Source organism: Legionella pneumophila subsp. pneumophila str. Philadelphia 1 (genome assembly GCF_000008485.1).
Lineage (GTDB): Bacteria > Pseudomonadota > Gammaproteobacteria > Legionellales > Legionellaceae > Legionella > Legionella pneumophila.
Map to the genome: position 1 here is coordinate 3,105,001 of NC_002942.5, position 57,671 is coordinate 3,162,671.

Genomic DNA, 57,671 nt, shown 5'->3' on the forward strand with positions numbered 1-57,671 from the left:
ATTTCAACAGTTGCAACAAGAATTTTCAGCAGAATTGGTCAAAAATTCTATTGTCCTGTTAAAAGATGACTTATAATACTTAAACTAACCATAAATAGACGAGGCTGTAATGGATATTAATCAAAATTTAGGCAATTTAATGAAAGAAGCGCAAAAAATGCAACAACGTATGCAAGAAGCGCAGCAACAATTAAGCCAGTTGGTCGTAAGTGGAGAATCAGGTGGTGGTATGGTTACTATTAAGATGAATGGACGTCATGATGTCACTGAAGTTAAAATCAAACCCACTTTAATGGATGAAGATATTGAAATGCTGGAAGATCTAATTGCTGCTGCAGTCAATGATGCAGTGCGTAAAATTGAAAAAGCATCCAAAGAAAAAATCAGCCAACTGACTGCTGGACTTAATATTCCAACTGATTTAATGGGTGATAAAGAAGGAGAGTAACCCTGACTATGGATGCTCTAAGCCGATTGGTAGAGGCGCTTCGCTGTCTTCCCGGTGTGGGACCAAAATCAGCACAAAGGATGGTGTTCCATTTATTGCAGCACCAAAGGCAGCGAGGTTTACACCTTGCCTCCTGTTTAGAACAGGCAATGAAGCACATTAGTCATTGTCAGCAGTGTAATAATTACACCGAACAAACACTGTGTGCTCTTTGTCAAAATCCTAATCGAGATTCGACATTGCTTTGTGTGGTAGAGAGTCCAGCAGATGTTTCTGCCATAGAACAAAGCAATTCCTTTCAAGGTAAGTATTTTGTCCTTATGGGAAAAATTTCTCCTCTTGATGGCTTGGGACCTGATGACATAGGTCTACCGAAACTTAAGGAGTTAATTACTAGGGAAAAAATTCAGGAAGTTATTCTTGCATTAAGCCCCAGTGTTGAAAGCCAGACCACAATTCATTTTATTCATCAGTTGCTAAAGGATGAAACCGTCAATATCAGTCAGTTAGCACATGGAATACCATCAGGTGGTGAATTAGAATTTTTAGATGGGAATACTATAAGCAGTGCCCTTAAGAACAGAGCTGTGATTAATGTCTAAATCCATATTTATTTTATGCAGAAAAAAAATACTGGTCTTACTCCTGTTATCCTTATGTTTCATAACAAGTACAGCTTCTGCTTCCTTCTACAGAAGTTTATGGCCCAAATGGTTGGTCAATACCCCTCTTTCCAAACAATCAATTTCTCATCAGGCATGGCAACATTTTCTTGATCATCATGTAATAACTAATGAAGAAGACATCAATCTGGTAGACTATACCAATATCAATGAGAAAGAGTTGGCTTCACTAAAAGAATATATAAAAAATTTATCGCAAATCGATATTGATAATTATAACCGTCAAGAACAATTGGCTTATTGGATCAATTTGTATAATGCCCTTACAGTATTAACAGTAGCCAACTATTACCCCATTGCAAACATTCAGGAAATTAACATTTCTCCCGGATTATTTAGCGTTGGACCTTGGGGAGCTAATATTATCACAATCAAAAATACTAACTTATCCCTGGATGATATCAATAATAGAATTATTCGCCCAATTTGGAATGACCCAAGAACTCATTATGCTTTAAATAATGCCACCATAGGAGCTCCTAATCTGAGCAAACAAGCATACCAAGGGCCATTGCTGGAGCAACAACTTAACGACGCGGCATTCAAATACATTAACTCTCTCAGGGGAGTTCATGTAATTGAAGGTAAATTAATTGTTTCTAAATTATATGACTGGTATGAAGAAGATTTTGGTGGTACCAAAAAATATGTCATCAAACATTTGCTACAATTCGCGAAAGAACCTCTGCGTAACCAATTAAAGCATATTAATACTATTGATAGTTATATTTATAACTGGCATATTAATTGTCCCGCAGATAATCAATCATGAAAAAAAAGCATTTGATTTTTGCATATTTTAGCCAATTCCTTTTATTTAATCTTTGCTTTTTTGGCTTGCAATTGCTTCTACTCTATTCGCATGCTGAGAGCCTAATCAGTTCGATTAAGCTTCCTTTGCCAATCTATTTTGAAATTATCGGCACTCTCGTAATTCAATTCAGCCTGTATATCATCATTTCCATGATTCAAGCTCTGTTGCTTATAGGCATTTTAAATCGATCTTGGCATTATTTTTCTACTGAGCAATGGCAAATCATTATTTGGTCTTTATTTGCGTGCGCTATATTAAGTGCTAATGCCTATTATTTCCCTCTGAGTGTTTTTAGCAAACTATTTTCACCACCAATTCCTGAGTTTATTTTTTTAATATTACTTTATTTTTCTTTGGCTTGCCTGGGGTTACTCTTATTAAATTGCTTGTTTTATCGCACGACTGCTCGCCTATTATCAATAGCGCTACCCATTGGCATTTGTATTTTCCTATTAAATAATTATTGGAAATCTTCCTTAAATCCTAATGTTGATTCCGAACCCAACGTCATTATTCTGGGCATAGACAGCTTAAGTCCAGAAAGTGTCACATCTAGAAACATGCCTTTTCTTCATCAAGTGCTACTGGACAGTTTTCAATTTACAAACACGATTAGTCCTTTAGCCAGAACCTATCCCGCTTGGAGCTCCATTTTAACTGGGTTATACCCTAAACATCATCTTGCCGAAGAAAATTTAGTTGAGCGAAGCCGGGTTAAAAGTCAACTCAGCATTGTGTGGGATTTGAATAAATTGGGGTATAACACAATCTATGCGACTGATGATAGACGATTTAATAGCATAGATGAGAATTTTGGATTTAAAAAAATCATCGGCCCAAAAACAGGTGTCAATGATGTCATGTTAGGCTCTTATAATGATTTTCCTCTTGGGAATTTACTGGTTAATTTTCGCATTAGTTCCTGGTTATTCCCCTATAACTTTAGTAATAGAGCCAGCTTCATATCCTACTATCCGGAAACCTTTACAAATGAATTAAAAAGAGAACTGTCTTTACAACAAAATTCCCCTGTTTTCCTTGCGGTGCATTTCGCTCTTCCACATTGGCCTTATGCCTGGGCAGCATCATTGCCTGATCAAGTGGAGAATGAATTCAGCCTCAGCAAGCGTGATGCGCTTTACCTAAGAGCACTAAAAGCAGTAGACAATCAATTTAAAGTCATTTTCTGCTATTTAAAAAAACATGGCTATTTTAAAAACAGCCTGGTCATTATACTAAGCGATCATGGTGAAGTACTTTATTATCCCAACTCACGATTGACAAGTTACCAAAAATACCAAAGCTCACTAACTAGCAAACTCGCAGAGTATTTTAAAGCCAAAACTGCAACCGAACTGGATAAAAGTGCTGGCCATGGTTCTGATATATTAAGCCCTATGCAATATCATAGCCTTCTGGCATTTAATGTTTATAAAGATGGAAAGCTACTTACAAAAACAAACAAAATCAAAACAAGAGTCGCATTATTTGATTTGGCCCCAACCATTTTGGACTTCCTGAATATTACAAAAAAACAGAAAATGGATGGCATTTCATTACTACCTACTGTATTAAACCCAGATACTCCACTACCACACCGCACATTCTTTATTGAAAGTGGAATGTATCCAAATCAAGATTTTACTAAAGAAAAAGCCATTGAATTAGGAAAAAAAATCTATAAGGTTAATCCGGATACTGGGCAACTTGAGTTGAAGCCTGATGAATTAATCCAGGTGAATAATCAAAAGCTATACGGAGTCATTAGTGGAAACTGGATTTTAGCCCTATATCCAGATGACAACACCTACATCCCCGTTATTCTCAATCTTTCAACTGGAGAATGGATTGATAACCTGCAGAGTGATTTTGCCAAATCTAGTCCGGCAGAAAAACTAAAGAGACAACTTCAAGAGTTCTATGGTAAAAAACTGGCTTATCCTATTCAATAAAAGCGCTTTATAAAGCTCACTGCAAAGCCCCCATACAAAACAGCAGACCTCTTTTATTTTGCTTCAGAGCAAGGCAGAAGCAAAGTTTATATGCAGTAAATGAGCGCCGCAGAAACGTTTGCAATGCAGCAGTAAAATGAAAGAAGCAAGTTATAAAAGAGGTTGGGTATATCCCAAAAAACGAATTACTCTTAGTCAATTGGCACCTGAAAAATTCATATTTACCACTCAAATTGCTAATTTGGTTCTTCAATGAGATTAAACAATCTTTCTAATGAGTCACTCATCACTATTCTTTCACAACCATAAATTGCAATGATTCTAAATACAGCCTCTCGATTACGTCTTCCTGTATGAATTTCCTTTTTCCCCAAATCATATAGATAAGGTTCGGTTGTGATAAATCTGTTTTTTAATTCGACTCTTAGCGCCTCCATAACGCACTTCAACGCTTGATACACTCTGGCTATAGCATTTCTTTCAGATGAATTTAATGATGGCAACCAATCTAAAGAGTAACCATTGTTTATTGAATATAAAGTATAAAGTAAATATCGACTGTCATTGTTGGCAAAATAACCATATAAATCCAGACATTCTGTTGTGGTGAGCTGACGATATAGAACTAGCATTTCTTGATGAAATTTTTCTAAATCCTCCTCTTGAGATATACTTTCCTTTACCAGACGTTGCTGCAGAACCATCACAGCGTCAATTAGCCTATTAGGATTAAACCAAAATTTGTATGCCCTTCCCAAATCATGCAAACGTTCCAGGGTAACTTTCTCATTATTTTCAGGTGTAAATTGCACTCTAAGGTTTTTAACAGCTAATTGGATTATATCTCTATAAACCTCATTCACTTCGATCATAATGCCTTGGGGTAGTTCTTCACCATGAAATAGGAAATCAATACCTGGATTTAGCCCATATTGAAGTGCATTGCTATGTAATTGTTTTTGTAGAAGTTCTATAAATTCATGCAAAAAACCAAGGCGCATACGTACTGAAACCAATTTTTCAGGATGAATTAATTCATTAAATAACTTATCAGGATACAATTTATAAAAAAATATAGCATTTACTAAATTAACAACTTCAGATTCAGAAAAAAAACATAAGGCTATCGTTTGTTCTTCAAGATCCCAATTGCGAAATAACTTGGCTGGCTCCCTTAATAAAGTAGAATTGTGATTCCAAAGATCAACCAGAGTTGATAACCATAATTCAAGATTCTCTTTCTTAAATAACTGCTTTAGTTTATCAAATTGATTCAGGATTAAATGATTGCTTACGTCTGAAACCTCATTTGGCTCAATTGCTTTAGCAAGACATTGATACAATGATGATATCTCAATGATAATTTTAGCTTCCTCGAGCAAATTCACTGCTGCAGACCTTTTCTGTTTCAGATGCATAATCCGATTGCAAGCTTCCGGATAACTAATATCCTTAGGTATCTCCACCCCCACGAATTGTTTAAATTTAGAATCAATATCTATTAACTTCAAATACTCCGAATATTTATCCGCCAAAGCCATGTAAAGTGAGTGCTTGTTCTTTGAAAAGGCAGTATCATCCGGCTGCTTAACGCATTTGCCAAGCTGAGTCTCCAGCTGTTTCAACTCATATTTGATTCGCGCCTTGGCTCTGTCATTATCCGTAACGAACCCATTTGGTAAAGTAAGTGTCTTTTGAGTCATCCCTTTCTCCTCAAGCATTATCCTGACACTTGAACTTTAACAATAGCATTGAAAAGAAATATTTTCCTAATTTTTATAACGAACAAAATGCAAATTTTGCAATAAACCAGGTTTTGCGCTCTAAAAAGCTCTGGCAAGCATAAATATTTAAAAATAATTGCAAGCAACTGATAAACTTGCCAAAATTAAAGCAATATATTTTTTGACCTTTGAGGCAAATTGATGTCACAACGCCACTATTTGCTATTTATTGATAATGAGCCTGTCAGTGAAGAACTGAAAGATTACTTTGAAAAGTTTAATCTTGATATTATTCAACAAAAGAAATTGTTTCCTATTCATGTTGAAAAAGGATTACCTACAGCCATTTTAATTAATTGGTCAATTTTAAGAGCTGAACCAGAAGTAATTGAACAATTTTATAATATGTATCCAGTGCCATTAATTGTTATTAATAATAAACCTGATGAAGAATCAAGCGTTGCCATGCTTGAAGCCGGTGCTGATGATTTTATGACCAAACCCATTTATCCCCGTGAGCTGCATGCGCGAATTGGTGCTATTTCTCGTCGAGTAATGAGAGCGCAACAAAAACTAGACCATGGTAAAGAAGTATTAATGTTTGCTAACTGGCGACTTTATCCAGCCTCCCGACAAGTGTTCGGGGAGAATAATGAAGAATTGCAATTAAGCGCCGGTGAGTATGATTTGCTTCTTACTTTTGTCCAACAACCGCAACGAGTCCTGGATAGAGAATTTTTATTACAAATTACCAAAAATACAGACCTGGTTCCTTTTGACCGAAGGATTGATGTCCAAATTAGTCGTTTGCGTCAAAAAATCGAAATAGACAAAAAAAAGCCAGCTTTAATCAAAACCATTCGCAATGGCGGCTACATGTTCACAGCTCGGGTTGTAACCCTTAAAGAAAGTGACGCCACATTATAATTGATTATTATCTGGCTGATTTAAGCAAATTCGTCTTACTTATTGAGCACTTTTTAAAAACCATTAACTGATATTTGCTTTATTGGCACAATGCCCGCCCTATCCTTTACTAGCTAGCATTGCACCCTATCATGTCTAGCTTTTGGGTATCCCGGATTTATCAAGTATCGTTTGCTACTTCTCAAAAAAGCGCTCAAAACGAAAACAGGATAAAGCACCAGTTTATTTAAGTTTGTTATTAGAAGGCACTATATCCTTTGTTTCATTTTTTAATATCGCAACTGAGTTTTTCAATGCAACAGGCGTATTAATACCTTGTTTTTCCATATCTTTCTGCAAAGAAGATAAGGGCATTTGCGATTGTTGTTTGACAGCTGCAGGCCGCTCTTGAGTATTTGTTTTAACTTTTATTGGACTGCTGATTTTCGGTTTCGCTTTGCTTGTTTTTGCTTTTGACTGTACTGCAGCAGGCTTTGTTTTACCTTTTGCTGTAACGGCTTTTTTACTGGCTGATGATTTTGGAGTACTGGTATCTACTTTGCGATTTGCCTTGTCTATTGCTGGATTAGCCTTCTTTTCATTTGGGTTTTCGGCCATCTGATCATAGATATTAATCCAATGATGTTCCATTATTTGAAATACGTTCAACATGTAACTCATTGCTTTTTGACTATTTTGAATGAATACATTCATATTTTTTTCCAGGACTTCTTCTGGTTTTAAAACATTGAATAATTCAATAGGAGTAACATAAGACACAGTTTTTAATGTTTTAAAATTGAGTTCTAACAAATCCTGAATTGGTTTTTCAACAGATCGAAGCAAAGTATTTAAATCTTTTGTCTGAAAAAATTGCTCTTTCATTACACTCTCCATATGTTGCAATGCACAAAAACAAGATTAGCTTAAAAAAATAATTTGTCAAATATTAAATGCCATTTTCTTGTAACTCCATAAACCAGTCCCATCGCTAACTGGCCTCCTTTTAAATCATTTTTAGCCTCTTATTATAACTCTTGGCTACGACATAATCATATCAAAATACTTACTCTTATTCTGAGTTCAATGGTTATCGCACTTCACAGAATGTCTTTTGGTATAACGAATTGTCGCAAACTATAATGTATCAAAGGTAAAAACTTTAATTACCCTTTCTCAACAAAGAGTTCTCTTCACCATCCTGGCTCTTTTTGCCTAATCGTTTGGATAAAAGCACTGAAGCTCTATTTTCTTTCACTTTCGCAAAAAAAGAATCTTCCTTCTTGGCTAATAACTCTTTATAAGTCTTACTTTGAAATGCTTTTTTAACAAAAGCTCTATGAGGTTGCTCTTCATCAAAAAAATTCAGAACAAATATTCTTTTAGCTACCAAATGCACAGGTATTTTAACATGGTTTGCAAAACTCCATTGCTTCCCATATTCGTCAACAATAGAAACTGACCCACTGTAGTGATAAATGGGCTTTTCTGGTCTTAACAATGAATGCCCTAATAATTCAGCCATCATCTGATTTTTATTATTGGTTCCGCAGCAATAAAGATGAATCGTTGATATCCAGTACGATATAGGTAAAATATCTCTTTCAAAGCGTTCTGCCACTTCTTTTATATCGAGGCTTTCTGCAACTAATGGATTGGAATGATTAAATAGTTTTGTTACATTGTCATCATCTGAACCATGAGCACAAATATATATCTCAATTTTTTCATCCAATTGATCGTAATTAATGTCATCATTGAAATAAATTATTTCAATGCGATCAGGAGAAAATTGCTCATCGTTTTTTTTCCAAAGTTCAACCATTGATTTCAAATCACCAGCCTGATGCCTTGAGAAAGGTACATATAAAATCTTCATCTGTTCTATTTCATATTATAAAGGCATTATTTTAACATAAATGAATCAAAAATATATATATTGTTATTTTTTTACCTTTATTATTGCCTCACCCCTCAAAATGAGATCTTAATATCTGCATTGAAGAAATATATTGCGATAAAATGAATAAATTATATCGCTTTATCAATGCATAAATATTTAAGTAAGCTAAAATAGGGACAAGCTGGAAGCAAATTGATAGTCAGAGTCTATAAGAACTATTTTCTTTTTTTATTAGTCTTAATCATCTTTACACCTCTTATCATATTATCGCTGACCCTTAATATTTCAATATGATAATGATCAATAACCAGGCAAGAGTCAGGGGGTGGAATATACCCTAAATGCTCGATAATCAGGCCACTTAGGGTTCTTGGACCGATTAAAGGCAGGCTCCAGCCCATCATGCGATTTAAATGGCGAATAGTTATGCTGGCATCAACTATGACCGACCCATCTTGCTGAGGAGTTATATCACGGCTTAAAGCAGCGATATCTGTTGTGAATTCACCTACTATTTCTTCAAGAATATCTTCCATAGTCACAAGCCCAAGAATATCGCCATATTCATCCACAACAAAGCAACTTCTTCTTTTCATTTTCCTGAAATTAAGGATTTGTATATTTAATGGGGTAGCTTCTGGAATAAAGTAGGGGACTTCTGCACTATTTAACAAATTCTCCATATCCAACTTATTTTCTAATGCTAAATTTAAAATATTTCTTACGTGGATCATCCCTGCCAAATGATCAATAGAACCATGATAAATTGGTAATCTTGTGTGTTGTGCTGTTTCCAGTTGCTCTAAAAGTTCTATCCAGGGTAAATCCAAATCAATCCCAACAATATCGGCTTTGGGAACCATGATGTCTTCAACAGTTGCTTGTTCCAGATCCAATAAACTAATCAACATACTTTTATGCTCTACAGGCATTAATCCTCCCGCTTCATGCACCACTGATCGCAACTCTTCACCAGTTAGCGTCTCCTTTTGCATGCGTTTTACCGATATGTTAAATAATCTTAGGATACCATTGGTAATCAAACTGATTAAGTGGACCAAAGGAGAAAAAATCCATTGTAAAATGCTCAACGGCAATGAGGATGCAAAAGCTACTTGCTGAGGGTAAATAGCAGCCAGAGTTTTCGGAGTCATTTCTGCAAAAACCAGGATCAGTATAGTCAACAAAGCAGTTGCTATAGCCACCCCTGCATCCCCATAAAACCGCTGCCCGATTAAAGTGGCGAGAGTTGATGCCACTATATTTGCCAAAGTATTCCCAATTAAAACCACACTTAGTAGTTTATCAGGCCGAGCCAGCATGGAATTAACCCGCATGGCTTGCTTATCATTGCTTTTTACCAGGTGTCGTAATTTATATCTATTGATAGACATCATGCCAATTTCGGAACCTGAAAAAAAAGCAGACAGGCAAATTAGGAAAAACAATAAAACCAATAAAGTGGAAAGAGGAAGTTGCACTGAATATCCTTATACTTTTAAGAATGACAAATTATACAATAGAACTTGGTGTTTTGTAGTAGGGGCTGAAATGATGCCGCTATTATAGCTAAAGATATAAGGTTGGTGCTGAGCAATGCCCAACACCTGGCACAGTTTAAGCTACCGTTTTACTTTTTTGTGTGATTATAACGGTTAATACTGGATGTTATTTCCTCACGAGCTGCATCTGGGCCTACCCAGCCCTCAACCTTAACCCATTTACCTTCTTCCAGGTCTTTATAGTGCTTAAAAAAATGTTCGATAGACAACAATAAATGCTGAGGAATATCTTGATAAGTTTGCATGGATTGATACATTTTACTTAGTTTGGTTGTTGGAACAGCCAAAATCTTTGCATCAACTCCGGATTCATCTGTCATCTTTAACATGCCAACAGCTCGACATGAAATAACAGCCCCACTGATCAAAGGGACAGGAGTTATTACCAACACATCCACAGGATCCCCATCTTCTGAAAGAGTATTCGGGATATAACCGTAATTCGTTGGATAAAACATTGCTGTCGTCATAAAACGATCTACAAATAAAGCACCAGTTTTTTTATCAACTTCATATTTTACAGGTTCTCCGTGCATAGGGATTTCTATGATCACATTCACTTCATTTGGAACATCACGACCGCTCTGAATTTCCATTAAACTCATTTACGCACCCTTAATAATAAATAAAAGTAATATTATGCGAAAAATCGCATCAAAAGGCAAAGACAAGCGTTCGCAATATAATAAATGAAATGTATAATAGCATTTTGAATCTAAAACATCGGATGACCTATGAATTGTTTGTTTTGCAAAATTGCACAGGGTGAAATTCCTGCAACAGTAGTTTTTGAAGACAAAAATATTTTGGCATTTCGCGATATTAGACCTCAAGCACCAACACATTTATTGATTATACCCAAAAAGCATATTGCAACTATCAATGATGTGAACGATGATGATAGCGAACTTCTTGCTAATATTCTAATAAGAGCAAAAAAATTAGCACAGGCCGAAGGACTAAGTGAAATGGGTTATCGATTGGTTTTTAATGTTAATTCTGGTGGCGGGCAGGAAGTTTACCACATTCATTTACATTTACTTGGCGGGCGTCAAATGACTTGGCCGCCAGGTTAGGAATTCTTGCTATGGAAAAATTATACTCAAATTTGCTTAAAGAATTAGGCGAAGATATAAATCGGGAAGGATTAAAGGATACTCCTGGACGAGCAGCTAATGCCTTACGTTATTTAACTAAAGGTTACAATGAGAACCTTGATGAAATCATTAACGGTGCTCTGTTTGATTCAGACATGAGTGAAATGGTTATCGTCAAGGACATAGAACTGTACTCATTATGCGAACATCACTTATTGCCTTTTTTGGGTAAATGCCATGTTGGATATCTACCTGATGGTAAAGTAATAGGCTTATCTAAAATTGCTCGTATTGTTGATTTTTATGCGAGGAGACTACAAATTCAAGAACGGCTGACGGGCGAAATTGCTCACTGTATTGAATCCACTACCGGAGCTCGCGGTGTCGCCGTAGTGATTGAAGCAAAACATCTTTGCATGATGATGCGTGGAGTTGAAAAACAAAATTCTGTCATGACAACTTCAGTTATGCTCGGTGAAATGCGTAACAATTCGAGCTGCCGTTTGGAATTCTTAAATTTAATTCGTTAATACTGATAAGAAATAGGTAGGGGCTTTATCCCCGCCTATAATAAAATAACTGCTCCATTTACTGCTGATAGCTAACCCGATATATTACATTAGCATAATCGTCAGAGATTAATAGTGACCCATCTGGCATAACGAGCGTATCAACAGGTCTTCCCCATGCTTTTTCCCCCTGTAACCACCCGCTGATAAATGGCTTAACCTCAGTTACGTGATTATTCTTAATTTTTACTGTAGTAACTTGATACCCGATCTTATGACTACGATTCCAGGAACCGTGCTCACTAATAAAAATTTGTCCCCAATAATTGGAAGGGAACAATTTGCCTGTATAAAATGACATACCAAGTGGAGCAACATGCGCTGGGAATTCAAAAACAGCAGGAGTAAACTCGGAACAAGAATGTATTTTGCCATAAACAGGATCTACTGTGCTTTTACCATAGCAATAAGGAAAACCAAAATCCATGCCCTTTCTCGGAGCTACATTGAGCTCATCTGGGGGTAAGTTATCACCTAGCCAGTCACGCCCATTGTCTGTAAACCAAAGATTATGATGAAGGGGATCCCAATCAAACCCCACTGTATTACGTATTCCTCTAGCATAGATCTCGAGATCTTGCCCATAGGTATTCATTCTCATAATAGTAGCATAACGCGGATCTTCCATTAAACAAACATTGCAAGGGGCGCCAATTCCTATATAAAGCTTATCATCTGGTCCAAAACTAATAAAACGCCAGCCATGAGCTTTTTCTTTCGGTAATTTTGTAGTAACCACAACTGGTTCAGGAGGATTATTCAGATTTGATTCAATATTATCAAAGCGTAAAATCCGCCCAATCTCGGCGACATAAAGTGCGCCTTTATGAAAGGCAACACCATTTGGCATATTCAATCCAGAAGCTATGGTTAAAACTCGAGTACCATGAGAGTTTTTTTTATCTGGAATAACAGCATACACTTTCCCGGCACTTCTTGAGCCTACAAAAACTATATCTTTACTGCCCAGTGCCATTTCTCGCGCATCAGAAACGGGAGCTGCATAAATATTTATCGAAAATTTGGACGGATACTTTAGGAGATGTAATGGTAAACTCTGGCCTAAGCTAGCAGAACTTATCAATACAAGAAAAAAAGAGAATAGCTTCATGCTTAAACTCTACTTTAGTAGCTTATAATTTATGCGGTCATATATACCAATTGCAAGCACTCAGTTAAAACTCGCGAAAAGCTCATGCCTTCCACGAGTTTATAATAAATAGAACTTGAAATGCTACTATCTTATTATTCCTCTTCTTCAGAGATTTTGTTGCCTGAATTAATTTCTTCAGATTGCTCTTCCATTGTAAGAAACGTAGCAGATACCGGGGCGTCTTCGACCTCTTTGGCTTCAGCTTGCGGCTTATCCTTCCACTCCAGTTTGACTCGCCCTTGCTTATCTATCCCAGCAACAAAGACCTCAATTTCCTGACCTTCCTGCAATACCTCTTCTACCTTTTGTGTTCTGTCGGCACATATTTGTGAAATATGCAGTAAGCCATCTTTACCAGGCAGTAAATTGATAAAAGCTCCAAAGTCAACTATCTTGCTTACTTTCCCTTGATAAGTCTGACCCACTTCAATTTCAGCAATTAAAGCTTTAATTTGTTTTTGCGCCTCTTCCAAAGCCATCTTATCCGGAGAAAATAATTGGACAACCCCTGAGTCATCAATATCTATAGATACGCCGGTACTTTCAATAAGCCCTTTAATCGTTGCCCCACCTTTGCCAATAATTGTGCGGATTTTATCTTCAGCGACTTTCATGGTTGTGATTCTTGGAGCGTGCTGAGATAACTCGGTTCTATGCTCGGCAAGAGCATTATTCATGACACCAAGAATATGGGTACGACCTTCCAATGCTTGCTCCAAAGCCTGTTCCATAATTTCATTGGTAATCCCGGAAATTTTGATATCCATCTGCAAAGCAGTAATCCCTTTTTCCGTACCGGCCACTTTAAAGTCCATATCACCTAAATGATCCTCATCACCCAATATGTCTGTTAATACAGCATAACGATCACCTTCCTTGATTAAGCCCATGGCCACACCAGCGACTGGTGCTTTTAAAGGTACCCCGGCATCCATCAATGCCAGACTTGTTCCACAAACAGTAGCCATAGAACTGGAGCCATTGGATTCCGTAATCTCAGATACAATACGTAGCACATAAGGAAACTCATTAGCATCAGGCAGTACAGCCATTAAAGCACGCTTGGCTAAACGGCCATGCCCAATTTCACGCCGTTTAGGACTGCCCACTTGCCCTGTTTCGCCGACAGAATAAGGAGGGAAATTATAATGAAGCATAAATCGATCTCTGCTTTCGCCACTAATTCCGTCTAATATCTGTGCATCACGTTCATTACCCAAAGTGGCAACAACAATAGCTTGAGTTTCTCCTCTGGTAAACAAACAGGAACCATGAGTTCTTTCCAAGAATTTGGTACGAATAGAAATAGGCCTAACTGTTCTGTGATCACGACCATCGATGCGAGGCTCGCCGTCAAGAATACGATTACGTACTATAGAACGTTCTAGCTCACCAAACATATTGGCAATAACATCTGCATTTAACTCATCATTTTCAGCCAGTAAAGCAGAAATAGTTTGCTCTCTTAACTCGTCTAATCGCTGATACCGTTGTTGCTTGTCCTTAATAAGATAAGCGGCTTCAACTTCATTCCTAGCTACGTCATTGATTCTAGCTTTTAGTACTGTATCAATTTCTGGTGCTTTCCACTCAGGTTTACTCTTACCCACGTCTCTAGCAAGTTCTTCTATTGATTTTATGACATTTTTCATCATTTCATGGCCATATAACATAGCACCACGCATGATGTCTTCACTTAATTCCTGCGCTTCTGATTCCACCATCAAAATGGCATCTTTTGTTCCCGCAATAACCAAATCAAGCTTAGACTCTTCTTGTTCTTTTCTACTTGGATTGAGCAGATAAACGCCATCTTTATAGCCTACTCGAGCGGCACCTATAGGGCCATTAAATGGCACGCCAGAAATTGAAAGCGCTGCGGAGGCTCCAATCATAGCGATAATATCAGGAGATACCTCGGGATTTAAGGACAGTACAGTAGCAATTATCTGTACTTCGTTAAAAAAATTATCCGGGAATAATGGCCGGATCGGTCTATCTATTAACCGAGAAATTAATGTTTCATTATCAGATGGCCGTCCTTCACGTTTGTTAAAGCCACCAGGGATTTTACCTATGGCATAGAACTTTTCTTGATAATTCACTGTTAATGGGAAAAAATCATTACTTTCACCACCATCCTTTTTCCAAACTACAGTCACTAGCACTTGTGTACCATTCATACTTGCCATTACGGCACCATCAGCCTGTCGTGCTACTTCACCTGTTTCCAAGATTAATTTATGGTTACCGAATACTATTTCTTTTGTAATTTTTGCCACGTAATGTTCCCCATTAAGTAAATATAAGAAAAAAAAGGCGCAGAACGCTGCGCCTTTTATTCTAAAACTGATTTATTATTTGATGCGTCCCCATAGAGACAATAATCCTATCAATCAATAGGAATCTCTCAATCCCAGATTTTGGATTAATGTTTGATAGCGATCTTGATCGTTACGCTTCAAATATTTTAGTAACTTGCGGCGCTTGTTAACCAACTCTTGCAAGCCACGTCTCGAATGGAAATCTTTTTTATTTTCTTTAAAATGATCAGTTAAATATTTAATACGACTGGTAATTAAAGAAACTTGCACTTCAGGTGAACCAGTATCTTTATCACCGCGTTTGTATTCATTAATAATTTCTGCTTTTTCCGCGCTATTTAGCGACATTATTTACTCCTGGAACTCAGCTAAGTATTCTTTTAAAGGCGAACATTCTACCAAGGCATGTCAAATGAAACAAGTAGTGGATATAAATTTGTGTAAAAAATTTCATACTTATTACAAAGTAGGCAGCAATTCTTACAAAAATTGTAATTACAACGCAAAAGAAACTAACCTTTTTGCTTTAATATCACCATGAATTAAAGCTTGGCCAATGCCAATAAATTGGGATTGCTCGCCATAAAGGCGCAAATCTTCTCCTTCAACAGCACCAGTTTTATTTGAAATCACCTTGCCCTGGCGAATTGCTGTTACCTCAGAATCTGAAAGAATTACTGGTGTTAAATGTTGAACGGCCTGATCAATAGGGATTAAGCAAGCAAGTCTTTGTGATAAAGGCATATCCTGTAACTCATCGAGAGTGTACATTCGATTATTTTCAAACCCTGCAGTGTAGAGCCTATGCAATTTTGTCATATGAGCTCCTGCCTTCAACGTATCACCAATATCTTCCACTAAATTACGTATATAGGTTCCTTTGCTGCATGATACCGTTAATGTAAAACATTCACCATCAAATTGTTCCAAATTCAATTGGCTGATTACTATATCCCTGGCCTTACGTTCTATCTCTATACCTTCTCTGGCAAGTCGATACAAAGGGGTCCCCTTGTGCTTTAAAGCAGAAAACATGGATGGAATTTGCTTGATTTTACCCTTATATTTTTCTAGGGTTGCAATCATTTCCTCATGGCTAACAGTATAATTTTCAATGCAAAATATCACTTCGCCAGTACAATCAGCAGTATTTGTCTTAATGCCTAGCCTCCCAATTGTTTCATAGCTTTTATCCGCATTAAGGAGATACTGGCATATTTTAGTCGCTTCTCCGAAGCATAGAGGTAGCATGCCGGTTGCTAAAGGATCCAAGCTGCCTGTGTGACCAGCTTTTTTAGCACCAAACAAATGTTTGGTTTTCTGAAGAGCAGCGTTAGAGGTCATTCCTTGTGGTTTATTTAATAGCAGGATTCCATCTATGGAACACTGAGATTCAATTGTTGTCATCACTACTTGAATCAGGGGGATTTACTTCATCAATTAATCGGCTTAATCGCTGTCCATACTCAATCGATTCATCATAAATAAAATGAAGTTGCGGCACAGTGCGTAGAGTAATACTTCTTGCCAGAGCGCTCCTTAAATAACTGGCTGCACCATTTAATATATTGGTCACCACCGATTTATCTTCATTAAGAACAGTAAAATAAATTTTGGCGTGACCTAAATCCGCAGCCACTTTAACTGCAGAAATGGTAACAAAACCCTTCAAGCGAGGATCTTTTATTTCCTGGGGAATGATCAAAGCTAATTTGCGCTGAATCATCTCAGCAATTCTGTCAGTTCGCTTAAAATTATTACTCATTTTCTATAAGTCACGCTTAATTTCGACTGTCTCAAAAACCTCGATTAAATCCCCAGGCTTCACATCGTTGTAGTTTTTTACGCCGATACCGCATTCAAAGCCTTGTCTTACTTCTAATACGTCATCTTTAAATCGCCTTAATGACTCTAAAGTACCTTCATAAATCACTACATTTGAACGCAATACACGTATTGGATTATTACGTTTGACAACGCCTTCAATGACCATGCATCCAGCAATAGCACCAATTTTCGGCGACTTGAATACGTCTCGAACTTCAGCAATACCAACAATTTCTTCTTTAAATTGTGGCGCAAGCATGCCTGTCAAAGCACCCTTGATCTGGTCGACTATATCATAAATAACACTATAGTAATGAATCGATACAGATTCTTGTTCAGCAAGACGCTTTGCTGTGCCATCCGCTCTTACATTAAATCCGATTAAAATGGCATTGGAAGCGATAGCCAAATGGACATCAGACTCTGTTATTCCACCTACACCACTAGATATCACATCAACCTTGACTTCATCTGTTGATAATTTTGTCAATGCATCAGAAATTGCTTCCAGTGATCCTTGAACGTCCGCTTTCAAGACAATGTTCAAGACTTTGGATTCGGTAGCCGTCATATTTTCCATAATACCTTCTATTGTGGTTTTTTGACGTCTGGCCAATTTCACATCACGGAATCTACCCTGCCTAAACAAAGCAACTTCTCTGGCCTTTTTCTCATCGGGGACAACGACCGCTTCATCTCCTGCATGAGGAATAGCCGATAACCCAAGTACTTCGACTGGAATGGATGGGCCAGCGCTATCAACCAAATCTCCATTATCGCTAACCAAAGCACGCACACGCCCATACTGAAAGCCAGCAAGTAAAATATCGCCTTTATGCAAGGTTCCGCTTTGAACTAAAACCGTTGCAACGGGACCTCGCCCTTTATCCAGACGTGATTCAATGACAACTCCTTTTGCAGCGCCATCAGTCACTGCTTTTAACTCTAATACTTCTGATTGCAATAAAATTGCATCCAGCAAATCATCTATACCCATACCCGATTTGGCCGAAATATTAACAAACATGGTATCTCCACCCCATGCCTCAGGAATAACTTCCTGAACGGATAGTTCATTCATAACTCGCTCAGGATCAGCGTCCGGTTTATCCATTTTATTAATTGCAACAATAATTGGTACCTTAGCGGCCTTGGCATGCTGTATCGCTTCAATTGTCTGGGGCTTAACTCCATCATCAGCTGCCACGATCAGAATGACTATATCAGTTGCTTGGGCACCACGAGCTCTCATCGCGGTAAATGCGGCATGTCCAGGCGTATCTAAAAAAGTAATGTTACCTTTTGGCGTACTGACATGGTAAGCACCTATGTGTTGCGTAATGCCTCCTGCTTCACCTGCTGCAACCTTGGTTCGACGAATGTAATCCAGTAAGGAGGTTTTACCATGGTCAACATGTCCCATAATCGTAACAACCGGGGCTCTTCCTTCTGTTTTTGTGCCTTTGGAAATTGCTTCGCCTAAACCGGTTTCAACAGCATCCTCTTTGATAATTATCGGTTTATGTCCCATTTCCTCTACAACGATTACAGACGTTTCTTGATCAATGACCTGATTAATTGTTGCCATCGCTCCTAAAGACATCATAACTTTAATCACTTCAGCGGCTTTTACTGACATCCGTTTTGCCAGTTCGGCAACTGTAATTGTCTCTGGTATCAATACTTCTCTGACTATTGGAGCAGTAGGTAACGCAAAACCATGCGTTAATGTTTCTTCAGCTTCTCTGTATTTATCCGATTTTTCAGTTCCTTTTTTCTTTTTAAATTTACTTCGACCACCACGACGATGAAGTTCTTGTTCCTCTTCATCATGTTCAAAAGTATGATATTTAGGCTTTTTCTTACCCTTTTTAAATTCAGAAATATCAGAATCAGTTTGCTCCAGATGTTTCTTTTTACTTACTTTCTCTGGTTTAACTTCTTCCTTCTTGGAAACAGGGATGGTCTCCTCGACAACATCCACAAGATTCTCTATTACATCAGTGTTTGCATGGGTTAACTCATCCTGACTCTCTGCTGTGTTTTCCTCTGAATTGATTTTTTCTTCTTCTTTTACTGTTTCATCGAGCTCTGCTACAGGTTCAATAACCGGATGCTCCTCGGTCTCTTTCAATTCGGGAGTTTCTGCAGACACTTCACTAACCACAGTGATTTCTTCATGGACGGGTTCTTCAACAACAGGCGGAACTACGGGCTCTTCTACCTCTGCTTGTTCGGGAATTGCACTTCTCTTGATGAAAGTTTTTTTCTTTCTAACCTCAATATTAACTGTTTTGCCACTATGCATATCATGCCCAACAGTGACTTGAGACATGCTTTTACGTCTTAAAGTTATTCTTTCAGGCGCAGCACTAATATCACGATTAGAGCTACCTTTTAAATGATTAAGCAAGATCCTCTTTTGTTCTTCATTCACAGTCTGTTGATCATCAGTAAAAGATAACCCTGCTTCCTGTAACTGGTTCAATAAGCGCTCAACCGGGATACCAACGACTTGAGCTAATTGTTTAACCGTCACATCCGCCATATTTAATCCCCTCTCAGCAACTTTTTATAAAGCTGAATATATTTAAAATGCATCTAGCATCGTATTGTTCAATTTCGATAACCATAGTTTATTGAAACCATGGTTCTCTTGCTTTCATAATTAAAGCACCTGCTTTTTCTTCACTAATGCCTTCTATTTCCATTAATTCATCTACAGATTGCTCTGCAAGATCTTCCATTGTTGTAATTCCTTTACTTGCTAATTTATTTGCCAAATCCTCTGTCATGCCTTCCATATTGATAAGGGAATCATCTGGAGTACCAGATAATCCTTTGCCTGATGACAGTGCCATCTCCAATAACTTGTCATTTGCTCTGTTTCTTAATTCTTCAACTATCTCTTCATCAAATTCTTCAATAGCCAGCAGCTCCTCCTTCGGAACATAAGCCACTTCTTCGAGAGAAGAAAACCCATGAGCTACCAATAATGTCGCTATTTCCTCATCGATTTCTAGCGCGCTGGTAAACAGATTAACTATTTTACTTGATTCCTCTTGATTCTTGCTTTCAAACTCTTCTGTTGTCATGACATTCAATGTCCAACCAGTTAATTGGCTAGCCAAACGAACATTTTGTCCGTTTCGACCAATTGCCTGCGATAATTGTTCTTTCGCAACAGCTAAATCCATAGTATGGGTATCTTCATCTACAACGATAGATGTAATATCAGCTGGAGCCATCGCATTTATGACTAATTGGGCAGGGTTATCATCCCATAGAATGATATCAACTCGCTCACCGCCTAATTCGCTGGAAACCGCTTGTACCCTTGCTCCACGCATACCAACGCAAGCGCCGATGGGGTCAATACGCCCATCATTGGTTTTAACAGCAATTTTGGCTCTATTTCCCGGATCGCGCGCTGCAGCTTTGATATCTATTATATTTTCACCAATTTCCGGAACTTCAATACGGAATAATTCAATGAGCATTTCATTTCGAGTTCTGCTTACGAACAATTGTGGTCCTCTCGCCTGCGGCGTGATTTCGTACAGATATGCTCGAACTCTGTCATTGGGACGAAACATTTCATGAGGCAACATTTCAGAGCGTGGCAAGAAAGCCTCTGCTTTACCACCTAAATCAATAATTATATTGTCACGAGTTACTTTTTTAACAGTTCCATAGATTAGCTGTCCAAGTTTGCTACGGAATTGGTCTATGATCAATTCGCGTTCCGCTTCCCTGACTTTTTGCATAATAACTTGTCGCGCTGTTTGCGCTTCAATTCTTCCAAATTCTATGGAAGGAATAATTTCTTCAATTCGGTCACCAACAGCAGCCGAGGGCTTTCGCTCCTTTGCTTGTTCCAAGGACAGTTGGCGGTCCGGAAACTCTAATTCTTCTTCATTCACTACATCCCAGTATCTAAAGGTTTCATAGTCACCGGTTTTAGAATCTATTTTGATACGTACACCTATATCTAAACCAAGAATCTTTCGAGTTGCAGATTCCAGTGCAGCCTGAATGGCAAGTATAATGACGTCTTTACTAACGCCTCTTTCGTTTGATAATGCCTCAGCAACTAATAACAATTCTTTGCTCATTGTTCGCCTCTCTAGACTGTCAAATTTGCTTTCACAATATTTGATAAAAGTATTTCTTGATGTTCATTATTAATATCCAATACTATTGTATCTTCTGATGCTGAAACAATAATACCTGATAATTTTCGCTTCCCATTGACTGGCTTAAAAGTTTTTACATGAATTTCATAACCAAGGTAACGCTGATATTGCCAGATACTAAACAAAGGCCGGGGTATCCCAGGAGATGATATTTCCAAACTATAATGCCCTGGAATAGGGTCTTCAACATCAAGCATTGCACTGACTTGCTTACTCACTTCCTGACAGTCATCGATTCCTATTCCATCTGGCTTGTCTATATAAATTCTTAATAACGAGTGTTTCCCTTGGGAAAGATATTCACAGCCCCAAAGTTCATAACCCATATTTTTGATTATAGGCTCTAATAGCACTATCAAGTCATCATTTATCATAGTATGTATAAACAAAAAAAGGGCGCACTCGCCCAAGCCTGGTAACTGACTTAGATTTAGACAGTATCCTAGTCAACATAATAAAAAACCCCAAAAATGGGGTTTTATAAAATTGGTAGCGGGGGCAGGATTTGAACCTACGACCTTCGGGTTATGAGCCCGACGAGCTACCAGGCTGCTCCACCCCGCGTCAACTGAGGGCAAGTATACTGATACTTGGGTCCCTAAGCAAGTACTTTTGTTAAAGTTTATTAATTAATTTGCAAATGCATTAATACAGGCTGCAATTAAAGCGCCTGGGAAAATACCTAAATATAGTAAGGAGAGACAATTAAGTGAATAAACTATGGTATTGCCTGTACCAATTCTTACTATCTCTTCATTTTCAGGTTGATCAAAATACATGATTTTAACAATTCGCAAATAATAATAGGCACCTATAACCGTAAATAGCAAACCTACAACAGCTAACCAAGTCATATGAACATCTACTAATGCCTTCAATACCAATAATTTTGTAAAGAAGCCAACCGTTGGTGGCACGCCAGCCATTGAGAACATGACTAATAGCATCATAAACGCCAGCCACGGGTTTCTTTTATTCAAGCCTTTTAAGTCATCAATACTATCAATTTCCATTCCATGATTTGACATCAATACAATTAAACCAAAAGCAGCCGCTGACATTACAGCATAGACTAAAATATAATACAGTGCTGCGGCATAACCAGCAGAGCTGGCGGCTAAAACTCCAAATAAGGCATATCCTATATGAGAAATTGCAGAATAAGCTAACAAGCGTTTGATTCTGGTTTGAATCACTGCTAACAAATTACCTATGCCGGTAGAAAGGAGAGCCATTACTAAAATAATTTGCTGCCATTGCATGGTGATGTCGACTAAGCCAATAGTTAAAAATCGCAGTGCCATCCCCAGTGCAGCAATCTTGGGTGCTGTACTAATAAAAAGTGTTACAGAGCTTGGTGCCCCTTGATATACGTCTGGAGCCCACATATGGAAAGGGACAGCAGCCAGTTTAAATCCTACACCGGCAAGTATAAATACCATTGCAAACGCAAAAAGAGTATTTTGTTGCTGCCAATTGACTGCCACTGCATTAGCAACATCTAACAAATCAAGTTTTCCTGTTGCACCATACACCAGGGATATTCCATACAACAGCATACCAGAAGCAATAGCACCCATAACAAAATATTTCATTGCCGCTTCGGATGCATCACTATCAGTTCGGCGGATGGCGGTCATTGCATAGAGCGGCAATGACATTAACTCCAAACCTAGATAAAGAGACAACAGCGAGTGTGCTGAAACAAGAATCATCATACCTAGTGTTGAAAACAGCCCCAGAACATAGTAATCACCTGTAGGCATTTGCCGTTCATCCAGATAGTTTTGGGAATAGACAAAACTTAATAAAACCGTGATATCAATAAACAGTTTCATTAAATGACTTATATCATCACTTATAAATAATTTGTTGAATATAAGTAACTTGTAGCTTCCTATAAATACAAAGCTTACTGCTGCAGAAACTATAATTCCTACACAAGATATGTAAAATGCAATTGATTTTAATTTATGACGAAAGAACAAATCAGAAAGCAACGCCAAACACGCGGTTATTAAAATAATCATTTCTGGTATTGCTACATGGATATTTTCTAGTAATGTCATCATATTTAACCTTGCTAAGGAACTTGATTGCAATGTAAGCCTATCGCAGTTCTTTGTTAGAGTTTAGATTTATCAGCCAGTGCCAAAGTATGACTTACAGTTTGATGCACAAACTCTAACATGGGTTTGGGATACACTCCTAGAGCAATGACCATTATTGCAAGCAATACATAAGCACTTAATTCAAAACCTGATATATCTTTTAAGGCAGCAACCTTTTTATTAGCTACAGGACCAAAAATAACTCTTTTGTACATCCATAGCGTATATGCTGCTCCAATAATCAATGTAGTTGCAGCCCAAAATGCAACCCAAAAACCAGCCTTTATACTACCTAATATCACCATAAACTCACCAACAAATCCGGATGTTCCTGGCAAGCCGGCATTCGCCATAGCAAAAAGCATAAAAAAAGAAGCAAATATAGGCATAGTATTTACTATTCCGCCAAAATCCGCGAGCTGCCTTGTATGCATACGATCATATATAAAACCTACACCTGCAAACATTGCACTTGAGACAAAGGCATGCGATATCATAACGACAATTGCGCCCTCAAGGATTAAACCGGCGTTGCTTAGTCCCCCATGACGAGCAATTGCAAATATAGCGAAACAGCCTAGAGTTACAAAACCCATATGTGAAATTGAAGAATATGCAATCAATTTTTTCATATCCTTCTGAATAATTGCAATGAGTCCTATATAAACCACTGCGATCAAAGATAAGGCAACCATCAGAGGAGCATATTTGCTGCAAGCGTCCGGGACTATTGGTAAAGAAAAACGGATAAATCCATAAGCACCCAGTTTTAGCAAAATTGCTGCTAAAACGACAGAACCACCAGCGGGAGCTTCAGTATGCGCATCTGGCAACCAGGTATGGACTGGAAACATCGGTATTTTTATTGCAAAACCTAAGAAAAATGCAATAAAAATCAATGTTTGTGCAGTCATGCCTAATTTGATAGCATAAAAGGTTTCAATCTTAAATGAACCTGCAATGTAGCCCATGTACAGGAAACTGGCCAGCATGAGAACTGACCCTAAAAAAGTATATAGGAAAAATTTTATTGCTGCATAAACTCTGTTATCAGAACCCCAAATACCTATAATCAGATACATTGGAATCAAAGTTGCTTCCCAGAAAATATAAAATACTATGGCATCCATAGCAGAAAATATACCGACCAGAAGGCCTTGCATAATTAAAAAGGCTGATAAATATTGGGAAACTTTTTTACTAATGCTATCCCATGTAGCCAAAATCACTATCAAATTAGTAAAAATGGATAAAACAATTAATAGTAAAGATAACCCATCAATACCAAGAGTATAATTAATACCCAGTGCCGGCATCCAGGGGATTTCCTCTATAAATTGCATGCCAAAAGATTGCAGATCAAATCCTTTAACTAAAGGTATGCAGAGCACTAAACAGAGAAGTATGGTGAATAATGTTAAATAACGCGATACATTTGGATTTTTATCATCCCCAGTCAGCAAAACAAAAACGCCACCCAATATAGGTAACCAAATTAATAAATTGAGCAAATAATGCATACCTTCACCTTATCTTCAGTCCAGGATTAACCAGCATAAAAAGGCCAGCAATCCAAACACCATTACTGTCGCATAATGATAGATGTACCCACTTTGTATCTTTCGCCCTTTCCCAGAGAACCAGCGAACCAGGCGTCCACTACCATTGACAACTGCACCATCAATTAGTTTTTGATCACCAATCTTGTAAAAAGCAATGCCTAATCCTCTAGCTCCTTTCACAAAGAACAACTCGTTAAAGCGATCAAACCCGTATTTATTGAGTAAAATAGAATAGATAATTGAAAAATACCTAGCTAAATAACCAGGAATAGATGGGACAGCGATATAACAAATCCAGGCAATAACTGCTCCGAGTACTGTAATCCAAAATGGCAAAGAATAAATCGCGTGAACAGCACTTGCAAATGGCGAACTTACTTCATGAGCAAGTTCAGCTAAAACATTATGCTCAGGTAAAACAAAAATTGATGAGCCTAAGAGGCTTGGTGTATCAAATAGAATAGGCATGTAAAGCACATAGCCTAAAATTATTGATGGGATAGCGAGCAATACTAATGGTAACCATACTACCCATGGAGATTCATGAAGATGACTTAATGTATGTTCATCCATACGTGGCTTACCATGAAATGTCATGAATAAGGATCTGAAAGTATATAATGCTGTAACCATAGCGCCTGCTGTTACACAAAAATAAGCATAACTGCTGCCGGGTATCTGGGAAAGCTGCGCTGCTTCAATAATGGTATCTTTTGAATAAAAACCAGCAAAAGGAGGAAATGCACACAATGCCAAACTGCCTATGACATAGGTTACATAGGTAATCGGCATTTTATTCCATAACCCACCCATTTTCCGCATATCTTGTTCATGATGCATGCCAATAATGACTGAACCAGCACCAAGGAACAATAGCGCTTTAAAGCAAGCATGCGTCAATAAATGAAACATACCGGCACTATAGGCTGAGGCACCCATTGCCACCATCATATAGCCTAGTTGTGATAAAGTAGAGTATGCTACCACGCGCTTTATATCGTTCATAACCAAAGCCAGTATTCCTGTAAACAATGCTCCTGTAGCACCAATTACTAATACTGTGCTAAGCGCAGCTGTAGACAATTCAATTAAAGGTGAGATGCGAGCAATCATGAAAACACCCGCTGTCACCATTGTCGCCGCATGGATTAGCGCTGAAATAGGGGTTGGACCCTCCATTGACTCAGGTAACCAAACGTGAAGTGGCACCTGTGCTGATTTGCCCATGGCGCCAACAAAAAGCAGCAGGCAAATAACTGTAATCAGGGACCAGGAGTAGCCGCTAAATAACTCTATGTTCTGGCTTGCTAAATAATTTGCGCTGGTAAATACTTTTTCATAATCAAGGCTTCCAGAATAAGCAAAAATTAAACCTATTCCTAATACAAATCCAAAATCTCCTACACGGTTTACAAGAAATGCTTTCAGGCTGCCTTCTATTGCAGATTCCTTTTGATACCAAAATCCGATTAATAAATAAGAAACAAGCCCAACCCCTTCCCAGCCAAAAAATAATTGCAGAAAGTTGTTTGCGCTAACTAACATGAGCATCATGAATGTAAATAAAGAGATATAACTAAAAAATCGCTGATAACCATCATCATCTGCCATGTACCCAATACTGTAGACATGGACTAACAAAGAAACAAAATTAACTATAACCAGCATCACAACGCTTAGAGGGTCTATTAAAAAACCAATATTAAATTCGTAGGGAATTAACGCCCCCCCGCTAGCCCAGTGGTAAACAAGACTATTAGTGTTTGGGATTGAACCAGAAAACAGGCCCCACGCAAGAAAAATTGAACAGGCTAAGGAAATAGCTACGCCTAAAATAGTTACAGTATGAGCTCCGACTCGTCCAATCTGGTTTCTAAAAAATCCTGCTATTGCAGAACCAACAAGGGGAGTCAAAACGATTACTAAGCAGACTTGTTGAATACTCACGATTTTAACCTTTTAAATGATTCATTTTATCAACGTCAATATTGCCTCTATTTCTATAGAGCAACATGACTATGGCCAAACCTATTGCTGCTTCCGCTGCAGCTACAGTTAAAATGAAAAAGACAAATACCTGTCCACCTACTTCATTGTAGTAATGAGAAAATGCAATAAAATTGGTATTCACGGCCAAGAGCATCAACTCAACACAAACAAGTAATAAGATGATATTTTTACGATTGAGCATAATACCAACGAGACTCAAGCCGAACAAAATCACTCCTAATACTAAATAATCATAAACAGGTATCATAAAGAATTCCCCAATAGCTATTTCTCTGACTTCATACTGATCAACTTCACTCGTTCTGCCCTTCGAGTCATAATTTGCTGAGTGATATCTTGTCGTTTTGACCTGATAGCCCCCCTATGCACCAAAGTAATTGCAGACACAATAGCCACTAGTAAAATGACGGCAGCTATTTCAAAGGCAAGAATATAATCTGTATAAAGGACCATTCCTAACTTTTCTGTGTTCGATGTAGCCTTTTCAGGTGTAACCAGCCCATCTTCGGTAGATAAATCCATTAATTGTGAGTTAACACTCAAAGGCTTTTCTTGAGTTTGCACACTGTTCTTAAATAAATCTTTAGGGATAGCTACCATTAATAACCCAGTCAATAAGGCAACTATTATTAATCCAAATGGTAGATATTTAATTAAATGACTTTTCATGCTTTCAATGTCAATGTTTAACATCATGACGACAAACAGAAATAAAGTCATGACAGCGCCAACATATACCAGGATAAGGATTAATGCTAAAAATTCAGCTTCAGCTAAAACCCATAAAACCGCACTGGTAAAAAAAGTGAGCACTAAAAACAAAACACAACGAACTGGATTGTTTTGGCTTATTACCATTACTGCCGACAGTACGGTCAATAATGCAAAGACATAAAAAATTGCTTGGATTACCCATTCATGCATAAATCACCCCATCAACGGTATTTTTCATCAGCAGCTCTGTCTGCTGCGAGTTGTGATTCCATCAAATCGCCTACTGCTAAAAGCTTCTCTTTTGTCATAATATTTTGACCACGTTCGCTGATATGGTAGTGATGAATTGGAGTGACAACGATCGAATCAACAGGGCAAGATTCTTCACATAATCCACAATTAATGCATTTAAACATATCAATATCATACCGAGTAGTACGGCGTGATCCATCGTCTCTTTGCTCTGATTCAATAGTAATAGCTAATGCAGGGCAAACGGCTTCACACAATTTACATGCAATGCAGCGCTCCTCACCATTGGGATAACGACGTAATGCCAAAAGCCCCCTGAATCTTGGAGAAAGTGGCGTTTGTTCTTCAGGAAACTGAACTGTTATTTTTTTCCTGAAAAAATACTTTACTGTTAACCATAAACCGGCTAATAGCTCTAACAGTAAGTAGGTACGAACATAGTGAATTATATAATGATATACTTTTTTCATCGGCTTCTCTTCTAACCGTCAAAACCATGGCTTGACATGAGCAACCACCATAAGGGCGGTTACTATTAACCAAACTATAGTAACAGGGATAAGTACCTTCCAGCCTAAACGCATAAGCTGGTCATAACGATATCGGGGGAAAGTAGCCCTTACCCACAAATACACAAAAAGGAAGAAACTAATTTTCAGAAGCAACCAAACAAATCCGGGTACTATAAAAAAGATTTGATCCAGGAACGTAATGCCTTCAAAAGGTGACAGCCATCCGCCCATGAATAAAATAGCCAAAACTGTTGAAATCAAAATCATACTGGCGTATTCAGAGAGAAAGAATAAAGCGAATCCAATGCCAGAATATTCTACATGGAAGCCAGCAACAATTTCTGATTCACCTTCTGCCAAGTCAAAAGGAGCTCTGTTAGTTTCTGCAATACCGGAGATCCAGAAAACCAAGAATAGGGGGAGCAAGGGAATAAACCACCAATGCAGCATTCCACCTTTTTGAGAATTAACAATATCAGTCAAGTTCATGCTTCCAGCGGCCAAGAGCACACCAACAAGAGCAAATCCCATAGCAATTTCGTAAGAGACTGTTTGGGCAGTACTACGCAGTGCGCCAAACATGGCATATTTGGAATTCGATGCCCATCCTGCAATAAGAACACCATATACGCCCAACGAACTCATGGCAAATAAGTATAAGACCCCTGCGTTAATATTTGCCAGGACAATACCTTCCTGAAAAGGGATTACCGCCCAACCGACTAAGGAGGGGACTAAAGCAAAAAGTGGAGCAATAACAAAAAGGTATTTATTTGATCGAGTGGGAACTATGATTTCTTTAGTTATTAATTTCAATAAATCAGCAAATGGCTGTAGCAAGCCCTTTAAACCAACCCTGTTCGGGCCGATACGCACTTGAATATAGCCAATCACTTTACGCTCCGCATAGGTTAGGTAGGCCACGGAAATCAGTAAAGGGACAACTATCACAAGAATTTTAATAATAATCCAAATTAGTATGCCAATAGTATGAAGCATTTTTATACCTTTCTAGCGCTTTATTGTTATTGCAGCAAACGAGTGACCAAGGTCAACTGTTTCTGGCATTGCATTTGCCACCCACACAACATCAACCGCAATGCGCTCATCACGTTTTAGCGGCAATGTTATCTCAATATCTCCTTGAGATACAGTAGCAATTTCTTCTAATTTCAATCTATCTGCCGTTGATGGATGAATTCTTATACAGGCAGATTCAGATGCGGCACATAATTGTAACTCTTTTGCATTTCTAGTAATAGCATCTATTCGATAAAGAGGCCACTCTCCAACTCTTACCAGTGATTGATTAATGACAGGCAATGATTCAGGATAGTAAGGTTCGTATTCGTGCTCCATTGTCATCGATACTGCTTCTTTGACTTCCTCCAAGATGTCCTCTGTTGAGGTATAATCAAATTTTTTGCAGTGCAATAAATTACCCAAAACACGAAGCACCTTCCAGGCTGGCCGTGATTCGCCAAATGGCAGCATGGCTCCTTTTACTGTTTGCCAGGTATTATCAATGTTTATGTATGTTCCAGATGTTTCAGCATAAGGAGCGATCGGTAGAATAACATCTGCATAATCATGCATGGATTCATGCTCATAGGCTGATAAGAGTACAACAAACTCTGCAGCTAACATTGATTGCCTTGCCCCGGCTGGATTTGCAAAATCATAGCCTGGTTCAACACCCATGAGTAAATAACCTTTTAACTTGGAATTTAACGCTTCTTGTACATTGAAACCTGGCTCTGCAATTGATTTCCCAGCAACTGTTCTATGCGGCAGCATACCTGCAATGCATGCGCCCGCGCTGTTTGCTCCAGTCGTTAATCTGACTAATTTGGCTCCACTAAGTTTTTGAACAATAGCCACCAAAGTACGCAATAAGGAAGCTTCTGGATGATTTTCAACTATTGCTCCGGTTATCAAACAGGCTTTCTCTTCTTTTAATGATTGTGCTATTTGTTTGGTTTGTTTATCTACTTCCAAACCTATTAACAGTTTTTGAACTTCTTCTGGAAGCGATGCCAATTCGGTTGTAAGCGCTAAGGCTAATTTAGCTAATTGCATCGGCATTTCCAAAGGAGAAATAATGACTCGTCCGGATAAATCAAAATGATAATCAAAATCTACTGGATTAAGGGCATAAATTTTTGCGCCATTGCGAAAAGCTTTTCTTACCCTTGTTCCTGCCAACGGCACTTCTCTATGAATATTGCATCCTATTAACAGAATTGAATGCTGATGATCTATCTCTGCGTAAGGCAAAGTGCTTACTGGCGTAGTAGGTAAAAATGCCTGATCTCTAAAATCAATTTGTTGTAACCGGTGATCTAGATTTTGAACACCTAGCTCTCTCATTAATTTTTGCAGTAAATACATTTCTTCCAGGGTAGAAGAACTGGACGCAAAAGCGGCCATTTGCTCTGGGCCATGTTGTTTGATAACTCGGCTTATCCCTTCTGCGGCAAACTTAAGTGCGGTTTCCCAATCAACCGCTTCCCATTGGCCATTTTTTTTGATTTGTGGTTTGCTCGCCCTTGAAACCGCATTTAACCCCAAATAGCTAAATCTGTCTCTGTCTGAAAGCCAGGTTTCGTTGATAGATTCGTTTTCCCTGGGAACTACACGCATTAATTTATTATTTCTTGTATGAATATGAACATTTGACCCCAAGCAATCATGAGGCGCAACACTATCATGCTGAGTCAATTCCCATGCACGGGCTTTAAACCGATAAGGCTTCGAAGTTAAGGCGCCAACAGGGCACAAGTCTATGATATTCCCTGAAACTTCCGATGTCATACTGTGTTCTACATAAGTACCAATCTGCGTCTTTTCGCCACGGCCGGTAGCTCCCAGCTCTCTTACCCCTGCAATTTCCTCGCCGAAGCGCACGCAGCGTGTACAATGGATGCAACGTGTCATTTCAGTAGATATTAGTGTTCCTAAATTCTCATCGTCTACCGCACGCTTGGTTTCTGTGTACTCTGATTTATCAGCGCCAAACCCCATAGAAATATCTTGAAGCTCACACTCTCCACCCTGATCACAGATAGGGCAATCCAAAGGATGATTTATCAAGAGAAATTCCATTACTACCTTTTGGGAGTGTATAGCCTGCTCTGACTTTGTAAATACTTTCATCCCATTAGTTATAGGTGTAGCACAAGCAGGAACCGGTTTCCTCCCATTTTCCACTTCGACCAAACACATGCGACAATTAGCTGCCACAGATAATTTTTTATGATAGCAAAAACGTGGAATATAGATGCCAGCCTCATCAGCAACCTCTATAATCATTTTACCGTTTTCTGCTTCAAATGTTTTACCGTCGATTTCAATAGTAGCCATGGTCTAACCTTCTTAATTATGCTGCGACGATCGAGCGTTTATGCTTTATGAAATATTCAAATTCATCATAGAAATGTTTAACAAAACTCTGTACTGGCCAAGCTGCTGCCTCGCCTAATGCACAAATGGTTCTTCCCTCTATGTTATTCGCCACATTCACTAATTTCTCCACGTCTCCCGGCTCGCCATGACCGTTTATAATTCTGTGTAATAACCTGACTAACCAACCTGTGCCTTCCCGACAAGGTGTGCATTGTCCACAGGATTCATCCATGTAGAACTCAGAAATACGATACAAAGCATCCACCATGCAGGTGGTTTCATCCATGATAATGACTGCGCCTGAACCCAAGCCTGAGCCGGCTTTCTGTATACTGTCATAATCCATATCCAGCCCCAGCATGACGTCGCCTGGGAGCACTGGCATAGAGGAACCACCAGGAATCACGGCTTTGATTTTTCGGCCTTTAATCACGCCGCCAGCCAGATCAAGTAGCGTTTTGAATGGCGTGCCCAAGGGAATTTCATAGTTACCAGGTTTGTTAACATGGCCGCTAACACTAAAGCATTTGGCACCGCCATTGTTCGGTTTACCTAATTTTAAAAACCATTCTCCACCTTTTTCCATAATAACCGGAACAGACGCAAATGTTTCCGTGTTATTTATGGTTGTCGGTTTACCATACAAGCCATAATTTGCCGGGAATGGTGGTTTAAAACGAGGCATTCCCTTTTTTCCTTCAATTGAGTTAAGCAATGCAGTTTCTTCACCGCAAATGTAAGCACCAGCGCCTAAATGATTATATAAATCAAAATCAAAGCCGGAGCCTAATATATTTTTACCTAGCAAGCCAGCATCGTATGCTTCTTTTATTGCAGCCTCAGTACGCTCAAAAGGTAGCCAGAATTCTCCTCTTATGTAGTTGTAACCAACCGTGGCGCCCATAACATACCCAGCTATGGCCATTCCTTCGATTAATTGGTGAGGATTTAAAGTAAGAATCTCTCTGTCCTTACAAGTACCCGGTTCACCTTCATCAGAATTACATACTACGTATTTTTGAACAGGGGAGTTTCTATTCATAAAACTCCATTTTAAACCGGTTGGGAATCCAGCCCCTCCTCGTCCGCGCAAGGCAGAAGTTTTCAACTCTTCAATTATTAATTGAGGTGATGTTTGCTCTTTTAAAATTTTTCGCCATGCGCTATAGCCACCAATACTTTCATAAGTTGATAGCGACCAGGACTCTGGTAAATGAAATGTTCGGTAACAAACTTGATTTAGTTCAACCATGGCAAACACCTTTATTTTCTATTGGTACTGTTCCAATACTTTATCTATAGATTCAGCAGTCAAATTTTCGTGATAATCTTTATCAACTTGCATCATTGGCGCATTCACACAAGCACCCAAGCATTCAACTGATCTTAAAGTAAATCGACCATCTTCTGTTGTTCCACCTAGATTAACACCCAATTTTTTTTCTAAATGTTCAACAACGCCAGCAGAATCCCTCAGCATGCAAGAAATATTGGTACAAACATTAATTAAATGTCGCCCCACTGGCTTGTGTTCATACATTGTATAAAAACTTGCTACTTCATAAACTGCGATGGGCGGCATATCAAGATATTCAGCTACTGCATTCATTAATTCCGTTGTTAAATGACCATGTTCTTCTTGTACTATTCGAAGAGCACTCATGACCGCGGATTGTTTTTGATCTTTGGGATATTTTGATATCCAATGATCAATATCGAGCATACGGTTTGCCGGCATCAATTGACTTAATATTTTTGCTGAATTAGCAGACATTTCGAAACCTTTATATCGTTTATTATCTCTTAATACACTTTAAGCAAGCATGTCGTTAAATTAACGATCAATTTCTCCAAACACTATATCTTGACTTGCCAATATAGCCACTCCATCAGCTAGCATGTGACCTCTAACCATATCATCAAAGCTTGATAAATGAGCAAAGCCTGGAGCTCTTATTTTCAGACGGTAAGGTTTATTAGCTCCATCTGACACCATATAGATCCCAAACTCGCCCTTTGGCGCTTCAACAGATGAATAAACTTCACCTCGCGGTAAACAAAAGCCTTCGGTAAATAATTTAAAGTGATGAATTAATGCTTCCATGTCATGTTTCATTACTACACGGCGTGGAGGCGACACTTTATAATCATCGACTTTTACTGGACCAGGATGCTTGCGCAACCATTCAATACATTGCCTTATAATTCGATTGGATTGTCTCAATTCCTCGACTCTTACCAAATATCGATCATAACAATCCCCTGTCTTGCCAACAGGAATATCAAATTCAACCCTGTCGTAAGCAGCATAGCTTTGTTTCTTGCGTAAATCCCAGGCAATACCGGAGCCTCTTAACATTGGTCCGGTAAACCCCCATTGCAGCGCATTTTCAGGTGAAACGACACCAATATCTACAGTACGTTGCTTCCATATACGATTATCGGTCAACAATGTTTCGTATTCATCCACACAGTGGGGAAATCGTTCAGTAAAGTCCCAAAGAAAATCCAAAAGACTGCCCTGACGATTGTGATTCTTTTTTTCAATCTCTCTTTCGCTATGCCATCTTGACGGTTTGTATTGAGGCATAGTATCTGGCAAGTCTCTTGCTACCCCTCCTGGCCTATAGTAGGTAGCATGCATACGTGCTCCTGAAACTGCCTCGTAGCAATCAAACAAATCTTCTCTCTCTCTGAAACAATAAAGAAACACTGTCATTGCACCAATATCCAATGCAGTAGCTCCTAACCACAAGAGATGGTTCAGAATTCGAGTCACCTCATCAAACATAGTTCGTATATACTTGGCTCGCAAAGGCGGTTCTATACCCAATAATTTCTCAATCGCCATGACATAAGCATGCTCATTGCACATCATTGAGACGTAATCTAATCTGTCCATGTAACCAATGCTTTGAATGTAAGGCTTGGTCTCAGCCAATTTTTCCGTTGCACGATGAAGCAATCCAATATGTGGATCAGCACGAACGATAGTTTCACCCTCTAACTCAAGAACCAATCTTAAAACACCATGTGCAGCAGGATGTTGTGGGCCAAAATTCAAGGTATAATTTTTAAGTTCAATCATTTTTGCTACCTTCATTACCTATGTAGCGGTTATCGTTACGAATAACCTTTGGAACTACAATTCTTGGCACAATGTCTACAGGGGCATATATTACCTTTTGCAGTTTTGCATCATATCTCATTTCTACCTCTCCACTGAGTGGAAAATCCTTGCGGAAAGGGTGGCCTATAAAACCATAATCCGTCAGTAGCCGTCTTAAATCAGGATGGCCATCGAATAAAATTCCATATAAATCATAAGCTTCCCGCTCAAACCAGTTAGCAGACTTCCATAAATGATGTACTGATGGAACAATTAAATGGGATTCTTCTACAAATAATTTGACTCGTAAACGATGATTTTTTTTGGTTGATAATAAATGATAGACTACGGCGAATCGTGGTTTATTTACAGCATAAGCCTTGGCTTCCTGACGCTCGACACCTCGTGAAAATCCATGTTCTGTCGCAGACTCTGTTTCCCAATCATAATCACCATAATGCAAATAATCTACGCCACAGAGATCAATTAACTGATCGAAAGAAAATTCCTCTCTGTCTCTCAACTCAATCATAACAGGCAATAAATTTTGCACCTCACACTCAATAGTTACCTCACCATATGCGGAGGTTAACTCGGTAATATGATTTGCTAAATCAGCTTGTAGCTTTTCAATCAAATACTCATTTTTTGTCATCTAATCTGCACCCTTAATGAGCTTATGCCTCTAAAACAGGTTTTCGCCTGATTTTATTCTGTAGTTGAATAATGCCATATAACAACGCTTCTGCTGTTGGTGGACAGCCAGGAACATAGACATCGACTGGCACAATACGATCGCAGCCACGAACCACTGAATAGGAATAATGATAATATCCCCCACCATTGGCACAAGACCCCATCGAAATAACCCAGCGTGGTTCTGGCATCTGATCATAAACTTTTCTGAGTGCCGGGGCCATTTTGTTACATAAAGTCCCTGCTACAATCATGACATCTGACTGGCGTGGACTGGGGCGGAAAATAATACCAAACCTGTCCAAATCATAGCGTGCTGCTCCCACGTGCATCATTTCCACGGCACAGCAAGCTAAGCCAAATGTCATTGGCCACATGGAGCCACTGCGTGCCCAACCAACCAATTTTTCGACCGTAGTTAACTCAAAACCTTTTTTTTCTAGTTCTGCAACCGCCATAGTTCGCCTCTAAGCAGTTAAATAATTAATAATCCAGTTTTTTACATAACCATTATTACAATGGCTTAAAATATAATCTCAGCTATCGTTTTGGCAAAGGATGACCAAGTTTTAAAAACCAACCTAAAAATCCATCAGGTTCATCTAAAAGCAAAAAGCTCTGTAATGATTTGCCAAGCGTCCTTTGCTTCCCATAGTAATGGCTAAAATGAAAGATTAAATCAAATATTTTAAAAGAATGAAAGAACCTTATTCCCACTCTAGGGCGCCTCTTTTCCATTCATAAATAAAACCTATAACCAACAGTCCAAGAAATAACATCATAGCATAAAAGCCAAACCATCCTATTTTACGTAATGCCAAGGCCCAAGGAAAAAAGAATGCTGTTTCCAGATCAAAAATAATAAATAAAATAGCCACCAGATAAAACCGTACATCAAACGGGATATGGGAGCTTTCAAAGGCGCCAAAACCACACTCATAGGGGGAGTTTTTAGCGCTATCCGGACTATGCTTGGAAAGCAAAGAACCAGCGCCTATCATTACTGCACCTAAAATCAAGGCAACAATTATAAAAACGAGAACGGGTAGATATTGAGATAGCATCAGTTCACCTTGCTCGATTTAAAATGGTGCCGAAGGCCGGACTCGAACCGGCACGGCTTGCGCCACCGCCCCCTCAAGACGGCGTGTCTACCAATTTCACCACTTCGGCTTATTTTTATTTTTGTTATCCTGAGTTCATCACAAAAGACAACAGCCCTAAAGACACTACATCTTTTTAGTTACTTCTTATTATTTTTTTCAACTGGCACTGGGACTGAACTGACTGGAGCACCGGTTTGTTGAGGAATAGCTAACTGTCCTGCCTTTTGGTTCTGCGTAGAAACCATATAAGACAGCATCAAACTGGTAATAAAAAAAGTTATTGCCAGACCACCAGTTAACTTGAACAAGAAGCCACCAGTACCTTGACTTCCAAATAACGTGTTTGATGCGCCAGAACCAAAAGCAGCACCTATATCAGCACCCTTGCCATGTTGGATAAGAACCAAGCCTATTAAAATTACAGCAATTAAGACATGAATCATTAATATCAATTGATACATTTCACAATTTCCACAAATTGTTTTGCATTCAACGATGCTCCACCCACTAACCCTCCATCAATATCTGGCATGGAAAATAAGGCTTTTGCATTATTTTCATTAACACTGCCACCATATATGAGCGTCAAATGTTTCGCATCGCTATCATTTATTTCTCCAACCAGATCTCTAATAAACTGGTGTATTTTTTGTGCCTGTTCAGGTGTAGCAGTTTTTCCTGTCCCAATTGCCCATACAGGCTCATAAGCCACTACGCAATCACGAAAACAATCTTTCCCTTTTGCACTCACTGCGAGCACCTGTTGAGCAATAACCTGCTCTGTTTTTCCATTCTCTCTTTCAGAAAGAGTTTCACCAACACAAAGAACAGGTATCATACCATGATCTTTGACATGGTGGAATTTTTGCGCCACAAAATTTTCATCTTCATGAAAAAATTGCCTGCGCTCCGAGTGTCCTACCAGAACATATCGGCAATCAAAATCTTTAAGCATGGGAGCTGACAGTTCACCTGTGTAGGCACCATAATCTTTCGGATAAACATTTTGCGCACCTACTACAATCTTCCCCGTCCTTAAGCAGTCTCTTACCTTGGGTATATAAATGCTGGGAGGCATTACAGCAACCTGTGCTGCGCAATCAAAGCCAATTAATTCCTCAATTTGCGAAACCAATTCAGTCACCTGTTGAATCTGGCCATTCATTTTCCAGTTACCAGCAACTATCTTTTGCCTCACACTCCCTCCAATAATTTCTAGTATAGGCGGACAAAATCCTTTCTATTATTTCCAGCCTATCAGTAAACAACTGATAGTGTGCAGCTGTGCAATATACCGAAACTTCACTCAGATGTGTAGCTTTATCTATGTTTTTTTTCAGAATTAATTATTCATTTTTTTTGCAAAAAATACATTTTTCTACTTGCTTAGTGGTTTGATTTCGATAGAATCCTACTATGATTTAACCAGGAGGGTTTTATAATGAACGAAATCATACTGCACTTAATGAATGAAATCTCTACCTTGACTCCACCAATTAACCCCTTAAATTTAAAGCAAATATTTAGTTCAACCCTACTGCCGGAAGGAAAAGCTCCTGTTGAAGTTGAATCCCAGTTAAATCTTTTATTGTTAATTAAAAAATATGTTGATGAATATTCCAGTTTAGCTGAAGAACAAGAAGAGTATAAAAGAAAAAAACACAAACTAGATGAGGTCATGAAAAAAGGAGAAGAACTGCAAAGAAAAATTTCTGATTTGGCTAAAAAAATTGAGCACGCAAAAAATGAATTAAATCCTTTATACAAAGAAATCGAGCCTAAAGCGAACGAAGTCCTGTCCAAACAAAATCCATTAGCGCCTCCTTATAAATTCCCTGAATACGGAGAGGTTCAAAAATCAATCGTGGTTGGGCACTACAGTTATCTCTTCAAAACCAGTAAGGAAATAGAAACTACACGTGCCAAATTAAAGCTGGTTTTGCTGAAAAATAAATGGAATGCCTTAATGGCAGATTTGTCTCAGTTCGGCATTCAACCCCCTGTGGAAGAAGATGCTGTTGATAGTTTACAAAAATTTATAGCTGCAGTTGAATTGGAAATTAAAAAATTAACTCGCGCTTGTGAAAAATGGGATGAATTGCAAAAGCGATTCGCCAAACAATTATCTGCAACTGATATTAATAAAAAAGAGACTGAGCTAGAAAAACAAATTGAACTATTGCTTAAAGACCTGGGTCGTATTGAAACCGTAGTAACTAACCACTCCCTGGCACCCGATTTAAAAGCAGAGTTAACCAGGAAATTTCAAGAAAGTGAAGACACTCAAGGATTGATACAGGAATACCAAAACCAGATTGATGGATTATTATCTAATTTTAACCCATCTTCCTGGCTTTCATGGTATTCGGATTCTAATTATTCTGATAATCAGCAAAAACTTAAGAATTCAGTTAGCTTCCTGCAATTATTAGCTCAACAAAAAGAGCTAAAAATCAAACATCATGAACTTGTGAAACAGCAAGAACTGTTGATTAAAGCGATACCAGAAACTCCTTCAAATGAAGAGGATATATCTATTTATAAAAAATTAGTTCCTGATGCCATTGACCTGATAAATGAAATACCAATAGAAAGTATACCAAATTTTGTTTTACCAAGTGGCCTTTCTTATGACTCTTCGCCGGCCGATTTTTATTTGGTACTTCTCATTCTCATGCCAAAAGTTTCGGAAAAGAAGGAACAATTTTCACAAGCGTTGGAAAAACTTCAAGAAATGCCTGCTCTGGGCAAACAAATACAACAACTAAGAAGTGGATACGATTTACCTATAACTATGGATGTACAACTTCCAAGTTTGCAAGAAGCTGAAGAAAGTAAAGATTCATTGAATGAAGAGGATCCACTTAAAGAAGAGTTAAAAAGCCAGATTAAACTATGCCAATCTTATCTTGAAACAGCCAAGCAAATTGATTTGCTTATGAAAGATCATGGACAAACAACCAATGAAGCAAAAGCACTTATTGAGCAATTACGTTTAATTTCAAATCAACCACTAAAGAACGAAGACATAAACTCTATTAAAGAAGATTTATCTACTCTTGCCAATCAAATCCAATCCCTTGTGTCTGAATTAAATCAATTACCTTTGCCTAATCTGTCCGGTGAAAAAATTGATCCTCCATTGGAAAAACAGGAAATAGCAGTAGATAAAACAATCCCTCTTACTGTGGAATTGATGCACCCTGCCCAAGTAATTCAGATAGGCAATGATTCTCCCATAGAAAAACAGCAGCTAGACAATGAGGAAGAAACGCCGGTTGTTCTGGAATCATTACGCCCCCGTCCAGTCATTCATAAGGAATCTGAATCTATCACCCAAAAACTGCAAGTAGACAATGGACAAGAAATGCCGGTTGTTCTGGATTCAACATGCACTCCTCAAGCCATTCATAAGGAACTTGAATCTACCACTGAAAAACTGCAAGTAGACAATGGACACGAAATACCGGTTGTTCTCGAGTCAACACGCTCTCCTCAAATCATTCATACTGAGTCTGAATCTGTTGGTAAAAAACAGCATGTAGAAGTAGAGCAAGAGATACCAGTCACACTGGAATTAATACGACCCTCTTCTATGGTTGAAAAGGATTCCGTGGCTACTGTAGAAAAACAGCAAGTAACTGAGAGACAGGAAACACCAATCGTCCTTGAATCAACACGACTCTCTCCTATGGTTCAGAAAGACACTGGGCTTTCTGGCGAAAAGCAACATAAAGAGATAGAACAAGAAATATCTGTCGTTACGGAATTAACACCCCACACCCAAGTGGTTCGGCAAGGCTCTGAGTCCAGTTTAGAACAACAAGTACCCAACGGACAAGAAACACTGGCTGTTGTCAAATCAAGCCCATCGGAACCATTGAGACCATCAACCCCTGAAGTTCCAGCTATATCCAGGAAACCAAATGGCTTGTCATTATTTAATGGTCACGATGAATTATCAGAAGATAATATTTTAGCCTTTTTTGATGAGGCTGGTAATCAAATTAGCATCTCATCTGAAGAAGATTCTGAGACGTTTACCGTAGACAGGGGAAAAGTAATTTCCTCAGGGATTGATAAAGCATTTAAAGAAAAGCCTGTTTCTACAGGCCATGAGTTAGATAAATTATCAAATCCTCAACACCAGGAATCTGCCCCTAGCATCTCCCCTTTACCACCATCTTCTATCCTGCTTAAGCAAAAATTAGATTCATTTCATGTACAAAACATGGAATATATAAAGCAACATTCAGAAGAAATACAGCTATGGTATAAAGGTTTATATGATGCAGCGCAAAGTTCTTGTGTAAATGAGGCATTGGGTCTTAAAGCACTTCATCTTTTAAAAGACATCTTGTTTGAATTAAAAAATCAAAATGATTTATCTGTATTACTAGCTTACAAGCGCATGTGCCCAAACCCATTGCAAGATATACAAAATATTCTCCGCTTAAAACCTGCTCTGCCTATAGTTGATGAATCGATTGATGAAGAACAGCAATTAAAGAATTGGCCTGAAGAATTGCAAAAATTTCATCAGCAATATGTAAAATTGAAAAAGGAACATCCATTGGAAGCTGAATTATTTATTCAGGCAATCCATTCACTTATTTCAATTAAACATTTGATGGAACTCCCTGATGCAAAAACTTCAAACCGAGAAGCCATGCCTCTCATTACTCAAGATCCCCGATATGAACCTTTAAAACGGCATAGAGGATTTATAAGAGCATGGGAATATATTGAAGATTTTTTCCGAATGTTAATAGGTAAGTTAACAGGGCAAGATGAATATGAGTATTCAAAAAGGCCTTGTTTTTTCAAAACAAGATCTCACCGATTACTTGAAGAGGTTGACACAATACTCCACTCCATGGCTCCAACAAGTAGTTAATACCTTATACTGTGAAACAGAGGGGCTTTTGAAAAAGCCCCTGCATTAGAACTTAAAAAGACAGATGCTCAAGTGGACGGTAGGCTCTCAGTCATTTTTTTATCGATCTGACTGATGTCATCACATAACATTTGTGCTTGTTGCTTGACTATCGATGCATTAGCACCTTCCACCATAACTCTCAGTAAAGGCTCAGTGCCAGAAGGTCTGAGTAACACTCTACCCTCTCCATTAAGATGTTTTTCCAAATTTTTAACCGCCTGAATTACATCAGGATTAGAGGCTAACAAGGCAGCATTATTCGTTTTTAAATTCACTAAAGTTTGAGGTAACAATTGAATACCTGCAGTTAACTCATGCAGTGCTTTATTTTGCTTCACCATGATTGAAAGAACTTGCAGTGCTGCTACAATTCCATCACCTGTTGTTGTTTTATCCAAACAAACAATATGTCCAGAAGTTTCACCTCCAATCTTCCAATCTTTCTCTCTTAGCGTTTCAAGAACATACCTGTCACCTACTTTTGAGCGTTGAAAAGGAACCCCCAATGAGGTAATTGCTAATTCAAGACCATAATTACTCATCAACGTGCCTACGACCCCTCCATGCAGTACTCCTCGTTGGTGTCTGTCCTTGGCAATGATATAAATAATTTGATCGCCATCTACGAGATTTCCCAGTGAATCCACTAAAATAACTCGATCCCCGTCTCCATCCAAACCAATACCAATATCAGCCCCAACAGCAATCACCTTTTCTCTTAATAATTCAGGCGCTGTCGAACCACATTCTTGATTGATATTAAAACCATCTGGTTTAATTCCTATAGGAACTACATCAGCACCCAATTCAGAGAATACATTTGGGGCGATATGATAGGTTGCCCCGTTGGCGCAATCCACAACTATTTTCAAATTGGATAGTCGAGATAGGGAAGGAATCGTAGATTTACAAAACTCTATGTAACGACCCGCTGCATCATTAATACGTGTTGCTTTACCCAGCTTGGCTGAAGGTACAGTTTGCAACTGTTTTTCTAATTGGGCTTCAATTGCAAGCTCTACACTATCCGGAAGTTTTCCTCCATCAGCAGAAAAAAATTTAATGCCATTGTCTTCAAATAAATTATGAGAAGCGCTAATCACGATGCCTGCATTAGCCCTCAATGTTTGTGTTAGATAGGCTATTCCAGGAGTAGGCATTGGTCCTAATAATGCCACATCAACTCCAGCTGCGGACAAACCTGCTTCCAAAGCCGACTCCAACATATAGCCAGACACTCTGGTGTCCTTACCAATCACTACCTTTTTCCTCGCTCCGTTCGCAAGAACGCAGCCTACTGCCCAGCCTAATTTTAAAACAAATTCAGGGTTAATATTTGATAATCCAACGTGACCCCGTATTCCATCCGTACCAAAATATTTACGTTGACTCATCCTTACCTACCTTATTATTTAATTTTTCTAATCTCAGTTGTCTTCTGATCATTTCATGAGCTATTAACCGATTTCTTTAGCAGCTTGATAAATTGCATTAATCATAGTTAATGCTTGATTCGTTTCATCCACATCATGTGTCCTGATAATTGCAGTGCCTTTAAGAGCAGCATATATTCCTAGCGTAATACTTCCAATCAAACGTTGCTCAACTTCATTATTCAATACAGCACCAATTGTGCTTTTGCGTGAAACGCCCAAAAGAATTGGCAATCCAAAAGAACGCAATTCGTTCAGATGATAAATTAATTTTAGGTTATCTTTAACGCGCTTTCCAAAACCAAAGCCAGGGTCAAGAATTAATTTATTCTTATTCAGCCCAGCTTTCTGGCATTTATCGATGCGCTCTTTAAAAAAATGCTGTAATTCCTTCATTATTCCTTCTGGGTAAGAAGGATTTTCTTGCATAGTTCGCGGCTCTCCTTTCATGTGCATTAAACAAACAGGAACATCTAACTGCGCAGCAACATTCAGAGCACCATCCCTTCTTAAAGCATAAACATCATTTATAACATTCGCACCAGCATCGATTGCCGCTTCCATCACCTCTGGCTTATTAGTATCAATAGAAATACACACATCTGCGAGGACACGAAGTTGTTTGATTACGGGAAGAACTCTTGATAGTTCAACATCTAAAGGGACTGGGGGAGCACCAGGTTTGGTTGATTCCCCACCAATATCAATGAGATCAGCTCCACATGCAATTAATTTTAAGGCCTGATCACAGGCGCTATCAACAGACAGATACTTGCCACCATCATAAAATGAGTCCGAGGTAACATTTAACACACCCATAATTAATGGCTTTTCAAAAACCAAGGAGGAAGGAGGTTGGCTCTTTCGCTCAAGCCAACCGAGGAACTGTTCAGAATTCACAGGGTACTCTCGATAAATAACTACTGATAAAATTAATGTCCTTCTGCCGGATTTTCTATTGTTTCGCCATTAATAGGCTTTGCAGGAGCATCATTAACCGACTCAGCCTTATCCATCGGTTTTGTTGACCCCCAATCCTCCGGAGGGGTAGGCTCTTTACCAGACATAATTTCTTGAATTTGATTGGTGTCTATCGTTTCGTATTTGATGAGGCTTTGAGCCATTAAATGTAATTTATCGATATTAGTTTCCAATATTTCTTTTGCTCTTTGATAGTTCCTGTCAATAATAGCACGAACCTCGTCATCAATTTGCTGTGCTGTTCTATCGGACATCTCCTTATGTTTATTCACTGAGCGTCCTAAAAATATTTCTTCCTCTTCCTCACCAAAAGTTAGAGGACCTAAAGCAGATAAGCCCCAAGTTGTAACCATTTTGCGAGCAATCTCAGTAGACCGCATAATGTCATTGGAAGCACCCGTTGTCACACTTTCAGGACCAAAAATTAATTCCTCTGCAATTCGACCACCAAACAGACTGCATAATTGACTTTCCAAACGGCGTTTGCTGTGACTATATCTGTCTTGTTCTGGTAAAAACATAGTTACACCCAAAGCTCGGCCTCGAGGAATTATTGATACTTTATAAACTGGATCATGCTCAGGAACTGACAGACCAACGATAGCATGACCTGCTTCATGATATGCGGTGAGTTTTTTCTCGTTATCATCCATTACCATGGAGCGTCTTTCAGCCCCCATCATAATTTTATCTTTTGCTTTATCCAGTTCAATCATACCCACTTTGCGTTTATTAGCCCTGGCAGCAAATAATGCCGCTTCATTAACAAGATTGGCTAAATCCGCTCCTGAAAAACCTGGGGTACCGCGTGCAATAGCTTTCACTTCTACATGGCTATCTACAGGGACCTTTTGTAAATGAACTTTTAATATTTGCTCACGACCTCTGATATCAGGCAAAGGAACAACGACTTGACGATCAAAGCGGCCGGGACGTAAAAGCGCGGGGTCCAAAACATCGGGACGGTTAGTTGCCGCTACGACAATAACTCCTTCATTACCTTCAAATCCATCCATTTCAACAAGCAATTGGTTAAGTGTTTGCTCGCGTTCATCATGACCGCCACCCAAGCCGGCGCCTCTGTGTCTACCTACTGCATCGATTTCATCTATAAAGATGATACATGGCGCATGCTTTTTGGCTTGCTCAAACATATCACGCACTCGGGACGCACCGACCCCAACAAACATCTCAACAAAATCAGAACCTGAAATGGTAAAGAAAGGGACTTTCGCTTCCCCGGCAACTGCCCTGGCTAATAATGTTTTACCTGTACCAGGGGAACCGACCAGCAAAACACCGCGGGGAATGCGTCCACCCAAATTTTGAAACTTTGTTGGATCACGTAAAAAATCGACAAGCTCTTTCACTTCTTCTTTGGCTTCATCAACACCTGCAACATCTGCAAAGGTGACTTTAACCTGATCTTCACCTAATAGCCGAGCTCTTGATCTGCCGAAAGACATTGCGCCGCGACCACCGCCGCCTTGCATTTGGCGCATGAAAAATATCCATACACCTATCAATAACAACATTGGGAACCAGTTAATAAATAAATGCAAAAGGAAACTTTCCTGTTGTTTTTCCTGACCACTGACATCGACTTTGCTTTTCAACAATTCGCCTAACAAAGCATTGTCTTGCATCGGCATGTACGTGACAAAGCGTTTATTATTCTTGGTTACGCCCTTGATGATTTTGTTATCCTCAATCGTAACAGAGTTAATCATCCCTTGATCCACTTCCTGTAAAAACTGGCTATAAGAAATTTTCTCAGCAACTGAGTTACGAGGACCAAAATTACTGAAAACAGAGACAAGAACTATCGCTATTATCAGCCACAAAAATAAATTTTTAACCATGTCGTTCAATGTATTAACCTCGTTAGTTACTTACAATTTTGTTGCGAGACCCAAAATAGCTCTTGCACAGCTCATATCATCCAAAACAACGCCAAGCATATTTTAAATATATATAAAACTACTATAAATTATAGCCCTTTGCCAGCAAATAGGTTTCTTTTGAACGAGATCTTGAAGCGGATGGCTTACGGATTACCACTTTTTCAAAAGACGCTCGTGCCTGTTTGACTAATTCATCAAAACCCGAGCCATGAAAAATTTTAACTAGCATATTACCACCGGGTTTTAACATTTTTTCCGCGAAATCAAAAGCCAGCTCTACCAGATACATGGCTCTTGGAATATCTATTGCTGAGCTTCCACTCATATTTGGGGCCATATCCGATAATAACAAGTCTAAAGTCCTTTGAGGAATCAAATTAATTAATTCTTGCAAGACATTATCTTCACGAAAATCCCCAAGGATAAACTCCACATTAGGCAAAGCATCCATGGGTAAAATATCTAATGCAACAAGACGACCGCTTCCTCTCATCTTTTCTGAGGCGTATTGTGTCCAGCCACCAGGAGCAGCCCCTAAATCAACCACTGTCATGCCTGGTTTAATGAGTGACTCTTTGTCATCTATTTCTTTGAGTTTATATACGGCTCGACTTCGATATCCTTCAGCCTGCGCTTTTTTTACATAAACGTCATCAAAATGCTCTTGCAGCCAACGTTTACTGCTTTTAGTACGATTCATAACGAATAAAGATAAAACAATTTTTCCTATGATACAGAATTTTACTACCTTTTCCCAGCAAAACGTGCAATAATTCACCATTTTATTATCTGGGATATCGCAGTGGATACGTCTTTTAAACAATCACTTAAAGCCAAGGCTCATCATTTAAAGCCCGTTGTGCTCCTTGGCGCCAAAGGCTTAACTGAAGCTATATTGGCAGAAACGAATGTAGCCTTGTTAGCACATGAATTAATTAAAGTCAAAATTAATGGGGCTGAAAAGGAAGACAGAATGCAAATGGCTGAGGAGCTTTGTGAACAATTGCATGCCGAATTAGTTCAGATGATAGGAAATACACTGGTTCTGTATCGTAAAAATGAAGAATAAAATTTGTAAAATCGTTTTGTAGTCTGGGGAATCAAAGCAAACCAACCTTTTTAAATCAAAGGATTTTCAAACTCCCGCAAATATAAATAACCCAGTTGGTATGAAGCGTAATCAGTAATATGCCCTTCATCACGATATACTGGAATCCCGTTCAAATCGGAATAGCAAACATTATCGCGACATTGAACTTGTTTAGGATCGATTATTATCAATTGAGGGTATTTTCTTCGCATGTTATCAAACAATTGGTTTAGCCAAGTCTCATTATCTGAACTGGTTAAAGTAAAGCGGCACTCTTCTGAGTTATAACTTTGTCTTAATTTAATATGCTTAAAAAAGCATTGATGTAAATTTCCATGCGTTACCGCGGTTGATTCGATTAATACAGGTTTTGCTCCAGAAGATATTATCACGCCAAGTGCTCTGTCTAAGGCATCTGCCAAACGCTTTTTGGTTAATTCTGCAGAATAATCATCGCCACGTTGATTGATAATATGGGCTGAAACATAATTTTCCCATACTTGACCTATAATTACATAATCGTAATGATTCTTTTGAATCATGCGATAATATTTTTCCGTTTGCTCATAACAATCCTGATATATTTTATCTTTGAAATGCCACCAATCATAAAGATATATGCCTGGTAAGGAAATACAAGAAGAGGTTCCTTGAGCCAATATTGAAACACCGGCAGCTTTCCCTAACACATCCATAAACCCCCAATAATGATTGGAAAAAGAATCACCTATCATAAGGCCAGTCCTGCCACCTTGCTCTTTTGCTCCTATTTTGCATTTCCACGCATTGTCTGCCCTGGTATTATCTATACATAACGCTCTGTATGGGCTTTCGTAACTCTTTAATTGTTTATAAACCCTAACCAGCTCCTGATTAAATCGTTGTGGATATCCAGAATGAGATTTAATAACTAAAGAGCTTAAATGAGAAAATAAAACAGGGATCAGCAATAAAATCACAACCGTATAACGAAAAGGAATATGTCTGAATTTTTTCGTCGGTTTTTCTATATATCGCCAGGATAAATAAGCTAAAACAAAAACAATGCCATAAACTATAAATAAAACCTCAGACCGCTCTTCGATATTTTGGTACCTTAAAATTGAAAAGACAACCCAATGCCAAATATAAAGAGAATAAGATAAAACTCCTATAAACACTAATGGTCGAAAAGAGAGAGCATTTACAATAGCAAGTGAAGGAAAATTTGTACCTAATGCTATCAACAAACCCGTTGCCAGACACACAAAAAGTGTACGCCAATTAGGATATCCAAGAAGAATATTATCCAGTGTAGCGGTATAAATTATAAAAAATAATGCGGATAAGCCTAAAATAACTAAAATTGACTTATTGATTGAGAACTCAATTCGAGGGCTTAAAGCGATGCAAGAACCGATTAAAAACTCAAAAATACGACTGGAAAATTGATAATAGGTTTGGGCAGGAGCCGCCTGTGAGTAGTACAAAGCCAGCAAAAAAAATAAAATGGCCAACCCATGCACAATATAGATAACCTGCCCTTTATTTAGAAACCGATATAAGCCATACATCGCCAGTGGCAAAACCAGATAACATTGCCACTCAATTGAAAGAGACCAGGTATGCAGCAAAGGAAGTTGATGGGTATCGGGTGAAAAATATCCGGTGGTTGTTTTATTAAAAAACAGGTTGGAAATAAACAGCGATGCTTTACGCGCACTACGACTAAATTCAATTAAATCATCAGGCAAATAAAACAATACACTTAGTAGGGTTGTCACCACGATCAGAGCAACGAAAACAGGCTGTAACCGCCATAACCTTCGATTATAAAAATCGAAGAATGAAAAATCATTCTTATTCAGTGACTCATGGATAATAGTAGTAATGAGAAAACCTGATATAACAAAAAATACATCAACACCGATAAACCCTGATGGAAAAAGCGAGAGGCCCCCATGATAAATTAAGACCAATAAAATTGCGATGGCCCTTAATCCATCTATATCGGGTCTATAATTCATGCCACTTACTCATTTACATAATAAAAGTAGAAAATATTATCATTTAACTCAGAATACAGAAACTTTTTATCCAAAATCAAACTCTATTGTCAATTAATAATATTTTATTTGCCCTACCCCTTGCAAATGAGAATGATTATCATTTATATTTAATTTATAACAAAATAATCCTTCAGGAGATAATAATGGCCCTGGCGTACGGTAATTTTCATGAACTCAGCCATCAATTACGCTTTTTACTATTTGAAATTGGCATAGGACTACCACAAAATAGTGTGGATTATTTTATTACCTTAGCCCATAAAAATACCCTGAAGCGTTTACAGCATGCCTCCATTAAGGAAGGATTAATTCAATCAGCCATTGCAAGTCACCATATCCATGATTTCATTGACCAATTGCAGATAAAACTGAAAAATTCAATGCCGGAAAGCAAGTTTTTTCAATGGCGAAAAATCAGGGAAGCATTAGATGAATCGATTGCTAATGAGGCTTTGGCTTATGCCTACAGGCAAAACTGGAACACCCAATTAAGAAATGAAGCCATGCACTACAAGAGTCTGTGGACATGGATAAATAATGAACTATCTCCGTATCAAACGTTATTATTTCTGGAACAGTGGGGCAGTTTGAGGCATCCCTATCACCCGGCATTCAGCGCAAAAACAGGGTTTACGCGAAGAGAAGTACTCCAAAACTCTCCCGAATTCCAGGCCAAAGTCAGTGTACATTGGTGTGCATTAAATAAAACAAAAATTCAGTCAATAAGCTCAAAAATTGATTATGCCAACCAAATTTCTCAAGAATTTCCCAAAGAATATTTTTATTGGCGTGAAAAATTGTTATTTAGCCACATCAACCCTGATGATTATTATCCAATTCCTGTTCACCCTTGGCAGTGGAGGAATCAATTACAAATGGCGTTTGCATCTTTAATTGATAATAAATCCCTCATCTTGTTACCTCATCACCAAACACTAATACCTTCTTTATCACCTGATATTATGATGCCAACACAATCCACTCAATGTACACTTAAACTGGCTACCACTTTAAGCACCTCAATGGCTGGAAAACTCGATAATTCTGATGACATGGTATTGCTTAGCAGATGGATCGATTCCCTGTTAGCAAAAACAAACTATTACCAAAATACCTTGTTTATATGTAAAAACCTGGAGAGCATGAGCACCTATGATCAAACTCTCTCTGAATGCAATCGAGTAAAATTATTGTTTGGCTTATATCAAAACCCACTCCACAAAATAAGACAGGATCAAAGAGCAGTTCCATTACCTGCCCTATTAACTGATTCACCTTGTAGCAATACACCATTACTCATTGAAATTATTAAAGCTAGCGAACTACACCCAACGACTTATTTCACTGAATATTGTTATAAGATGTTATTTGGACAATTGCATCTATTGCTAAAATATGGATTAGCACTAGAAGTGGAGCAACACAATATTTTAGTCATCTTCGATGACAATAAACCTCAGGGGATAATTATAAAAGAGCCAAACAACCTTAAGCTATGCAATCATGAATTGTTTAAAAACGTTCAAAAACCCAACGCTCCAGACTCTCTATCCATCTATACAAAAGATCTTAATCAGGTTAGAACCCTTTTCATCCAGGGAACATTAAAAAATCATCTACATCACTTGATTGGCTGTTTACGTAATGAGTATCAGATTTCTGAAAAAACCTTATGGGGATTAACGCGCCAAGTCATGCAAACTGTATTTAAAGACTTATCCAAAGACATTGATCCGCGTATTCTAAGTTGGCAACAACATCTATTGCTTCATGATAACTGGGAGCATCAACCTGAATTGTTATTAAGTCTGCATTCCAAAATCAATCGAAATATTACAATAAAGGAATACAACCCATTATCAGAGATCTAAGCTCTACTGGACTGACGAAAAACCCCATGCGCTCTTGTTCCAATCTTAAAATATGAGAACTTCTCGAGGCCGGGATGTGGATACTATGAGTCAATAAATCCCAATTGATTTCTCAATAAGGTGACAGAGACAATGGTATTGTATAAACTAATTCACATACGCCATTTGAAACACTCAAATAATAGAGTATTGTTGGCACAATATATTCCCTCCTCAGCGATAAATAAAAAAAGAGGAGGAACTAATTTTCGTATAACAGATGATACTAAAACATATTCCCAATACCTTAACATTGCTAAGATTAGTTTTAATAGCTCCTTTTCTAATGTATTTATTTCATCATGAATACGTTAAGGCCTTTTATATATTTATCGCCGCAGGATTAACTGATGGTTTGGATGGTTGGTTAGCCAGGCATTTTCAATGGCAAAGTTTTTTTGGCTCATTTGTTGACCCTCTTGCAGATAAATTGTTAGTTGCCTCCAGCTTCATTTCTTTAGCTCTCTTAAACTCCTTGCCCTGGTGGTTAGTGCTTCTTGTTTTTTTAAGAGACTTCACTATTTCAATGGGAGTATTAGCCTGGTATTACTTTATACAGCGCAAACTGGATTTTGAGCCCTCTCGACTCAGTAAACTCAATACCGGCTTCCAGTTAACTTTAGTCACTTTATGTTTATTTGAATTAGCTTACTTTAGATTCCCCTATGATTTAGTTGATATACTCATCTATTTAACTGCCTTTACCACCGTTACTTCCTACCTTGATTATGTTTGGACCTGGAGCAGAAAAGCCTGGTCCCCCAAAGAATCGTAAAAATGAATAAACAGCTGGCCCTGGCAATAAAATTGAATGATGAAGCAACCCTGGACGACTTCAATTGGGGTAATAATACCTTGTTGCAGCAGCAATTAATTGAAATGCTTTCTTTTAAGGCAGACAGGTTGCTCTATCTTTGGGGCCCTAAAGGAAGTGGCAAATCACATTTACTGCAAGCTTGTTGCCAAGCCATTAATTTAACCCAATCAGCCATTTACCTTCCTTTAGCTTTTTTAAAAGAATGGGGACCACAAAGCATTGAAGGATTAGAAGATCAAACTTTAATTTGTATTGATGATATTAATACCATCGCTAACGATTCGGCCTGGGAAGAAGCTTTATTCCATTTATATAATAAGATTAAGGACTCCGAACGTTCTCTTTTAATTATATCAGGTAATCAACCACCAATAAAATGTGACATTAAACTTGCGGATTTACGCTCCAGACTAAGTTGGGGATTAGTTATTCAGTTGAATGAATTAAACGATGACGAAAAAATAAACACACTCAAAATGCGCGCAGCAAAACGCGGATTTGAACTTCCTGAGAGTGTCGGACATTTTTTATTAAACCGTTGCTCTCGAAACATGCATGATTTATATGAGATCCTCAACCAGCTAGATGATGCATCTTGGGAGGCTCATCGTAAAATCACCATACCTTTTGTTAAAAATATTTTGAAAATATAAGAGGTTATTGACTCTCCCTTATAAATTTATTTAAGATCCTTGATGAGGAACCACCGTAATTCTTTTATCATTCCCCATATATTGCCTATCCACAGAGTTACTGAGATGACCGTTTCATGGAGTTACGACAATTGTTATTCTTCAATTTGACAAAAATGAAAACGAGTCTATATTTAAAGAGTTGCACAATTTTTTATCTGCTATTCGCTATTACTTAGATAATTTATGGATAAATTATACAGCGAGCCATTAAAGCGAAAAAAATGTTTCATGGAGAGAGCAATGAACAGACACGATGTTAAAGCGATCCACTCTTATGTTGTAGATGAAGAAAAGAAAAAAATTTCCTTAAAATTAATAAATAAATTATATCGCTTCCTCTCCAAGTATTATCACCTGGCCAGCCAAGAAGAATTTATACGTTTCATCATACAGCCTGATTTGTATGGCGAGTTAACGGTTCTCTATGGAGAAAATAAAGAAATAGCCGGATTCAGCCGTAACTGCAGACAATCTGTTGATCTGGGAAAAAAACAAGTGACTTGTTATATCGCTTATTTGTATCTAAATCCTGAATACCAAATTCACGCATCTATTAAAAGTGCCGGCCTAACTCAGGCAATAAAATACAAGTTAGCCAATCCTCAAGAGGAACTGGTTTACATAGCATTTGCCAACAACCCGTTAACTTACGAATTTATTTATCAATTGAGTGACCTAATATATCCTAAACCATTACAAAGGGTTCCAGATCAAATATTGACCGTTCTAAACGCCCTTAAAAAACAAAACGGCTGGATTTCAACCAATAATCATCCTATGGTTGTCAATTCCCCACTGGTTCCTTTAAGAAGTCAGCTCTCAAGAATTAATGAAGAGAGCAGTGAATTAAAAGAGTTTTATATGTCAGCCAATCCGGATTATTTGCAAGGAAACTCCCTGTTAATCTATATGCCTTTGCATTTGGCTAACATAAGCTATGGATTGAATCATTATGATTCTGACCCCTACCATAATCAGAAACAGCATCATCAAGGATCCTCTCACCGTAAACGCTCCCCTGATCCCGATTTGAGGAATTAAAGTGAAAGGAATACACATTAGAACTTGCCTTTAATCCAGTAGCACCCTCTAATTTCTTTTCAGGAGCCTGGTGCGTACTCATCTCCTTCATTTGTTTCCCGATATCTATTAGTTTACTCTCCAAATTAGCCACTTTCGAGAGCAAATCCGAAGTAGTCATTACTTTTTCATCAAGGTTGTTTAGCTTTTTCAATTCTTTGTCCATCTTGGACTTTCCACATAATTTTTCTATTTTATCCTCGTCCAAACCAAACCATTCGCTAACCAGTTTATTTACTCCTACGCGTTGCACATACCAGTACAAACTAAAGGCAGCCAAGCCGACAATCACACTAAATAATAAAACTGGCCAAAATGTAGGTGTAACAGAAGTCATAACCAGAGCCAGCATGAATGTCGCTACTGATTGCCCGGCAAAAAAACCTCCACCAAAAAAGAGTATTCCAGATACTCCAGAAACAATTGTTTTAGCAACATCCATTTTGGGGCTATTCAGTGCCAAATCAAATTTTTTGCCTGCTTTCACTAAAGAGTTGACACGGTCTTGCAGCATAACAAGGATTAAATGCAACTCATTCAACTCATCCGCTGACATAGAGGCAAGAGAATAATTGTCAATTTTTTTTCTAATCGCCTTAATTTCTTCCATTTGTGACAAGTATAAATCCAATAGCTTGGGAGTGTCAGTTAATTTTATTTCCAGGTTTTGAGAGACCTGGACTAAATCAAACCCATAAAATACAACGACAGATAAAGCGGAAAATAAAATACCTGCACAAAGGACAACCCAGGCAGGAAAAGGTAATACAGCCATCATGGTTGTAATGCTGTCAAACCCCTCGCATGCGGCTAACAATGTCCCAGCTATTGCCAAAAGCCAGAATTTCAACTTATTAGAGACAGGAGGTTCTTTTTCTGCAGGCTTGATTTCCTCATCCGATCCATTCAATGAAGTACTTAAGTCACGTAACAACTCAGCATACAAAGCTGCCTCTATAAATTCTCTTTTCTTTTTTATTTCTTTTGAAGTTTTGGATGATTTGGAAAGATTACTGGCAAGTAGTTGAGTTAAGGATGAAAAATCAATCGACGAACTCCCATTCACTAAATTGGAAGGCCCAGACCCACCCAAATTTAAGTAATCGTTTAATAATTCCAGAGAACGCTGGCTTAGCTTAATTTTTTTTTCAAGCCCCACTTTATACTCCAAGCAAATTAACTCACAGAACCTGAGAACCTTAACCCGGTAATGATTAGGGAAAGATTGATTGTAAGTACATATTTTATACATTTTTTATTAAATTAACATTAAGAGATATGTAATAGGACAAAAATAAAAAACGGCAATTGGTGATATTAAAACCAACTCAATTGCCGAAAAGGGAAATAAACAAACCTAGTGACTGGGGATATAGGTCGTAGAGTATTCTACTGTTTCTATATCCTTATCCCCTTCCAAGGAAGGGACTGTAATATAGCGACTTAGCCGAGGTGATACTAACCACATAATAACTGCAATCAATAGAGTAACAAGACCAATACAGGCAAATACATCGGAATAAATCAATAAAGACTCAACCCCTGGTTTGATGTTCTCTGGAAGTGCTGTAAAAGACGCAACAGTAGCGCCAATGAACCCTGCCACTGCGGAAGTTAAAAACCACATCCCCATAACAAACCCAGCATTAGTAGCCGGCACCAATTCAGCAACCATTGCAACACCAAGAGCTGATACTAATAACTCGCCAAGACTTTGGAATAAATAACTGAAAATCATCCACCAGGAAGAAACCATGCCATTTCCAACATAAAAATAACGAGCAAAATACAGCATTAAAAAGCTCACTGCACACATGGTCATGCCGAATGCAAATTTATAAGGTATAGAAAATAAAATATTATGTTGATGCAATTTTCTATAGAAATAAGCTAATACGGGACTCATTAATACAATCCATATTGGGTTGAGAGCTTGAAAGCTTTGAGGATCAATAGTGATGCCCAGGAAAGTAGGTATTACATTATTTACAGCGAACAAATTTAATGAAGTAGGCATCTGTTGGTATAAAGTAAAAAATATGACTGCTTCAATCATTAAAACCAAAGCGACTAACATTCTCATAAAAGAAGCCTGAGCCTGTTTGCGCATTAAATAGATATAAACAGACACTACCAAGAGAGTAATACCCCACAACAGATTTTTGGCAAGCATGACATGTTGTAATAAATAAGCTGATATTCCAGTAAGTATTAAAACACCCGCTATTATTATTCCCCAGTGAAAGACTGTTATTTTACGAAGATCCGCTTTTGTATTGACATGAGACACATGTTGTCGTTGATACCAATAATTCACAATACCCAAAATCAAACCTATTGCACTAATCATGTAAGCATAAGAGTAACCATAAGCGCTTGATACTGCTGGTCCGACGAATAATGCAACCATACTGCCCAGATTAATAGCCATATAATAAAGGGTAAAACCACCATGTAATCGTGGATCATTGTCATCATAACATTTGGATAACAAATTCGATGGATTCGCTTTGAATAGCCCATTACCTACACAAATCAATCCTAATGCAAGAAATACATGTTGCTTATCAGTAACTGCAAGAGAAAAGTAACCCATGGCCAGCACAACAAGACCGAGAACGATGGTTCGCTTGGTTCCTAGAATTCTGTCTCCCAAATAGCCGCCAATAACCACCATTCCATATACCAGCGCAGAATAAGCACCAAAGGTATAGTAAGACTCTAAATCGCTATAACCCAGGTAGCGAATAAAATAAAGAGTAAGAATTCCCTGAACTGTATAGAACCCAAATCGCTCCCATAATTCCAACATAAAAATCATGTGAAATGCACGAGGTTGCTCACGAAATAAATTCAGCATGAATTTTCATTCCTTGATAGTAATTTTTTTTAACTTAAAGGAAATTCTTGTTTTTTGCAATGCAGATTTAAATTTTAGGGACATCAGGATGTTCTATATCTGACTCGCTTTCTCCATTCTCATCATCACTCTCTTTTGCTGATAGTTTTCTGGATCCCAATGTTCTTGGGGAGGGAGTTAGAGATGAAAAATGCTGAAGCTCCTCTGGGGACTCTTCCTCTATTTCCTCTTTTTTTTCCATTCTTACCTTTTCCTTGAGCCTGTCGATATTTACTGATAACCTCACCAGTACATCCTCAGTTGATTCATGCACAGGTTGATACTCCTTTGAATCCTCAGAAATTGACGCCTCAGCATCTATTGGTGGTAGAACAAACTCGTTATCGATTTGCAAAGAATCTTCTTTTTTTTCTTCTTTCTCATTACTTAAAGTCGGTTTATTATCTATATCCTGTGATTCAGAACTCTCACTTGGGGTCGATTTTAATTTATTGTACAGCCAGACAGCTGTTGCTTTAATTAAAGGCATGCTTACTCTAGCCAAGAAATACGCTCCGCCAAAAATGGCAATCCCAGCCAACATGCCTCCTCCAACCGGCGGGAAAAATAAAGTCACAGCTAAAGCGGCGATAGTAAGCGCAGACAAAGCAACCGCGATAGTCCTGTCCACAACTTTCATTGTACCCAATTTTTTGATTTGTTGTTCTAATTGCAACTCGTCATTTTTTAAACTCTGAAGGCGTTCTTTCTGCCTGCTATAGTCCTCCTGGACAACCGATATTTCATATAAAATGGCTGCTATTTGCTCTTCATTGTCAGCGCTTTGTAAAAGGGATTCCAAATGCTTTGCCTTATCCTGAATTTTCAGCATTTCATCCTCTTCCCTTAAGATCTCCGCTTTTAATTTTCTTCTTTCCCGACCTAATTGATAGCGTTCATAAAGAGTTTTTCCTAATAAAAACGTACCTACACCTAAACTGAGGCCTGCTGAAGCAAAAGCTATATAAGGAGCTGTTACCGGGACTGCCAATGCGGTTATGGTCAATCCTAACAATAGGGCGGAATAAAACCATTTGGCATTATTACTCAAATTAACAGGGACTTCTTCGCCTAGCAAATAAGCCGACAAATAAATGACAGGAATCCTAAGAAAATCAAAGCCTGCCATGGCAACACCACCAAAGGCAAAACCATGAGCCAAAGACTCTTTACCAGGTGTATGGGATAAACTGGTCATCCTATCACCAATTTTGACAACTACTTCACCCGTATCATCAAC

Annotated in this window: 51 protein-coding genes and 2 tRNA genes (2 of these 53 only partly in view); 14 read left to right on the forward strand and 39 right to left on the reverse strand. The window is 38.3% G+C overall.

Features of this window, described 5'->3' with window-relative positions:
* The 5 genes in view from dnaX to LPG_RS13915 are tightly spaced (at most 33 nt apart) and all read left to right on the forward strand, a layout consistent with a single transcriptional unit that may run on beyond the window.
* On the forward strand, positions 1-76 hold the end of the coding sequence (gene dnaX / locus LPG_RS13895) for a DNA polymerase III subunit gamma/tau (RefSeq protein WP_010948444.1). 1,595 nt of this gene lie to the left of the window's left edge; only the last 76 of its 1,671 coding nucleotides appear in the window; its start codon lies beyond the left edge, outside the window; the stop codon is at positions 74-76.
* A gap of 33 nt (positions 77-109) precedes the next feature.
* Positions 110-448, forward strand: a complete 339-nt coding sequence (locus tag LPG_RS13900) for a YbaB/EbfC family nucleoid-associated protein (RefSeq protein ID WP_010948445.1) — start codon at positions 110-112, stop codon at positions 446-448.
* 8 nt (positions 449-456) lie between these two features.
* On the forward strand, positions 457-1,050 hold the full coding sequence (gene recR / locus LPG_RS13905; RefSeq protein ID WP_015443954.1) for a recombination mediator RecR: 594 nt from the start codon (positions 457-459) through the stop codon (positions 1,048-1,050).
* A complete protein-coding gene (locus LPG_RS13910; protein WP_010948447.1) occupies positions 1,043-1,903 on the forward strand; it encodes a DUF547 domain-containing protein in 861 nt (286 codons plus the stop codon). Before recR ends, LPG_RS13910 begins: the two co-directional genes overlap by 8 nt.
* Entirely contained in the window at positions 1,900-3,897 is a 1,998-nt protein-coding gene (locus LPG_RS13915; protein WP_010948448.1) for a sulfatase-like hydrolase/transferase, read from the forward strand. Before LPG_RS13910 ends, LPG_RS13915 begins: the two co-directional genes overlap by 4 nt.
* 236 nt (positions 3,898-4,133) lie before the next feature.
* On the opposite strand, the gene LPG_RS13920 is transcribed toward LPG_RS13915, so the two are convergent.
* A complete protein-coding gene (locus LPG_RS13920) occupies positions 4,134-5,600 on the reverse strand; it encodes a hypothetical protein (protein ID WP_015443951.1) in 1,467 nt (488 codons plus the stop codon).
* Positions 5,601-5,822: 222 nt separating this feature from the next.
* Between LPG_RS13920 and LPG_RS13925 the strand changes: the two genes are divergently transcribed.
* The gene (locus tag LPG_RS13925) at positions 5,823-6,548 is read left to right on the forward strand and encodes a winged helix-turn-helix domain-containing protein (protein ID WP_015443949.1); all 726 of its coding nucleotides are present in this window, start codon (positions 5,823-5,825) and stop codon (positions 6,546-6,548) included.
* Positions 6,549-6,770: 222 nt separating this feature from the next.
* Here LPG_RS13925 and LPG_RS13930 read toward each other — a convergent pair whose 3' ends face one another.
* The 4 genes from LPG_RS13930 to ppa form a co-directional block, all read right to left on the reverse strand.
* Positions 6,771-7,412, reverse strand: a complete 642-nt coding sequence (locus LPG_RS13930; protein WP_015443948.1) for a hypothetical protein — start codon at positions 7,410-7,412, stop codon at positions 6,771-6,773.
* Between the two features lie 277 nt (positions 7,413-7,689).
* Positions 7,690-8,406, reverse strand: coding sequence for a hypothetical protein (locus tag LPG_RS13935; protein WP_010948452.1), 717 nt, complete (start codon positions 8,404-8,406; stop codon positions 7,690-7,692).
* Between the two features lie 239 nt (positions 8,407-8,645).
* Positions 8,646-9,911 carry an HlyC/CorC family transporter gene (locus LPG_RS13940; protein ID WP_010948453.1) on the reverse strand — a complete coding sequence of 422 codons (1,266 nt, stop codon included), beginning with the start codon at positions 9,909-9,911 and terminating at the stop codon, positions 8,646-8,648.
* Between the two features lie 149 nt (positions 9,912-10,060).
* Positions 10,061-10,597, reverse strand: coding sequence for an inorganic diphosphatase (gene ppa, locus LPG_RS13945; protein ID WP_010948454.1), 537 nt, complete (start codon positions 10,595-10,597; stop codon positions 10,061-10,063).
* A gap of 129 nt (positions 10,598-10,726) precedes the next feature.
* Between ppa and LPG_RS13950 the strand changes: the two genes are divergently transcribed.
* Both LPG_RS13950 and folE read left to right on the forward strand, forming a co-directional pair.
* Positions 10,727-11,068 (forward strand): histidine triad nucleotide-binding protein, encoded by a 342-nt coding sequence (locus LPG_RS13950; RefSeq protein WP_010948455.1) that lies wholly within the window; start codon positions 10,727-10,729, stop codon positions 11,066-11,068.
* An 11-nt stretch (positions 11,069-11,079) separates the two neighbouring features.
* The gene (gene folE, locus LPG_RS13955) at positions 11,080-11,619 is read left to right on the forward strand and encodes a GTP cyclohydrolase I FolE (RefSeq protein ID WP_011216616.1); all 540 of its coding nucleotides are present in this window, start codon (positions 11,080-11,082) and stop codon (positions 11,617-11,619) included.
* 58 nt (positions 11,620-11,677) lie between these two features.
* On the opposite strand, the gene LPG_RS13960 is transcribed toward folE, so the two are convergent.
* The 26 genes from LPG_RS13960 to tpiA all read right to left on the reverse strand — a co-directional run bounded on the left by LPG_RS13960 (position 11,678) and on the right by tpiA (position 37,833).
* Positions 11,678-12,769: a PQQ-dependent sugar dehydrogenase gene (locus LPG_RS13960; protein ID WP_010948457.1), complete on the reverse strand. Its 1,092-nt coding sequence runs from the start codon at positions 12,767-12,769 to the stop codon at positions 11,678-11,680.
* Positions 12,770-12,903: 134 nt separating this feature from the next.
* Positions 12,904-15,093: a polyribonucleotide nucleotidyltransferase gene (gene pnp / locus LPG_RS13965; RefSeq protein WP_010948458.1), complete on the reverse strand. Its 2,190-nt coding sequence runs from the start codon at positions 15,091-15,093 to the stop codon at positions 12,904-12,906.
* Between the two features lie 114 nt (positions 15,094-15,207).
* Positions 15,208-15,483 carry a 30S ribosomal protein S15 gene (gene rpsO / locus LPG_RS13970; RefSeq protein WP_010948459.1) on the reverse strand — a complete coding sequence of 92 codons (276 nt, stop codon included), beginning with the start codon at positions 15,481-15,483 and terminating at the stop codon, positions 15,208-15,210.
* A gap of 147 nt (positions 15,484-15,630) precedes the next feature.
* Entirely contained in the window at positions 15,631-16,542 is a 912-nt protein-coding gene (truB, locus tag LPG_RS13975) for a tRNA pseudouridine(55) synthase TruB (RefSeq protein WP_015443946.1), read from the reverse strand.
* Entirely contained in the window at positions 16,529-16,900 is a 372-nt protein-coding gene (rbfA, locus tag LPG_RS13980; RefSeq protein WP_010948461.1) for a 30S ribosome-binding factor RbfA, read from the reverse strand. The genes truB and rbfA overlap by 14 nt, the downstream gene beginning before the upstream one ends.
* Before the next feature lie 3 nt (positions 16,901-16,903).
* Entirely contained in the window at positions 16,904-19,510 is a 2,607-nt protein-coding gene (infB, locus tag LPG_RS13985; RefSeq protein WP_010948462.1) for a translation initiation factor IF-2, read from the reverse strand.
* Between the two features lie 88 nt (positions 19,511-19,598).
* Entirely contained in the window at positions 19,599-21,077 is a 1,479-nt protein-coding gene (gene nusA, locus LPG_RS13990) for a transcription termination factor NusA (protein ID WP_010948463.1), read from the reverse strand.
* 11 nt (positions 21,078-21,088) lie between these two features.
* Positions 21,089-21,532, reverse strand: a complete 444-nt coding sequence (rimP, locus tag LPG_RS13995; protein WP_010948464.1) for a ribosome maturation factor RimP — start codon at positions 21,530-21,532, stop codon at positions 21,089-21,091.
* A 113-nt stretch (positions 21,533-21,645) separates the two neighbouring features.
* Positions 21,646-21,722 (reverse strand) — tRNA-Met (locus tag LPG_RS14000).
* A 65-nt stretch (positions 21,723-21,787) separates the two neighbouring features.
* The gene (gene nuoN, locus LPG_RS14005) at positions 21,788-23,230 is read right to left on the reverse strand and encodes an NADH-quinone oxidoreductase subunit NuoN (RefSeq protein WP_015443945.1); all 1,443 of its coding nucleotides are present in this window, start codon (positions 23,228-23,230) and stop codon (positions 21,788-21,790) included.
* A 53-nt stretch (positions 23,231-23,283) separates the two neighbouring features.
* On the reverse strand, positions 23,284-24,789 hold the full coding sequence (locus LPG_RS14010; protein ID WP_010948466.1) for a complex I subunit 4 family protein: 1,506 nt from the start codon (positions 24,787-24,789) through the stop codon (positions 23,284-23,286).
* A 15-nt stretch (positions 24,790-24,804) separates the two neighbouring features.
* Positions 24,805-26,778 carry an NADH-quinone oxidoreductase subunit L gene (gene nuoL, locus LPG_RS14015; protein WP_010948467.1) on the reverse strand — a complete coding sequence of 658 codons (1,974 nt, stop codon included), beginning with the start codon at positions 26,776-26,778 and terminating at the stop codon, positions 24,805-24,807.
* A 4-nt stretch (positions 26,779-26,782) separates the two neighbouring features.
* Positions 26,783-27,088: an NADH-quinone oxidoreductase subunit NuoK gene (gene nuoK / locus LPG_RS14020; protein ID WP_010948468.1), complete on the reverse strand. Its 306-nt coding sequence runs from the start codon at positions 27,086-27,088 to the stop codon at positions 26,783-26,785.
* Between the two features lie 17 nt (positions 27,089-27,105).
* On the reverse strand, positions 27,106-27,765 hold the full coding sequence (locus LPG_RS14025) for an NADH-quinone oxidoreductase subunit J (protein ID WP_010948469.1): 660 nt from the start codon (positions 27,763-27,765) through the stop codon (positions 27,106-27,108).
* 11 nt (positions 27,766-27,776) lie between these two features.
* Entirely contained in the window at positions 27,777-28,277 is a 501-nt protein-coding gene (gene nuoI, locus LPG_RS14030) for an NADH-quinone oxidoreductase subunit NuoI (protein WP_010948470.1), read from the reverse strand.
* Between the two features lie 18 nt (positions 28,278-28,295).
* Positions 28,296-29,318 (reverse strand): NADH-quinone oxidoreductase subunit NuoH, encoded by a 1,023-nt coding sequence (gene nuoH / locus LPG_RS14035; protein WP_010948471.1) that lies wholly within the window; start codon positions 29,316-29,318, stop codon positions 28,296-28,298.
* Between the two features lie 12 nt (positions 29,319-29,330).
* On the reverse strand, positions 29,331-31,682 hold the full coding sequence (nuoG, locus tag LPG_RS14040; RefSeq protein WP_010948472.1) for an NADH-quinone oxidoreductase subunit NuoG: 2,352 nt from the start codon (positions 31,680-31,682) through the stop codon (positions 29,331-29,333).
* Positions 31,683-31,698: 16 nt separating this feature from the next.
* On the reverse strand, positions 31,699-32,976 hold the full coding sequence (nuoF, locus tag LPG_RS14045) for an NADH-quinone oxidoreductase subunit NuoF (protein WP_015443944.1): 1,278 nt from the start codon (positions 32,974-32,976) through the stop codon (positions 31,699-31,701).
* Positions 32,977-32,994: 18 nt separating this feature from the next.
* Complete coding sequence (gene nuoE, locus LPG_RS14050; RefSeq protein WP_010948474.1) at positions 32,995-33,498, reverse strand: NADH-quinone oxidoreductase subunit NuoE; 504 nt, start codon at positions 33,496-33,498, stop codon at positions 32,995-32,997.
* 60 nt (positions 33,499-33,558) lie between these two features.
* A complete protein-coding gene (locus LPG_RS14055; protein WP_011216631.1) occupies positions 33,559-34,812 on the reverse strand; it encodes an NADH-quinone oxidoreductase subunit D in 1,254 nt (417 codons plus the stop codon).
* On the reverse strand, positions 34,805-35,488 hold the full coding sequence (locus LPG_RS14060) for an NADH-quinone oxidoreductase subunit C (protein WP_010948476.1): 684 nt from the start codon (positions 35,486-35,488) through the stop codon (positions 34,805-34,807). The genes LPG_RS14055 and LPG_RS14060 overlap by 8 nt, the downstream gene beginning before the upstream one ends.
* Before the next feature lie 22 nt (positions 35,489-35,510).
* Positions 35,511-35,987 carry a NuoB/complex I 20 kDa subunit family protein gene (locus LPG_RS14065; protein WP_010948477.1) on the reverse strand — a complete coding sequence of 159 codons (477 nt, stop codon included), beginning with the start codon at positions 35,985-35,987 and terminating at the stop codon, positions 35,511-35,513.
* 249 nt (positions 35,988-36,236) lie between these two features.
* Positions 36,237-36,593: an NADH-quinone oxidoreductase subunit A gene (locus tag LPG_RS14070; RefSeq protein ID WP_010948478.1), complete on the reverse strand. Its 357-nt coding sequence runs from the start codon at positions 36,591-36,593 to the stop codon at positions 36,237-36,239.
* A 24-nt stretch (positions 36,594-36,617) separates the two neighbouring features.
* A tRNA-Leu gene (locus LPG_RS14075) sits at positions 36,618-36,702 on the reverse strand.
* Between the two features lie 70 nt (positions 36,703-36,772).
* On the reverse strand, positions 36,773-37,096 hold the full coding sequence (gene secG, locus LPG_RS14080; RefSeq protein ID WP_015443942.1) for a preprotein translocase subunit SecG: 324 nt from the start codon (positions 37,094-37,096) through the stop codon (positions 36,773-36,775).
* The gene (tpiA, locus tag LPG_RS14085) at positions 37,084-37,833 is read right to left on the reverse strand and encodes a triose-phosphate isomerase (protein WP_010948480.1); all 750 of its coding nucleotides are present in this window, start codon (positions 37,831-37,833) and stop codon (positions 37,084-37,086) included. The genes secG and tpiA overlap by 13 nt, the downstream gene beginning before the upstream one ends.
* Before the next feature lie 243 nt (positions 37,834-38,076).
* Between tpiA and lepA the strand changes: the two genes are divergently transcribed.
* A complete protein-coding gene (gene lepA / locus LPG_RS14090; RefSeq protein WP_010948481.1) occupies positions 38,077-41,532 on the forward strand; it encodes a Dot/Icm type IV secretion system effector LepA in 3,456 nt (1,151 codons plus the stop codon).
* 68 nt (positions 41,533-41,600) lie between these two features.
* Here lepA and glmM read toward each other — a convergent pair whose 3' ends face one another.
* The 4 genes from glmM to rlmE all read right to left on the reverse strand — a co-directional run bounded on the left by glmM (position 41,601) and on the right by rlmE (position 46,592).
* Entirely contained in the window at positions 41,601-42,968 is a 1,368-nt protein-coding gene (gene glmM / locus LPG_RS14095; RefSeq protein WP_010948482.1) for a phosphoglucosamine mutase, read from the reverse strand.
* Positions 42,969-43,031: 63 nt separating this feature from the next.
* Entirely contained in the window at positions 43,032-43,907 is an 876-nt protein-coding gene (folP, locus tag LPG_RS14100) for a dihydropteroate synthase (protein WP_010948483.1), read from the reverse strand.
* A gap of 32 nt (positions 43,908-43,939) precedes the next feature.
* Positions 43,940-45,850, reverse strand: coding sequence for an ATP-dependent zinc metalloprotease FtsH (gene ftsH / locus LPG_RS14105; protein ID WP_015443940.1), 1,911 nt, complete (start codon positions 45,848-45,850; stop codon positions 43,940-43,942).
* A gap of 121 nt (positions 45,851-45,971) precedes the next feature.
* Positions 45,972-46,592, reverse strand: coding sequence for a 23S rRNA (uridine(2552)-2'-O)-methyltransferase RlmE (gene rlmE / locus LPG_RS14110; protein WP_015443939.1), 621 nt, complete (start codon positions 46,590-46,592; stop codon positions 45,972-45,974).
* 102 nt (positions 46,593-46,694) lie between these two features.
* On the opposite strand from rlmE, the gene yhbY reads away from it, so the two are divergent.
* Entirely contained in the window at positions 46,695-46,961 is a 267-nt protein-coding gene (gene yhbY / locus LPG_RS14115) for a ribosome assembly RNA-binding protein YhbY (protein ID WP_011216639.1), read from the forward strand.
* 50 nt (positions 46,962-47,011) lie between these two features.
* On the opposite strand, the gene LPG_RS14120 is transcribed toward yhbY, so the two are convergent.
* On the reverse strand, positions 47,012-48,988 hold the full coding sequence (locus LPG_RS14120; protein ID WP_010948486.1) for an acyltransferase family protein: 1,977 nt from the start codon (positions 48,986-48,988) through the stop codon (positions 47,012-47,014).
* A 185-nt stretch (positions 48,989-49,173) separates the two neighbouring features.
* Here LPG_RS14120 and frgA point away from each other — a divergent pair, with 185 nt between their 5' ends.
* The 4 genes from frgA to LPG_RS14140 all read left to right on the forward strand — a co-directional run bounded on the left by frgA (position 49,174) and on the right by LPG_RS14140 (position 53,493).
* Positions 49,174-50,901 carry a siderophore biosynthetic protein FrgA gene (frgA, locus tag LPG_RS14125; RefSeq protein ID WP_010948487.1) on the forward strand — a complete coding sequence of 576 codons (1,728 nt, stop codon included), beginning with the start codon at positions 49,174-49,176 and terminating at the stop codon, positions 50,899-50,901.
* A gap of 259 nt (positions 50,902-51,160) precedes the next feature.
* Positions 51,161-51,715 carry a CDP-alcohol phosphatidyltransferase family protein gene (locus tag LPG_RS14130; RefSeq protein ID WP_010948488.1) on the forward strand — a complete coding sequence of 185 codons (555 nt, stop codon included), beginning with the start codon at positions 51,161-51,163 and terminating at the stop codon, positions 51,713-51,715.
* 2 nt (positions 51,716-51,717) lie between these two features.
* Positions 51,718-52,410, forward strand: a complete 693-nt coding sequence (gene hda / locus LPG_RS14135) for a DnaA regulatory inactivator Hda (protein ID WP_015443937.1) — start codon at positions 51,718-51,720, stop codon at positions 52,408-52,410.
* A 282-nt stretch (positions 52,411-52,692) separates the two neighbouring features.
* The gene (locus LPG_RS14140; RefSeq protein WP_072364010.1) at positions 52,693-53,493 is read left to right on the forward strand and encodes a hypothetical protein; all 801 of its coding nucleotides are present in this window, start codon (positions 52,693-52,695) and stop codon (positions 53,491-53,493) included.
* Here the strand turns inward: LPG_RS14140 and lem29 are convergent.
* The 3 genes from lem29 to LPG_RS14155 all read right to left on the reverse strand — a co-directional run.
* Positions 53,378-54,784, reverse strand: a complete 1,407-nt coding sequence (gene lem29 / locus LPG_RS14145; RefSeq protein ID WP_010948491.1) for a Dot/Icm T4SS effector Lem29 — start codon at positions 54,782-54,784, stop codon at positions 53,378-53,380. The genes LPG_RS14140 and lem29 overlap by 116 nt on opposite strands.
* A 105-nt stretch (positions 54,785-54,889) precedes the next feature.
* Complete coding sequence (locus tag LPG_RS14150; RefSeq protein WP_010948492.1) at positions 54,890-56,392, reverse strand: oligopeptide:H+ symporter; 1,503 nt, start codon at positions 56,390-56,392, stop codon at positions 54,890-54,892.
* Between the two features lie 67 nt (positions 56,393-56,459).
* On the reverse strand, positions 56,460-57,671 hold the 3' portion of the coding sequence (locus LPG_RS14155; protein ID WP_010948493.1) for a hypothetical protein. It continues 171 nt past the right edge of the window; only the last 1,212 of its 1,383 coding nucleotides appear in the window; the start codon falls outside the window, past its right edge; it ends in the stop codon at positions 56,460-56,462.

Coding starts and splice junctions, on each gene's coding strand:
- LPG_RS13910 (WP_010948447.1), top strand. CDS start 1,043: ATGTCTAAATCCATATTTATTTTATGCAGAAAAAAAATACTGGTCTTA.
- folE (WP_011216616.1), top strand. CDS start 11,080: ATGGAAAAATTATACTCAAATTTGCTTAAAGAATTAGGCGAAGATATA.
- LPG_RS14025 (WP_010948469.1), bottom strand. CDS start 27,765: ATGCATGAATGGGTAATCCAAGCAATTTTTTATGTCTTTGCATTATTG.
- infB (WP_010948462.1), bottom strand. CDS start 19,510: ATGGCGGATGTGACGGTTAAACAATTAGCTCAAGTCGTTGGTATCCCG.
- LPG_RS13935 (WP_010948452.1), bottom strand. CDS start 8,406: ATGAAGATTTTATATGTACCTTTCTCAAGGCATCAGGCTGGTGATTTG.
- hda (WP_015443937.1), top strand. CDS start 51,718: ATGAATAAACAGCTGGCCCTGGCAATAAAATTGAATGATGAAGCAACC.
- LPG_RS13925 (WP_015443949.1), top strand. CDS start 5,823: ATGTCACAACGCCACTATTTGCTATTTATTGATAATGAGCCTGTCAGT.
- truB (WP_015443946.1), bottom strand. CDS start 16,542: ATGACAACAATTGAATCTCAGTGTTCCATAGATGGAATCCTGCTATTA.
- LPG_RS13920 (WP_015443951.1), bottom strand. CDS start 5,600: ATGACTCAAAAGACACTTACTTTACCAAATGGGTTCGTTACGGATAAT.
- LPG_RS14150 (WP_010948492.1), bottom strand. CDS start 56,392: ATGCTGAATTTATTTCGTGAGCAACCTCGTGCATTTCACATGATTTTT.
- LPG_RS14055 (WP_011216631.1), bottom strand. CDS start 34,812: ATGATTGAACTTAAAAATTATACCTTGAATTTTGGCCCACAACATCCT.
- LPG_RS13960 (WP_010948457.1), bottom strand. CDS start 12,769: ATGAAGCTATTCTCTTTTTTTCTTGTATTGATAAGTTCTGCTAGCTTA.
- ppa (WP_010948454.1), bottom strand. CDS start 10,597: ATGAGTTTAATGGAAATTCAGAGCGGTCGTGATGTTCCAAATGAAGTG.
- LPG_RS13930 (WP_015443948.1), bottom strand. CDS start 7,412: ATGAAAGAGCAATTTTTTCAGACAAAAGATTTAAATACTTTGCTTCGA.
- rpsO (WP_010948459.1), bottom strand. CDS start 15,483: ATGTCGCTAAATAGCGCGGAAAAAGCAGAAATTATTAATGAATACAAA.
- nuoE (WP_010948474.1), bottom strand. CDS start 33,498: ATGTCTGCTAATTCAGCAAAAATATTAAGTCAATTGATGCCGGCAAAC.
- LPG_RS13900 (WP_010948445.1), top strand. CDS start 110: ATGGATATTAATCAAAATTTAGGCAATTTAATGAAAGAAGCGCAAAAA.
- nuoG (WP_010948472.1), bottom strand. CDS start 31,682: ATGGCTACTATTGAAATCGACGGTAAAACATTTGAAGCAGAAAACGGT.
- nuoI (WP_010948470.1), bottom strand. CDS start 28,277: ATGAAAAAAGTATATCATTATATAATTCACTATGTTCGTACCTACTTA.
- rbfA (WP_010948461.1), bottom strand. CDS start 16,900: ATGAGTAATAATTTTAAGCGAACTGACAGAATTGCTGAGATGATTCAG.
- lem29 (WP_010948491.1), bottom strand. CDS start 54,784: ATGTATAAAATATGTACTTACAATCAATCTTTCCCTAATCATTACCGG.
- nusA (WP_010948463.1), bottom strand. CDS start 21,077: ATGAGCAAAGAATTGTTATTAGTTGCTGAGGCATTATCAAACGAAAGA.
- secG (WP_015443942.1), bottom strand. CDS start 37,096: ATGTATCAATTGATATTAATGATTCATGTCTTAATTGCTGTAATTTTA.
- LPG_RS14065 (WP_010948477.1), bottom strand. CDS start 35,987: ATGGCGGTTGCAGAACTAGAAAAAAAAGGTTTTGAGTTAACTACGGTC.
- LPG_RS14120 (WP_010948486.1), bottom strand. CDS start 48,988: ATGAATTATAGACCCGATATAGATGGATTAAGGGCCATCGCAATTTTA.
- nuoF (WP_015443944.1), bottom strand. CDS start 32,976: ATGGTTGAACTAAATCAAGTTTGTTACCGAACATTTCATTTACCAGAG.
- recR (WP_015443954.1), top strand. CDS start 457: ATGGATGCTCTAAGCCGATTGGTAGAGGCGCTTCGCTGTCTTCCCGGT.
- lepA (WP_010948481.1), top strand. CDS start 38,077: ATGAACGAAATCATACTGCACTTAATGAATGAAATCTCTACCTTGACT.
- ftsH (WP_015443940.1), bottom strand. CDS start 45,850: ATGGTTAAAAATTTATTTTTGTGGCTGATAATAGCGATAGTTCTTGTC.
- nuoN (WP_015443945.1), bottom strand. CDS start 23,230: ATGATGACATTACTAGAAAATATCCATGTAGCAATACCAGAAATGATT.
- LPG_RS14070 (WP_010948478.1), bottom strand. CDS start 36,593: ATGCTATCTCAATATCTACCCGTTCTCGTTTTTATAATTGTTGCCTTG.
- LPG_RS14010 (WP_010948466.1), bottom strand. CDS start 24,789: ATGCATTATTTGCTCAATTTATTAATTTGGTTACCTATATTGGGTGGC.
- frgA (WP_010948487.1), top strand. CDS start 49,174: ATGGCCCTGGCGTACGGTAATTTTCATGAACTCAGCCATCAATTACGC.
- nuoH (WP_010948471.1), bottom strand. CDS start 29,318: ATGCTTCATACTATTGGCATACTAATTTGGATTATTATTAAAATTCTT.
- LPG_RS13915 (WP_010948448.1), top strand. CDS start 1,900: ATGAAAAAAAAGCATTTGATTTTTGCATATTTTAGCCAATTCCTTTTA.
- LPG_RS14130 (WP_010948488.1), top strand. CDS start 51,161: ATGATACTAAAACATATTCCCAATACCTTAACATTGCTAAGATTAGTT.
- LPG_RS14060 (WP_010948476.1), bottom strand. CDS start 35,488: ATGACAAAAAATGAGTATTTGATTGAAAAGCTACAAGCTGATTTAGCA.
- nuoK (WP_010948468.1), bottom strand. CDS start 27,088: ATGATACCTGTTTATGATTATTTAGTATTAGGAGTGATTTTGTTCGGC.
- LPG_RS14140 (WP_072364010.1), top strand. CDS start 52,693: ATGAACAGACACGATGTTAAAGCGATCCACTCTTATGTTGTAGATGAA.
- rlmE (WP_015443939.1), bottom strand. CDS start 46,592: ATGAATCGTACTAAAAGCAGTAAACGTTGGCTGCAAGAGCATTTTGAT.
- glmM (WP_010948482.1), bottom strand. CDS start 42,968: ATGAGTCAACGTAAATATTTTGGTACGGATGGAATACGGGGTCACGTT.
- rimP (WP_010948464.1), bottom strand. CDS start 21,532: ATGATAAATGATGACTTGATAGTGCTATTAGAGCCTATAATCAAAAAT.
- LPG_RS13950 (WP_010948455.1), top strand. CDS start 10,727: ATGAATTGTTTGTTTTGCAAAATTGCACAGGGTGAAATTCCTGCAACA.